The organism is Bifidobacterium callitrichos DSM 23973 (assembly GCF_000741175.1).
In the GTDB taxonomy this organism is placed as follows: Bacteria; Actinomycetota; Actinomycetes; order Actinomycetales; family Bifidobacteriaceae; genus Bifidobacterium; species Bifidobacterium callitrichos.
Genome location: NZ_JGYS01000009.1, coordinates 1 through 57,671, shown reverse-complemented (window position 1 = coordinate 57,671; position 57,671 = coordinate 1). Strand labels below are relative to the sequence as shown.

At 62.1% G+C, this 57,671-nt stretch carries 40 protein-coding genes and 3 pseudogenes (1 of these 43 running past the window's edge); 30 read left to right on the top strand and 13 right to left on the bottom strand.

The genetic code is table 11. The features are described from left to right. Together BCAL_RS06745 and BCAL_RS06740 are read left to right on the top strand one after the other, a co-directional pair. Positions 1 to 699: the final stretch of an alpha-L-arabinofuranosidase C-terminal domain-containing protein gene (locus BCAL_RS06745; protein WP_043167303.1), read on the top strand. Its footprint begins 1,776 nt before the window's first position; 699 of the gene's 2,475 nt are visible here — the last part of the coding sequence; its start codon lies off the left edge, out of view; the stop codon is at positions 697 to 699. Between the two features lie 92 nt (positions 700 to 791). Beyond that, positions 792 to 2,357, top strand: a complete 1,566-nt coding sequence (locus tag BCAL_RS06740; RefSeq protein ID WP_052401198.1) for an MFS transporter — start codon at positions 792 to 794, stop codon at positions 2,355 to 2,357. 12 nt (positions 2,358 to 2,369) lie between these two features. Here the strand turns inward: BCAL_RS06740 and BCAL_RS06735 are convergent, their stop codons facing one another. The 5 genes from BCAL_RS06735 to BCAL_RS06720 form a co-directional block, all read right to left on the bottom strand. Then, positions 2,370 to 3,818: an ATP-binding protein gene (locus BCAL_RS06735; protein WP_238549647.1), complete on the bottom strand. Its 1,449-nt coding sequence runs from the start codon at positions 3,816 to 3,818 to the stop codon at positions 2,370 to 2,372. Between the two features lie 445 nt (positions 3,819 to 4,263). Then, positions 4,264 to 6,630, bottom strand: a complete 2,367-nt coding sequence (locus tag BCAL_RS06730; protein ID WP_043166726.1) for an alpha-galactosidase — start codon at positions 6,628 to 6,630, stop codon at positions 4,264 to 4,266. 183 nt (positions 6,631 to 6,813) lie between these two features. Next, positions 6,814 to 7,563: a hypothetical protein gene (locus BCAL_RS06725; RefSeq protein ID WP_238549646.1), complete on the bottom strand. Its 750-nt coding sequence runs from the start codon at positions 7,561 to 7,563 to the stop codon at positions 6,814 to 6,816. 41 nt (positions 7,564 to 7,604) lie between these two features. Beyond that, positions 7,605 to 7,943 carry a P-loop NTPase family protein gene (locus BCAL_RS13735; RefSeq protein WP_238549645.1) on the bottom strand — a complete coding sequence of 113 codons (339 nt, stop codon included), beginning with the start codon at positions 7,941 to 7,943 and terminating at the stop codon, positions 7,605 to 7,607. A gap of 568 nt (positions 7,944 to 8,511) precedes the next feature. After that, positions 8,512 to 9,987, bottom strand: a complete 1,476-nt coding sequence (locus BCAL_RS06720) for a C1 family peptidase (protein WP_043166728.1) — start codon at positions 9,985 to 9,987, stop codon at positions 8,512 to 8,514. 355 nt (positions 9,988 to 10,342) lie between these two features. Between BCAL_RS06720 and BCAL_RS13950 the strand changes: the two genes are divergently transcribed. Continuing rightward, positions 10,343 to 10,474, top strand: a complete 132-nt coding sequence (locus BCAL_RS13950; RefSeq protein WP_274518251.1) for a hypothetical protein — start codon at positions 10,343 to 10,345, stop codon at positions 10,472 to 10,474. 182 nt (positions 10,475 to 10,656) lie between these two features. Here the strand turns inward: BCAL_RS13950 and budC are convergent, their stop codons facing one another. Then, on the bottom strand, positions 10,657 to 11,454 hold the full coding sequence (gene budC / locus BCAL_RS06715) for a meso-2,3-butanediol dehydrogenase (RefSeq protein ID WP_043166731.1): 798 nt from the start codon (positions 11,452 to 11,454) through the stop codon (positions 10,657 to 10,659). Positions 11,455 to 11,929: 475 nt separating this feature from the next. Between budC and BCAL_RS06710 the strand changes: the two genes are divergently transcribed. The 4 genes from BCAL_RS06710 to BCAL_RS06695 all read left to right on the top strand — a co-directional run bounded on the left by BCAL_RS06710 (position 11,930) and on the right by BCAL_RS06695 (position 17,353). Then, positions 11,930 to 12,889 (top strand): TatD family hydrolase, encoded by a 960-nt coding sequence (locus BCAL_RS06710; protein ID WP_043166733.1) that lies wholly within the window; start codon positions 11,930 to 11,932, stop codon positions 12,887 to 12,889. Positions 12,890 to 13,086: 197 nt separating this feature from the next. Further along, positions 13,087 to 15,561 carry a KUP/HAK/KT family potassium transporter gene (locus BCAL_RS06705; RefSeq protein ID WP_223847683.1) on the top strand — a complete coding sequence of 825 codons (2,475 nt, stop codon included), beginning with the start codon at positions 13,087 to 13,089 and terminating at the stop codon, positions 15,559 to 15,561. A gap of 86 nt (positions 15,562 to 15,647) precedes the next feature. Beyond that, positions 15,648 to 16,517 carry a class II glutamine amidotransferase gene (locus BCAL_RS06700; RefSeq protein ID WP_043166736.1) on the top strand — a complete coding sequence of 290 codons (870 nt, stop codon included), beginning with the start codon at positions 15,648 to 15,650 and terminating at the stop codon, positions 16,515 to 16,517. A gap of 23 nt (positions 16,518 to 16,540) precedes the next feature. Continuing rightward, complete coding sequence (locus tag BCAL_RS06695) at positions 16,541 to 17,353, top strand: HD domain-containing protein (RefSeq protein WP_420796820.1); 813 nt, start codon at positions 16,541 to 16,543, stop codon at positions 17,351 to 17,353. Positions 17,354 to 17,380: 27 nt separating this feature from the next. Here the strand turns inward: BCAL_RS06695 and BCAL_RS06690 are convergent, their stop codons facing one another. Then, on the bottom strand, positions 17,381 to 18,697 hold the full coding sequence (locus BCAL_RS06690; RefSeq protein WP_052119243.1) for an ATP-binding cassette domain-containing protein: 1,317 nt from the start codon (positions 18,695 to 18,697) through the stop codon (positions 17,381 to 17,383). After that, positions 18,694 to 20,067, bottom strand: coding sequence for an ABC transporter permease (locus tag BCAL_RS06685; protein ID WP_081887322.1), 1,374 nt, complete (start codon positions 20,065 to 20,067; stop codon positions 18,694 to 18,696). Before BCAL_RS06685 ends, BCAL_RS06690 begins: the two co-directional genes overlap by 4 nt. 355 nt (positions 20,068 to 20,422) lie before the next feature. On the opposite strand from BCAL_RS06685, the gene BCAL_RS06680 reads away from it, so the two are divergent. The 4 genes from BCAL_RS06680 (at position 20,423) to BCAL_RS12735 (ending at position 26,270) form a co-directional block, all read left to right on the top strand. Continuing rightward, complete coding sequence (locus BCAL_RS06680; protein WP_043166738.1) at positions 20,423 to 22,048, top strand: MFS transporter; 1,626 nt, start codon at positions 20,423 to 20,425, stop codon at positions 22,046 to 22,048. Between the two features lie 11 nt (positions 22,049 to 22,059). After that, positions 22,060 to 23,169, top strand: a complete 1,110-nt coding sequence (locus BCAL_RS06675; protein WP_043166739.1) for a LacI family DNA-binding transcriptional regulator — start codon at positions 22,060 to 22,062, stop codon at positions 23,167 to 23,169. Between the two features lie 153 nt (positions 23,170 to 23,322). Beyond that, positions 23,323 to 24,843 carry a sucrose phosphorylase gene (gtfA, locus tag BCAL_RS06670; RefSeq protein ID WP_043166740.1) on the top strand — a complete coding sequence of 507 codons (1,521 nt, stop codon included), beginning with the start codon at positions 23,323 to 23,325 and terminating at the stop codon, positions 24,841 to 24,843. 59 nt (positions 24,844 to 24,902) lie between these two features. Further along, positions 24,903 to 26,270, top strand: coding sequence for an MFS transporter (locus tag BCAL_RS12735; RefSeq protein WP_152600394.1), 1,368 nt, complete (start codon positions 24,903 to 24,905; stop codon positions 26,268 to 26,270). 152 nt (positions 26,271 to 26,422) lie between these two features. Here BCAL_RS12735 and BCAL_RS13210 read toward each other — a convergent pair whose 3' ends face one another. Continuing rightward, positions 26,423 to 27,160, bottom strand: coding sequence for a hypothetical protein (locus BCAL_RS13210; protein WP_152600395.1), 738 nt, complete (start codon positions 27,158 to 27,160; stop codon positions 26,423 to 26,425). A gap of 343 nt (positions 27,161 to 27,503) precedes the next feature. Between BCAL_RS13210 and BCAL_RS06655 the strand changes: the two genes are divergently transcribed. From BCAL_RS06655 to ilvC (BCAL_RS06620), 11 genes and pseudogenes are all read left to right on the top strand, one after another. Continuing rightward, complete coding sequence (locus BCAL_RS06655) at positions 27,504 to 27,731, top strand: hypothetical protein (RefSeq protein ID WP_043166744.1); 228 nt, start codon at positions 27,504 to 27,506, stop codon at positions 27,729 to 27,731. Positions 27,732 to 27,995: 264 nt separating this feature from the next. Further along, positions 27,996 to 28,319, top strand: a complete 324-nt coding sequence (locus BCAL_RS13205) for a hypothetical protein (RefSeq protein ID WP_156101966.1) — start codon at positions 27,996 to 27,998, stop codon at positions 28,317 to 28,319. 5 nt (positions 28,320 to 28,324) lie between these two features. Further along, the gene (locus BCAL_RS06650) at positions 28,325 to 29,065 is read left to right on the top strand and encodes a hypothetical protein (RefSeq protein WP_152600397.1); all 741 of its coding nucleotides are present in this window, start codon (positions 28,325 to 28,327) and stop codon (positions 29,063 to 29,065) included. Between the two features lie 126 nt (positions 29,066 to 29,191). Then, positions 29,192 to 29,833 (top strand): response regulator, encoded by a 642-nt coding sequence (locus BCAL_RS12730; protein WP_081887320.1) that lies wholly within the window; start codon positions 29,192 to 29,194, stop codon positions 29,831 to 29,833. A 111-nt stretch (positions 29,834 to 29,944) separates the two neighbouring features. Then, the gene (locus BCAL_RS13200) at positions 29,945 to 31,006 is read left to right on the top strand and encodes a sensor histidine kinase (protein ID WP_152600398.1); all 1,062 of its coding nucleotides are present in this window, start codon (positions 29,945 to 29,947) and stop codon (positions 31,004 to 31,006) included. A gap of 318 nt (positions 31,007 to 31,324) precedes the next feature. Then, complete coding sequence (locus BCAL_RS06645) at positions 31,325 to 32,083, top strand: hypothetical protein (RefSeq protein WP_043166748.1); 759 nt, start codon at positions 31,325 to 31,327, stop codon at positions 32,081 to 32,083. 78 nt (positions 32,084 to 32,161) lie between these two features. Next, the gene (locus tag BCAL_RS06640) at positions 32,162 to 33,295 is read left to right on the top strand and encodes a peptidoglycan-binding domain-containing protein (protein ID WP_043166750.1); all 1,134 of its coding nucleotides are present in this window, start codon (positions 32,162 to 32,164) and stop codon (positions 33,293 to 33,295) included. Between the two features lie 35 nt (positions 33,296 to 33,330). Beyond that, on the top strand, positions 33,331 to 34,071 hold the full coding sequence (locus tag BCAL_RS06635) for an ABC transporter ATP-binding protein (RefSeq protein WP_152600401.1): 741 nt from the start codon (positions 33,331 to 33,333) through the stop codon (positions 34,069 to 34,071). Further along, a complete protein-coding gene (locus tag BCAL_RS06630) occupies positions 34,068 to 35,180 on the top strand; it encodes a hypothetical protein (protein ID WP_043166752.1) in 1,113 nt (370 codons plus the stop codon). The genes BCAL_RS06635 and BCAL_RS06630 overlap by 4 nt, the downstream gene beginning before the upstream one ends. A 516-nt stretch (positions 35,181 to 35,696) precedes the next feature. Then, positions 35,697 to 37,048: pseudogene (locus BCAL_RS06625) on the top strand (MFS transporter). A 367-nt stretch (positions 37,049 to 37,415) separates the two neighbouring features. Further along, positions 37,416 to 38,467: pseudogene (ilvC, locus tag BCAL_RS06620) on the top strand (ketol-acid reductoisomerase). Between the two features lie 182 nt (positions 38,468 to 38,649). Here ilvC (BCAL_RS06620) and BCAL_RS06615 read toward each other — a convergent pair. Together BCAL_RS06615 and BCAL_RS12725 are read right to left on the bottom strand one after the other, a co-directional pair. Beyond that, positions 38,650 to 39,015: a HigA family addiction module antitoxin gene (locus tag BCAL_RS06615; RefSeq protein WP_081887318.1), complete on the bottom strand. Its 366-nt coding sequence runs from the start codon at positions 39,013 to 39,015 to the stop codon at positions 38,650 to 38,652. Continuing rightward, positions 38,990 to 39,268 carry a type II toxin-antitoxin system RelE/ParE family toxin gene (locus BCAL_RS12725; protein ID WP_081887317.1) on the bottom strand — a complete coding sequence of 93 codons (279 nt, stop codon included), beginning with the start codon at positions 39,266 to 39,268 and terminating at the stop codon, positions 38,990 to 38,992. The genes BCAL_RS06615 and BCAL_RS12725 overlap by 26 nt, the downstream gene beginning before the upstream one ends. A 451-nt stretch (positions 39,269 to 39,719) precedes the next feature. Between BCAL_RS12725 and ilvC (BCAL_RS06610) the strand changes: the two genes are divergently transcribed. Together ilvC (BCAL_RS06610) and BCAL_RS06605 are read left to right on the top strand one after the other, a co-directional pair. Beyond that, complete coding sequence (gene ilvC / locus BCAL_RS06610; RefSeq protein ID WP_043166757.1) at positions 39,720 to 40,772, top strand: ketol-acid reductoisomerase; 1,053 nt, start codon at positions 39,720 to 39,722, stop codon at positions 40,770 to 40,772. 305 nt (positions 40,773 to 41,077) lie between these two features. After that, the gene (locus tag BCAL_RS06605; RefSeq protein ID WP_043166758.1) at positions 41,078 to 42,487 is read left to right on the top strand and encodes an ATP-binding protein; all 1,410 of its coding nucleotides are present in this window, start codon (positions 41,078 to 41,080) and stop codon (positions 42,485 to 42,487) included. Between the two features lie 14 nt (positions 42,488 to 42,501). Here the strand turns inward: BCAL_RS06605 and BCAL_RS06600 are convergent, their stop codons facing one another. Both BCAL_RS06600 and BCAL_RS06595 read right to left on the bottom strand, forming a co-directional pair. After that, positions 42,502 to 43,980 carry an amino acid permease gene (locus BCAL_RS06600; RefSeq protein ID WP_043166759.1) on the bottom strand — a complete coding sequence of 493 codons (1,479 nt, stop codon included), beginning with the start codon at positions 43,978 to 43,980 and terminating at the stop codon, positions 42,502 to 42,504. 294 nt (positions 43,981 to 44,274) lie between these two features. After that, positions 44,275 to 44,853, bottom strand: a pseudogene (locus tag BCAL_RS06595) (TetR/AcrR family transcriptional regulator); the annotation flags it as partial. 536 nt (positions 44,854 to 45,389) lie between these two features. Here BCAL_RS06595 and BCAL_RS06590 point away from each other — a divergent pair. From BCAL_RS06590 to BCAL_RS13945, 6 genes are all read left to right on the top strand, one after another. After that, entirely contained in the window at positions 45,390 to 46,094 is a 705-nt protein-coding gene (locus tag BCAL_RS06590; protein ID WP_043166760.1) for an ABC transporter ATP-binding protein, read from the top strand. A gap of 13 nt (positions 46,095 to 46,107) precedes the next feature. Further along, positions 46,108 to 48,831 carry an FtsX-like permease family protein gene (locus tag BCAL_RS06585; RefSeq protein ID WP_043166762.1) on the top strand — a complete coding sequence of 908 codons (2,724 nt, stop codon included), beginning with the start codon at positions 46,108 to 46,110 and terminating at the stop codon, positions 48,829 to 48,831. A gap of 545 nt (positions 48,832 to 49,376) precedes the next feature. Further along, on the top strand, positions 49,377 to 50,921 hold the full coding sequence (locus BCAL_RS06580) for an amino acid permease (protein WP_043166764.1): 1,545 nt from the start codon (positions 49,377 to 49,379) through the stop codon (positions 50,919 to 50,921). A gap of 677 nt (positions 50,922 to 51,598) precedes the next feature. Continuing rightward, positions 51,599 to 54,301 carry a SpaA isopeptide-forming pilin-related protein gene (locus tag BCAL_RS06575; RefSeq protein ID WP_043166766.1) on the top strand — a complete coding sequence of 901 codons (2,703 nt, stop codon included), beginning with the start codon at positions 51,599 to 51,601 and terminating at the stop codon, positions 54,299 to 54,301. A 69-nt stretch (positions 54,302 to 54,370) separates the two neighbouring features. After that, a complete protein-coding gene (locus BCAL_RS06570) occupies positions 54,371 to 56,311 on the top strand; it encodes an isopeptide-forming domain-containing fimbrial protein (RefSeq protein ID WP_043166768.1) in 1,941 nt (646 codons plus the stop codon). A gap of 22 nt (positions 56,312 to 56,333) precedes the next feature. Continuing rightward, positions 56,334 to 57,473: a class C sortase gene (locus BCAL_RS13945; protein WP_043166771.1), complete on the top strand. Its 1,140-nt coding sequence runs from the start codon at positions 56,334 to 56,336 to the stop codon at positions 57,471 to 57,473. Positions 57,474 to 57,671: the final 198 nt, after the last annotated feature.

The following is a 57,671-nucleotide window of genomic DNA, read 5'->3' as shown; positions in this document are numbered from 1 at the left end:
GACGGCCGTCGCGTCGACCTGCCGGACGTCGAGTATCGGGGGAGTGGAGTCACACTGCCCACGCCGGACGATCTCGCAGCCGACGCGTACACGATCCACGCCACCGTCACCTACTACGAGGGCATGTGGGGTGTTGGATTCGATTTTGGTGACATCGACGGCAAGAACCATAGCGGCGCGTCGTTCGGACGCGGTTTCGCGCTGCGTCTGGTGCGCGACGGCTCCGGATACAACCTCGCCAACACCGAGTCGTCGATGGACGCGGTGCAGCCCGGCACCGTGTGGCACGCGCGCATCGAGGTCGCGGACCGCGGCGAGTCGCTGGCGTTGTACATCGACGACCAGCTCGTGATCGAAGGCCGTGAGATCCCCGAGGAGCCGCGTCGCACGGTGTCCGTGTCGCGCGATTCCGCGGCGGGCGTCGACTACATCCGCGTGGTCAACGCGTTGCCCGATGCGGTCGACGTCGACCTGACGCAGGTGCTCGAATCGCTGGGACTTGGTGCGACGAGCGATGGTGCGGCCGTCACCGCTACCGCCACCGTCCTGACCGGCGACGACCCGTACGCCGGGAACAAGGGCGCCGAATCGCCCACCGCGCCGGTCGTGACGAACGACGTCGTGTTGGCCGGTAGCGCTGGCAAGGCTGCATACACGGCCCCCGCCTGGTCGTTCACCGTCCTCGCCATTCGCCACTGACAGTTTCATTGATCGATCTCGGCCCCCTCTGACGAGGGGGCCACGCCGCGCCAGTCACCACCAATTCCGAACAGAAAGGTCTCAACCCTCTCATGACCGACAGCGAAAGCGACGCGCTGAAAAGCGCGATCGATTCGTCTAAGGGCCGTCACATCACCTTCCCGCAGGCGCTCGGCTACGGCATCGGTGATGTGTTCGGCGGCGGCCAGCTGACGTTGATCACGACGTACCTGTCGTTGTTCTGGACGCGATTCTGCGGGATGGACATCGCCACCTCGCAGTCGGTGATCGGCATGAGCGCGCTGGTGAGCGCGGTGGCGGCCCTGTTGTTTGGCGTGCTGGACGACAACCTGTACCGCTATGACGTGGGCCGGCGGTTCGGACGCCGCCGTCTGTTGCTGATGCTCATCTCGCCGCTGCTGCTCACCGGCGTGTTCCTGTGGATTCCGGGACTGCCGATCGCGGCCTACGCCGGCATGTACGTGATCTGGGTGGTGCTGGCGCAGGTGTTCGCCACCGCATACAATCCGCTGCCGGGGGAGATGACGACTGATTTCACCGGTCGTACGAAGCTGTCGACGGTGCGCCTGTTCGTGTCGACCGGCGCGGCGACGCTGATCCCGTTGGCGGGTAGTGCGGTCCTGTCCGTGACGGGCGAGGACCGGCCGATCGGGTATATGATCTTCACGATCGCGACGACCGTATTGTTTGCGTTGGCGGTGTTCGCCGCATGGCGGTTCACCTGGGAGCTGACGCCGGAGCAGGCCGGTTTCGGCGCCTATGCGCGTGGCGAGGTTCGTGACGGGCATATTGGTCTGGCGCGGTGGATGCGGCGTGCGGTCAAGGTGTTGCGCGAGTACGCGACGACGCTCGACGTGAAGGAGTTTCGCAAGCATCTGGCGATCTATCTGATGGTGCAGGTGTCGATGGACGTGTTCGGGCAGACGTTCGTGTTCTTCGTCGTCTTCGACTGGGGCAGCACCGCCGCGTTCGCCTCGCTGCTGCTCGGCTGCGCGGCGGTGTCCCTGCCGTTGATGCCGCTGTTCGGCATCGGCATGACGAAGCTGGGGCCTCGTCGCATGTACGCGATCAATTTCGCCGGATGCCTGTCGGGTGTGGCGGGTCTGCTGCTGGTGTGGGTGCTGGCGGGGCGTGTGCCGGGGCCGGTGTGGACGGTGGTGGCGGTGGCGGCTTCGTTGTGGTTCTTCGCGTTCAAGTCCCTGTGCGGTTATCTGCCGTGGGCGGTGTTCCCGTACATGGCCGACGTGGATCAGGTGGTGACGCGTCGCTACCGGTCGGCGACGTTCTCGGCGATTCAGGCGTCGTTCCGTCAGCTGTTCTCGGGGTTGGCGACGATTCTGGTGGGTGTGGTGCTGGGTGCGGTCGGGTTCGATGCGACCCGGTCGGTGCAGTCGCCGACGGCGCGGATCGGCGTGGGCGCGGTGCTGTTGGGCTGGTTCGGGGTCTCGATGATCCTGTGCTGGCTGATCTCGGCGCATTTGAGGATCGACAAGCGGACCGATGGCATGGTGCTCTCGGAGATCAACCGGTTGCAGTCCGGCGGCCGCAAGTCGGCGGTCGACAAGGAGACCCGTCGCACGATCGAGAAGCTCACCGGCATGCCCTACGACCAGGTCTGGCTCAACGGCGGACGGTGACCTCCGTTCCTTTCAGACCTTCCTTTTCAAGACCTCCTCGAACATGTCCTTTACCGGAACGAATAGCATATCCGGGTCGTTCCGGTATTTCGCCAAGGTGGCTTCGTGCATTGGATTCTTGGTGAAAAATGCTAGGGTTGTTTTCCGATATCCGCCAATGAGACCGATTCGTTCCCGCAATGCCTCGATCATCTCGGTTTCATCGACTCTGTTGCGCCATTTGCATTCACCGAGCAGTATGTGCTTTTCGGCTGGATCGGCCGCTACGAGATCGATATCCGTTTCCTCTCGTTTCATCGGATTGTTGCCCCACCATTTACCTATCTGTGTAGGCATCAGCGGTAGTGTTCCGGCACCGAAGGAACGCAGTACCCATTGCTGACACATGCTTTCGAATTGTTGTCCCACATATGTGGCGAATGGTCCACTTTGCGCGATTCGTTGGGCAAGCCTCTCTCCGTTTCCCGTTTCGATGAGGGTGACGTTGGGAGCCACGAAGCGATACCAGTATGCGAAAAATGGATCTACGATGTGGACATGGGATTTCCGTGAGGTGGGTTTCTCCCCGAAGGGCACGGCCTTTTCGATAAGCCGTAGACCTTCAAGCGTTTTCATATAGAAGGGTAGGGATGTCTGTTCGATGCCTATGCGCTCCGCAATGACCTTCGATGTGTTGCATCCGTTGCTGATGGCCTGAAGTATGGAATCATAGATGGCGGGGCTTTTGAGCTCCTCTCGTAGCAGCATCATCGGCTCTTCATACAGCAGTCCTGTCTTGTTGAAGCAGAGGGACGCTACGTTTTCCTCGTAGGTCAGATCCGGCCTGAGCTGTGCGAGATAGTATGGGGTTCCGCCGAATGTTGCGTAATACAGCACCTTATCCTGCGGTGAGCAGCTGGCGATGAATTCGGAGGCATCCAGATAATCAAACGGCTGCATACGTAGTTGTCCGGTTCGTCTGCCGTATAGAGGGCTTTTGTATCCGAGCACACGGTTTTCCATGAATCCCTGATTGCTGCCGGAAAGAATGAGCATGGTGTTGGTGTCTTTGAATCCGTGATCGATGGCGATCTGCAGGGTTGATGGCAGACTCGGTTCGGCCTCAGCGGCGTAGGGGAATTCGTCAAAGACGATGACGAGCTTCTCTCCGGTATTCTGTTGGGCCTGTTTGACGAGGTAGTCGATGGCATTGCTCCATGTCCCGAAGTTCAATACATCCGGGTATCCGAAGTATTCGGACATAGCTGCGGAGAAGGAACGAAGAACCAGTTGGGAATTCTGCTGTCGTGCAGTGAAGTACAGGGCCTTGCGTCTTGCGAGGAAGCGGTCGATCAATGCGGTCTTCCCTACGCGTCGACGCCCGTAAATCACCATCATCTCGAATCTGTCGCTGTCGTACATGCGATTCAGCGCGGTGAGCTCTTGCTGCCGTCCTACAAACATGGTTGTTTCTTTCGTCACTGGCGTACCGTCTGTGCCTGAAGATAATGATAACACTATTATAGAAAACCCTATAATAGAACATTCTATTATAGGGTTTTCTATAATAGATTCGTTGGTTCGGGGTGCCGTACGTTCTCTGTGGCTTGGGACGGGGATGCCCCGATGGGCGTACGGTGAGTCGGGCTGAGCGTACGCCCATCGGGGTGATGCCGGTTCTGTCACCCGTATTCGTATGCTGACTCCGGCCTGGCGTACGAATACGGGTGACAGGGCGAGGAAAGCCCCCGGGGACGTACGCTGAGCCGGGCTCGGCGTACGCGGAATGGGGGTCGGTCGACAATAGCCCCCTGGAACGTACGCCGTATGTGAAACGGCATACGCAAAACGGGGGTGGACGGTGGGCAACCACCGGGAACGTACACCGGCCCCATGTCCGGCGTGGTGGCTAAGGAATCCCTGTCGGTCAGAGTCGGTCGATGAGATAGAGGCGGGAGGCGAAGTCCGGGCCGATGTTGGTGTCGTTGATGCCGATATGCATGAGTTCGGCGCCGGAACGGACCACGCCGGGGGTGATGGGGGCGGTCTTGGTCTCGGTCCCGGATTCGGCATCGGCACTGGTCGCGGTCTCGGTCTTGGTGGTCCCGGCGCCGGTTCCGATGTCCTCAGCCGAGTATCCGAGTCGCCCTCGCAATGCGTCGTCGGGGCCAAGGCCCGGCCCCGGGACCGTCGTCACGCGGTACATCGCATCCGGATCGAGGCCGCGCAGATGGAGGCGCGACTTGTGCCGGTTCGGCACGCCGAGGATCACGTAGTCGCCGACGATCGCGTGCGCGCGGTCGGCCGAGACGACCATCCACGCGGCCTGCCGGTGATCGTACGGCGCACGCAGACGGTACAGATCGCCGTTGTGCAGCAGCGGCGCGTGCTCCTTGAAGAACGCGACCTGCCGTGCGATCTCGTCGAGCTCGTCATCGCCCACCCGTGTCAGATCCATCTCGTAGCCGAACGTGCCGAACATCGCGACCGACCCGCGCATCGCGAGCGACTCGGATCGCCCGGTCTGATGATTCGGTGTGATCGACACGTGCGCGCCCATCGACGAGACGGGGAAGAAGTAGCTGGTGCCGTACTGGATCGACAGGCGTTCGACCGCATCGGTGTCGTCGCTGGTCCAGATCTGCGGCGAGTAGGCGAGGATGCCCATATCGAAGCGCGATCCGCCGGACGCGCAGCCTTCGATGATGAGGTCGGGGAACGCGGCGAGCAGTCGCCGGTAGAGTGCGTACACGCCGAGGATGTAGCGGTGGAACACCTCGCCCTGATGCTCGGCGCCGCGCGTGGCGTCGTACGCCTCGGTGATGAATCGGTTCATATCCCACTTGATGTACGCCACGTTCGCGCCGTCGAGGATCGCGTGCATGCGCTCGTAGATGTGGTCGACGACCGCGGGATTCGCGAAGTTGAGCACGTACTGCTGGCGGTATACGGCGCTTGCGCGGCCTGGGGTCGCGATCACCCAGTCGGGGTGCGTCTCGTACAGGTCGGTGGCGCGGTTGACCATCTCCGGTTCGAACCACAGGCCGAACCGCATGCCGATCTCGTTGATTTTGCGCGCGATTCCGGCGACGCCTTCGGGCAGTCGCTCCGGGTTGGCGATCCAGTCGCCGAGTCCCGCGCGATCGTTGACTCGCGCGTGATTCCCGCGTCCGAACCAGCCGTCGTCGAGCACGAACAGTTCGATGCCGGCCCTGTGCGCGAGCCGCGCGAGTTCGAGCAGCTTCTCCTCGGTGAAGTCGAAGTACGTGGCCTCCCAGTTGTTGATGAGGATCGGCCGTTCGCGTCTCGTCCAGCGCGGGCGCTCCAGATGATCGAGGACGATGCGGTGGAGGGTCTGGCTCAGGGCGTTCAATCCGTGATCGGTGTAGCCGAGCAGCGCCTCGGGGCTCTGGAACGATTCGCCGGGCGCGAGCCGCCACGCGAATCCGGCCGGGTTGATGCCGAGCTGGAGTCGCGTGGCGCCGTACGCGTCGACCTCGGCGTGCAGGTCGAAGTTGCCCGAGTAGACGAACGACAGGGAGAACGCCTCGCCCCGGTCCTCGTTGGTGTCGGGGCGGGCGAAGAGAGCGTTGGGGCTGAAGTAGGGGCTGCTCGCGCCCCACATCGAGGCGACGCTTTGCACGCCCGGGTGCAATGGCTGGCGATGCGGCTCGCGTTCGCGCGCCCATGCGCCGGTGAACTCGATCATCTCGTAGTCGCTGTCCGGCAGGTCGAGGTTCAGGCTTGCGAGGCGTTCGATCGTGACCGGCTTGCCGCCGTGGTTCGCGATCCTCACACTGCGGGCGATGACCGGCTCGTTGCGGAAGATCGTGTAGTTCAGGGTTGCGGTCAGGCCGGTCAAGTCGTCGACGAGGTTGATGCTCAGGGTTTCGGCACCGGTATCATCCGGAGTCGAAGCCGCGTATGTGGCGGGCAGCCCCTCGAGCTCCGGCTTTCCGGGCGCGACCCGGTACCCCGCGTACCGGAAGTCGGTGATGCGCGAGCCGTTGCCTTGCAGCACGGTGATCGCGGGACCACGGAAATCGCCGCGCCCGTATTCAGGGAACTCCTGGCGCGACTGCTCGATATGCAGCTCGCCGTGCTCGTCGGCGGTGGTCGCCTGCACGCGGAATCCGTCGTCGACGAGGTAGCCGAAGTCGGCGCGATCGGGCACCGCCGCACCGGTGTACAGGTTGATGAGTTTGCCCTCGACGACTTTGAGGATCATGCTCACCCGCCCATTGGTCAGGTGGAACTGGTTCAGGTCCTCATTGACTGTGATCAGGGACGTCATAGGGTCTTCCCTTCGTTGCGAACACGGCATGGTTATCGTTAACCATAGCGTATCACCCCGCAGCCGGTTTTGCATCACGCCTCCGCATTGAGCAGGCGCTCGAGATGATCATCGGCTACATTCAGGCTGGTTTCCCCGATGCCACACTCAAGCAGGTGGAGCATCAGGCGCCGAAGATCGCGATCAGGAACGACTGACCGTTGGTTCCGTGGCCCGCAGGTACTCCCGCAGGAACGGGATGGCGAAGTCGACGCGGCCCCGTGCCGGCGCGGTGATGACGTGATCATCGAGTAGCCGTTGCCGGTAGATGTTGGCGTAGTCCATGCTCTCTCCCATGCGCGATGCCACCACTGATGTCGATGACGGCCCATCATCCTGGGCCATCGCGCGCAGGTAGTCGACCGCGCGTTCGGAGAGCTGGTTGACGACCGGGGCGCATACGCCCTCGCCCAGCTTCGCACGCGCCTGCTCGACACCCGAACGTACGTCGTCGAAGAGTATGGCGTTGCCGCTCACGGACGGGGTGGTGTTTTCGCGTCGTCTGGCCTGTCGCCAGATGTGGTAGCCGACCAGCTGGATCATGTACGGATATCCGCCGGTCGATTCCGTCGCCAGAGTCAGGGCGTCGTCGCTGATCGCAACGTCCGCACCGCGGATCGAAGTGGACAGTGCGTGACGAACGTCATCGAGCGGGACGTCGCCGAGCTGCTTGATCGATGAGCGACGCAGGAACGTGAGCACTTTGGCGTTCAGCAGGTCGGGAACCAGTGAGGGCAGTCCTGCGAACACGAACGCCACTTCGGCGTTGTCGCGCAACATGTGCTGGGCGGCGGTGGCGATGGCGGTCATGTCCTCCATCGAGGCGTCCTGCGTCTCGTCGATGGTGATGAGCAGGCCCTTGCCTTTGCCAAGGGTTTTCAGTCTGGCAGTCATCGCGTCACGGAGCGTCGACGGCCGCAGGGCTGGAGCAATGCTCAGTTCGCCGAGCTGGCGCCCATCGCGGACGGTTTGATGGTTAATCCCGCGATCCGTCCCGATTCAGGGGCGATGCGGGAGATGAGTCGATCGCACAGGCCGTTCGAAGCGGTTTCGTCGATGACTTCCCAATGATGGGTTTTCGCGATCAGTCCGAGTTCGGTGAGCATTACCGTTTTGCCGCTGCCCCGCGGTCCGGTGATGAGCATGAGCCGGTCGGGCGCTCCGGGGCCGTCCTCCAGTCCTTCACGGAAATCCATGCTCACGGATTCGCGCCCGATGAGCACGGGAGGCATGACGCCTGCGGTCGGTTTGAACGGATTGGGAGGGAACGGCATGTTGAGCTCCTTCGACCTCACGACAATGTACCGTACTCAGTATAACAAATAGAAAATCTATAGAACAAAGTCTTTTCGTGTGCTGGAGTGTCTGCTATGGCAGCGTTTGCAGGTGATTTTGGCATATCAAGTGTGCGGCAAATAGAACAAATAGAACAAATAGAACAGGTGGATAAGCGCTGCATGGGTGCGGCTGGCGTTCCCTGCTCGGCATCGGTCTGCGTGGTTCTGTGCGGTGTTCCGATTCCGGTAACGGCGTACGGATACCGTGGCTTGAAGGAGGGTAACCTCGCGGAGCGTACGCTGAGGATTCGTCAGCGTACGCTCCGCGAGGCTTGATCCTGCTTGTCACCCGTATTCGTACGCTGCCACGCTCGCAACGTACGAATACGGGTGATTGGATGCCGATGACCCCGGAGAGCGTACGCTGACGAAGTCTCAGCGTACGGGGAATGGGGTTCTGGGTTTGGGCTGAGCCCGGGTGTTTCGCCGTGAGCCGTCAGCGTACGGGGAATGGGGTTCTGGGGTCCCGGAGACATGGGGGCCCGTACCCGGAGCCCCGGGAGACTCAGCGGCAGGGGCGGGTGAGGGGCTGCCAGGGGTCGAGTTCGACCGGTTCGGCGGTGAGCAGAGCCCGGGTGGCGTCATCAAGGTATTCCTTGCGGATGATGAGCTCGGTGACGAAGCGGTCGAACCACTTGTCGGACATCACGTAGTAGCCGTCGACGCCGGCGTCCTTGCCCCAGCTGTTCTCCACCTTCCAGCGATCCGGCCTGCCGTCGGAGTCGAGGTTCACGCCGGTGAAGGTCATCGCGTGGTTGCTCGGGCTGTCGGCGTACTCGAGGGCGTCGGCCTTGTCGAGCGTGAACTCGGTGCCGAACAGCTGGTCGACGCGCACGACCGACTGGTCGAAGAAGCCCTCCTTGCGCAGCGAGAACTGCGTGCAGTCGCAGGCGAACCAGATCGGGTGTCCGGCCGAAAGCTGGTCGATCGCGGCCTTCTTGAACACGTCGAGCGGCACGTTGACGAACTCCATGTCGCCGGCCTCGGCCACGTTCGCCGTGTAGCGGATGCGGTATCGCGTGTTGAACGGCGTGCGCGCCATCGGCGCGTTGGCGAGGGTCGCGAAATCATTGACGTCGACCGGCACGTACTTCCGGTAGAACTCCAGCGGGGTGATGCCGGTCTCTCGGATCTGCGGGCGATCGTCCTTGCCGGACTTGTCCTTGTCCTTCTTCTCCGACTTCTTCTCCGACTTCTTCTCCGACTTCTCAGCCGAATCGCCCTTCTTGCCGTCCTTATCCCCGTCCTCGTCGTCGTCCTTCACGCGCGCGAGGAAATCGAACCGTTCCGGCGGCTCACCGAGCGCGATCGAGCAGATGCGGTAGACGACTGACATGTACTCGTCCTTGATCGCCCGCAGTTCCTCCGCGCCCGTGCCATCGGCCGCATGGCGACGACGCAGCTCGATCGCGAACTCGCGCAGCTTCGAGTTGAGGTACTGCTTGAAGTCGTCGGAATTGCGCGAATTCGCCGACTCCGGGTACGCGCTCTTCGGCACCAGACCGTACTTGTTCACCAGCGCCGCGAACATCTGCCACCATCCGCCGTCATCGGACGGACCGTCGTTGATGATCTCGAACAGACGGTCGTCGCTCGGACGATCAAGCGTCGACAGCACGTTCTCGAGGTACGTGTTCGACTTCTCCATCGTGTCCCAGAAGAACAGGTAGGACTCGGAGAACTCGAAATCCTCGAGATTCCAACGGTGCATGAGCTCATAGCGCAGCGTGTTGAGCGAGGCGAACATCCAGCATCGGCCCGAACGCTCCTGATCGGTGATCGACCCCTGCTTGAGCTCGATCGAGAAGTCGCGCGGCAGCTCGCGCACGCCGCGGTAGTCGGTCGCCGCCTTGAGCACGCCGGCCGACACGGCCGCGTTCGCCGCGACGAGGTTCGCGCGCTCGCCGTTGAAGTCCCTGGAATAGTCGCGCAGCAGCTGAGGCTTGATCGCCTTGCCCTCGTTGAGATCCGTGTTCGTCATTGATGCTCCCGCCTGATGAATGGCCTGATATATGGCCCGATGAATGATGTCGGCTGACCGTTCGGTCGTGTCCGCGATCGAGCGCAAAGTCCAGCGGCAGTATACGACCATCGTCTGCTAAGGCAAAATTCTCCGCACGCGATCCGTGATGGTTGTGTCCTCCCGTCTTAAGGGCCGGGTTCTCTCCACGAGGTGAGATCCCGGCCCCGGGCGGGAGGTTTTTCATATGCGCCCGAACCGCCTGAGATTTCCGGTCGGTTCCAGATATCGGTCTCCGGTTGTATCCAGTCGATCCTCGGTCTCGGTCTCCGGGTCCCCCGCGTGCCCCGGCCATTCCCCCGGTCGTCGGTCTCCAGTGCCACTCAACGTGTTTTTGGGTGATTATCGCGTCGAGTGGCAGCATCGCGTGCCATTCAATGAAGAAACGGGCGATTTTTGCGTTGAGCGGCAGTTTCTTCTGCTGCTCGGCGGTTATTCCGTGGCGTGAGGGTATCAAGAATGGCCATTTTCCAATGATTCGCACAGTGCGGCTCAGGGTCGCTCGTGTGGCCGACTGCCGCTCAACGCGATATTGGTCGATAATCGCGTTGAGCGGCACGGAATCTTGCCACTCAACGCGATTTTTCGCTAAATCAGGCTTGAGTGGCAGGGAATCCGCCTCGAGGTGCCTCACAGCACGGAGCGGGTGTCGTTTTCGTAGGAATTGCGGCCCTGACCGGTGGCCGCGGTGGTGCCGCCGTCGACCGGCACGACCAGTCCGGTCAGGTATGCGGCGTCGTCGGAGGCGAGGAACAGGGCGATGCCGGCGCAGTCCTCGGCCCGGCCTGTACGGCCCAGAGCCACGCGGTCGAGGTACGGCTTGACACGTTCGGGATCGGTCCACACCTCCTTGTTGATGTCGGTTTCGATGAAGCCGGGCGCGAACGCGTTGACGCGCACGCCCTTGGCGCCGTAGTCGAGGGCGACGCAGCGCACGAATCCGTTCATCGCGTGCTTGGTGGAGTTGTACGCGGTCTGCCCCCAGTCGCCGCGCAATCCGGAGACCGACGTGTCGACGACGATGTTGCCGTACGACTTGATCAGGTGCGGCAACGCCTCCTTGGTCAGGTAGAACAGGCCATCGAGGTTGACGGAGAACAGTTTGTGCCACACCTCGTCGGACACGTGTTCGACCTCGCCGCCCTCGAAGACGCCCGCGTTGGAGACGACGACGTCGAGGTGTCCGAACTCCTCGACGACGGAGTTCACGAGTTCCGCCACCTGCTCGTGGCTGGAGACGTCGGTGATGTGCGTGTGGCCGCGTTCGTAGCCGGCGACCGTCTCGTCGAGCGGCGCCTGCCGACGTCCGACCGCGACGACCGTGGCGCCGTTGTCGAGGAAGGCGCGGGTGACGGCCCGCCCGATGCCGGTGCCGCCGCCCGTGACGATGACGACTTTGCCCTCGAAATGATATGTATTGCTGGTCATGAAGATCCCCTTCGATTAGGTTGTGCGATGGTCGGTTGACGGCCGCCCATTCTTTACTGTAGTGATCGCAGTCGCATGGCATGCGGATGGCTGATGTGATCTGCATGTAATTGACTGGGAATGAGTGAACAGGATGGAATATGATGAAAAGCGACCTATGCTTGATCCGGCCTGACCACGCGGGCCGTACGCTGAGGGTTTGCCAGCGTACGTCGGACGTGGGTTGATGCCGGTCGTCACCCGTATTCGTATGCTTGCGGCGCGGCACCGTACGAATACGGGTGATAGGGCGCTGATGACCACGGGGAACGTACGCTGCCTGCGTGGTAGCGTACGGAGATAGGGGGTCGGATGCCGATGGCCACGAGGAACGTACGCCGTATGTCCGGCGGAGTGCGGAAACGGGGATAGGATGCCCGGATGCCACAGGGAACGTACGCCGGGCCCAGCCTGGCCTCGCCTACACTGGATACCTATGAGCAAGCATCATCATCGCGATCGCAGCTGGGCGCCCGCGCCCGAATCACTGCCGACGGACGCGCAGGTCATCGACAATCACACGCACGTTGCCTCGGTCGTGCCGTTCGCGCGGGCGATGAGTCACGAGGCCGTCGCCAAGGGCCAGCCGGAGGTGCCGGTCTACGGCGTCGACGAGCTGCTCGCGCAGGCGGCGGCGGTCGGCGTGACCGGGATCATCGACTGCGGCTGCGAATACCCGAACATGCAGAAGGCGATCGACATGGCCGTCGACCACCCCGGGCAGGTGCACGCGGCGATCGCCATCCACCCCAACGAGGCCGTGCGCCACGGACATCGCGCCGAACCCGGCCCCGACGGACTGCCCGTCACTTACAAGCCGTACCACGACGTCAGCTTCGACGACGCGATGGCCGAAGTCGCCCGACTCGCCCGCGCCTACCCGGATCAGGTCGTCGCGATCGGCGAGACCGGCATGGACCTGTTCCGCACCGGCGGCAACGCGATCGCCCTGCAACGGGAGGCGTTCCGCGCGCACATCGCGCTCGCCAAGGAGCTCGGCCTGCCGATGCAGATCCACGACCGCGATTCGCACAAGGAGGTCATCGAAACGCTGCTGGCCGACGGTGCGCCGGAACGCACGGTGTTCCACTCCTATTCCGGTGACGCCGAGATGGCCGAGATCGCGCGTGAGCACGGCTGGTACCTGAGTTTCTCCGGCACGGTGAGCTACAAGGGCAACGACGGGATCCGCGAATCGCTGCGCATCGTCGGCCTCGATCACGCGATGGTCGAAACCGATGCGCCGTATCTGACGCCGATGCCGTACCGCGGCCGCACGAATGCGCCGTACATGATCCCCTACACGCTGCGTGCGATGGCCGACACCCTCGATCTTCCCCTCGCCGAGGTCGCCCGCGGCACCCGCAACACCACCCGCACCGTCTACGGAGTGTGAGCGGCGTCCGGTTCCCTGAATCATGGTCATACGTTGGGATAAGGTAAGCGTTAAGAATTTGTGAGGTTTTCGTTAGGGCGCTACCATGTCCTTTCGAAATAGACGTCGAACAGTCCAAATAATCGTCCGACGGGAAGTTTAGGGAAGATCGCGGGTTGCAGTTGGTCCCGCGCGAAGACCGGTGGAGGACCGAACGTATGGCTGAGTCGAATCAGAGGCCCGAACGCGCCCGAAAAGGCAGCGGCGACGCTCAGGGCATCGATCAGAGCGTCAGCAACGCTACCAATTCCAGCAGTGTCAGCAGCAACGTCAATAGCACCAATAGCGCCAACAGCAGCGCCAAGTCTAGAGGCGAATCCGGCGGCAGGCCGCGGGTCGGCGGCAGGCCGGCAAGCGTCCCGCCGACGGCGACCCCGGCGGTGAAGACCGCCGAGAAGGCCGCCGTGGCCAAGGCCCGTCAGGAGAAGGAGGCCCTGCTGCGTGCCGACACCTTCACCAACGCGCCGAAGGTCTCCCGACGCACCCTCACCAAGGAGGAGCGTCAGGAGCTCGTCAAGCAGGCCGAGGCCAAGAACAAGGAGGCCGAGAAGCTCGCCAACACCGCGGCTCGCGGTCGATTCGGCCGCTGGTGGGCGCGCCTGCAGTCCGGTCCGGACAAGGTCACGTGGGGCATGGCGATCGTCGCGCTCGGCGTCGTCTACGGCGACATCGGCACCTCGCCCCTCTACACCGCGCAGACGTTCCTGTCCGGCCAGGGCGGCATCGGCAACGCCGACCGCGAGGCCGTTCTCGGCATGCTTTCGCTGGTGTTCTGGTCGATCACGCTGATCACCACCGTCAAGTACGTGCTCATCGCGATGCGCATCGACAACAACGGCGAGGGCGGCATCTTCGCCCTCTACTCGCTGATCCGCCGCTACGGCGCATGGCTGGCGATTCCCGCGATGATCGGCGGCGCCGCGTTCCTCGCCGATTCGGTGCTGACGCCGGCCGTGTCGATCAGCTCCGCGGTCGAGGGTCTGCAGACCCTGCCGCCACTCGAGGGGCTCTTCAATGAGAATCCGAGTCTGACATTGATGATCACCGTTGTGATCATCGTCGTGCTGTTCATGGTGCAGTCACGCGGCACCGAGTCGATCGGCAAGGTGTTCGGCTCGATGGTGCTCATCTGGTTCAGCTTCCTCGCCGTCGTCGGCATCGTGAACCTATCCAACGACTGGACCGTGTTCGCAGCTCTCAACCCGGTCTACGGCATCGAGTTCCTGTTCAGCCCGCACAACGCCGCCGGCATCGCCCTGATGGGCACGGTGTTCCTGTCGACCACCGGCGCCGAGGCGCTCTACTCCGACATGGGCCATGTGGGACGCGGCAACATCTACTTCACGTGGCCGTTCATCAAGATCGCCCTCGTCTTCAACTACTTCGGTCAGGGCGCGTGGATCCTCGCGAACAATCGCAATCCCGAATACACCACGATGAAGACGCTCAACCCGTTCTTCCAGATGATGACCCCGAACGTGCGCTACATCGCCGTGATCCTGTCGGTCACGGCCGGCGTGATCGCCTCGCAGGCCCTCATCACCGGCGCGTTCACGATGGTCTCCGAGGCCACGCGACTCAACTGGATGCCGCATCTGCAGGTGCGCTACCCGGCCCGTACGCGCGGTCAGCTGTACATTCCGGTCGTCAACGGCGTGCTGTGCGTCGCGACCCTGCTCGTGCTCGCCCTGTTCAAGGACTCCGAGCACATCTCCGCCGCGTACGGTCTTGCGCTGACGATCACGATGATCACGACGACCGTGCTGCTCGCCGTATACATCTGGCACGACCGCCATCGCGTCGGTGCGATCGTGTTCCTGCTGGTGTTCCTCGCGATCCAGTTCATGTTCTTCATCGCCTCGATGGCCAAGTTCCTGCACGGCGGCTGGTTCACGATGCTGCTGACCATCGCGATCCTGTTCGTCATGTACACGTGGAACGAGGGCACGAAGCTGGAGCGCGCGCAGCGCCGCCACATGCAGCGTCAGGACTTCCTGCCCACGCTGGAGAAGCTGCACGGCGACTTCCGCATTCCGTACTTCGCGGACAACATCGTCTACCTGACCTCCGATAACATCATGAAGAGGCTCGACACGGACATCTTCTTCTCGATCTTCGCCGATCACCCCAAGCGCGCCCGCGCATGGTGGGCGGTGAGCGTCGAGACCACCGACGAGCCGTTCACCCGCGAGTACGAGGTCGAGAACTTCGGCACGAACTTCCTGTTCCGCGTGCGCATCCGTCTGGGATTCAAGGTCTCGCAGTCGATTCCGGCGTACCTGCACCAGATCATGCACGACCTGTCGAAGACGGGGGAGCTGCCGCAGCAGAAGTCGATCTACCCGAAGGTGGATGCCGATCCGAACATCGGCACGATCCGCTACGTGCTGATCCACAAGGCGCTGATGCCGGAGTCGAAGGTCTCCGCGCGCGGCGCGCTGTCGCTGTCGGTCAAGTACGCGATCCGCCATGTGGCGGGATCGCCGGTCAAGTGGTTCGGTCTGGCGCCGTACAACCCGCTGGTCGAGGTGCAGCCGCTGTTCGTCTCGACCCGCCGCCCGCCGCGCCTGAAGCGCACCGAGCGCATCGACCGCGACGAGCCCATCACCGCCAACATCCCCCCGGTCAAGTAACCGGTCAAGTAACCCACCCAACCCTATAAGCAACGCTTATACCCGCTGCCGCGCGTCGCAACATATCCGCATTAAGGTAACCAACCATGTGCAGATTATTGGGATACGCGACAGCCGGGTTCAACCTCAGCCTCAACGCTATCCTTGGCACAGAAGACGTCGTGGAATACCGCGAGATGAGCGAGATCCACAACGATGGCTGGGGATGCTCGATGCTGTACGAGCCGGTGGAGACCCCCGGCACCCAGGACGGCGGCGCACCGGCCCCCGAGACCGGCACCAAGCTCTACAAGACCACCGTCGCCGCCCGACTCGATCCGGTGTTCCCCGAACTCGCCTCCGAGCCGGCGCGCGGCGCCCTGTGGCATCTGCGTCTCGCCTCCTCCAACCTGCCGCTGATCCTCGAGAACCAGCAGCCGTTCTTCACCAACGGCCTGAGCTTCATCCACAACGGCGACATCTCCGACTCCCACGGCCGCAACATCGTCACCAACGACCAGTACCCGGTGAGCAACAGCGTGTTCCTGTCCACCGGCGGCCGCTCCGATTCGGCGATCTTCTTCGCCGTGATCCTCGAGTACCTCGGTTTCGGATACGAGCTCGACGAGGCCCTCGCGCAGGCCGTGCGCGAGCTGCGTCAGGCGTACCCGCGCTCCAGCTACAACTGCATGATCCAGTCGCAGGACCAGTTCATCGCCCTGAACGCGGCCGGCCGCGAGCGCACGTCGTCGCGTATCGTCGAGATCTACGACGAGTACGGTCAGGGCGAGAAGGCGCTCGACTACCGTGTGATGCGCTATCGTGCGCTGACCGATGAGGATGGCGCCCCGGCGGGCATCGTCGTCGCTTCCTCCGGCTTCGAGCAGACCGAGGCCGACGGCTGGGCCGAGCTTGGCAACGACCAGATGATCGTCGCCTCCAACCGCACCGGCGAGTGGTCCATCCGCTCGATCTAGCGGTTCGCTCTACAATGGGGCTCATGATCCCCACACTTGAGCAGATCGACGAGCTGCACCATAAGATCGCCCCTTCCGAGGCCGCCTACGACCTCGTTCACACGCATTGCGTGATCGTTTCGCGCATCGCCCGCGCTCTGGCGCATCGGCAGAACGCGCTGTTCATGCGTCGCTGCACGCTGCCGGCCGGTTCCCCCGAACTCGATCGCGATCCCGATTCGGCGGGCGCGTCCCTGCTGACACTCGGCACGCCGGCCGACGCCTCCGGTGATGCCTCCGGTACCCGGACCGACGTCCCGCAGCTCGACTTCGCCGTCGCCCCGTCCGACGACATCACCGGTGGCCGCGTGCCCCCGCGTCTGATCGACGAGCGACTCGTCACGATCGGCGGTCTGCTGCACGATATCGGCACCTATCAGGTGTTCAAGCACGACGGCAACGACGGCGAGCCGCTCAAGTTCAGCGGCAAGCAGTACATCAAGCACGGTCTGCTCGGCTACGAGTACCTGCTGGAGAACGGCGTCGACGAGTCGATCGCCCAGTTCGCGCGCAATCACACCGGCGTCGGCCTGACGCGCGAGGATGTCGAGCGTCAGGGACTGCCGTTGCCGCCGGCCGATTACGTGCCGGTCAACCTGGAGCAGGAGACCGTGATGGTGGCCGACAAGTACAACAGCAAGTCCCTGCCGCCGAAGTTCGTCACGGCCGAGGCGTACACGCGCCGCGCCGCGAAGTTCGGCGAGGAGAACCGCCGCCGCTGGCTGGAGCTCCTCGATCAGTACGGCGTGTTCGACGTGCGCCCGATGGCCGCCGAATACCACATGATCGTCATCTGACGGGTCGTCCATCGGCCACGGGCCGGCTCAGTCGGCGAGCCTGTAGACCTTGTCGGCTCGATCGGCGACCTCGTCCGAGGAGGTCACGATGATGGCGGCGCGCTTCGGATCGCGGGCGTGGGCGATCGAGACGATGAGGTCGAGGATCGCCCTGGCGTCGTTCGCGCTCAGGCCCTTGGTCGGCTCGTCGAGGATCAGCGTGTCCGACTCGCAGCTGATCGCACGGGCGATCGCCACGCGACGCTGTTCGACCAGCGCCAGCTCGCGCACCTTCCTGCCGCTCGTCGCCTCGCCGAATCCGACCTTCGCGAGGAACTCGCGCGCCGCGATCGGCTTGGGCTTCAGATACGTGCGGCCGGACGCGTTCATCGCGTACAGGACGTTCGACTCCGCGTCGAGATCGCCGCGCACCGCGAACCGCTGCGGCACGATGCCCAGACGGTGGCCGCGCAGCTCGCCGACCTCGAGTTCGAGCAGGTTCGCGCTCTTCGCCATCGCGGAGCCGGCGGTCGGCGCCTGGAATCCGCCGAGCACCTCCATCATCGTGACGCGCTGCTCGGCGTCATCCGCGTCGGGCAGCACGCGCACCGCGTACAGTTCGCCCGCGTAGAACGCCATCGACGTGTCATCGAGCACATGACGGCCGGACTTGCGATTCGTGGTCGTCGCGTGGTTGAGCGAGAAGTTCGGATACGACTTCAGCAGCACGCGATCCGCGACCTGCTTGTCCACCTCGGATTCGGCCTTCGACTCGGAATGACGCAGCTCGTTCGGGTCTCCGTGCCCGCCGTTCGCCATCGCGTCGCCCGCCAGCGCCATCGTCTCGTTGACGCGACGCGCGTTCGCTTCGGTTGCGGCGGCGCTGGTCTCGCCCGGCACCGTGCCGGCGTCGGCGTCCGCATTGCCGTTCGATCCCGTAGGATCGGACGTTTCCGGGCCCGCTGCGGCCCGGTTTTCGTCCGATCCCGTAGTATCGGACGTTTCCGAGCCCGCAGAGGCACGGTTTTCGTCCGATCCCGCAGTATCGGACGTTTCCACGGCCTCCGAGGCCTCGTTTTCGTTCGATCCTGCAGTATCGGCCAGTGCGGCGAGGTCCGCCGACTCGTCATCGTCGTCGAATGTGAAGCTGAAGGACACCTCGGGGGCGGCGGACTCGTCCGCATCCGGTCCGTCGGCCTTGATGGGGGAGTCCGGCGTCGGCTTGTCGTCCGGCTGCTCGTCGATCTGATCCGTCTGATCGGTCTGATCGGTGTTCTCGGTCATCTCATCCTCCACGTTGGTGTCTTCGGCCTTCATCTCGGTGTCCTCGGTGTCCTCGATGTCCTTGCCATCCTTGCTGCTCATGCCTTCACCTCCGTACCGAGCTGCGCGTCATCGTAGGCGACCGGCGCGAACAGCTTCGCGTAGTTGAACGTCGCCACGCGCAGCATCGCGATGATCGCCAGCACGATCGTCACGCCCAGCGAATCCCACACGAGCGTCCACACGATCGTGGAGGTGACGGGCGTCGCGTGACCGCCGGCCAGTGCGGCGCCGATCGACTTGACGCCGAAACCGCCGGCGAGCAGTCCGATCGCGATCGGAACCACGGTGATCATGAACGTCTCGACCATGAACTGCCAGCCGAGGCGACCCTTGGACACGCCGGAGACGAACGCCATGCCGATCTCGTCGGTGCGGCCGAACCACGTGCGGGCGGCGGTCAGCACCAGCAGCAGCACGATGCCGCCGATCGCCAGCGCCCATGTGGCCGGGCGGACCTTGGCGGCCAGCGCGTCGAGCGGCTCGATCGACTTCTCATACGCGGCCAGCGACGGCGACGTGATCTCGTATCCGTTGGGCAGCTTCGCCTTCGTGGCGAGCTTGACGAACTGGTTGTACGTGTCGACGTCGGTGAAGTCGAAGATCACGTTGAGATCCGGCACGGACCAGGAGTCCGCCTTGGGGGAGTCGGGGTCGAGGCCGAACGTGTAGGCGGTGGCGTAGGCCGTGTAGATCACGTTCTCGCGATTCTCCTTGGCGAGCTTCGCGGCGGAGGCATCGGAGGTGGTGCCATTCGTGGCGGTGACGTCGCCCGTGTACTCGTAGATGCCGCGCACCTTGAACTCGTACGTCTTCTTCGTATCGGTCGGATCGCCCACCTTGAACGTGTCGCCAACCTTGAGGCCGTTCTTCTCTGCCACGGACTTCGAGATCAGCGCGCCGGTGGCCTTGGTGTCGGTGAAGACGAGCCCCTTGCCGTCGACGATCCTGTACGTGCCGTAGTCGTTGGCCTTCGCGGCCTTCGCATCATAGAAGCTGCGCAGCTGGAACTCGCCGCCCGTCTTGTCGGCGGATTCGTCGGCCGAGCCGGGAATCGCCTTGAACGTGTCGCCCTGACGCACCGGGAGCGTCTCCGTGAAGGTGTACGTGAACGACACGCTCTTCTCCTGCGCGGCGATCGCGTACGGGTTGTAGTCGGTGAACTTCAGATACTTCGATGCGGTCGACTTGGCGTCGTCGGCCTTCATCGCGGCCGCGGTCTTCGCGGTGGGGCGGAGCACGGCGTTCGGGGTCTGCGCGTTGTAGTCGGTGCCGTGCGCGTCGGACTGCTCCTGCAGGATCGCGAGCGAGGCGATGGTGCCGAACGAGACGAGGAGCGCGACCACCACGGTCAGCGCTGAGATCGCCCAGCTGCGCGTTACCGCGCGCCAGGCGTTAGTGAGAACGAACATGCGCTACTTCTCCAGTTCTCTAAGTTCCCTAGACGATTCTGTTCACAGCCAATCCCAGAGCCAACATATCGGCGTGTGGTCGACGACATGGTCGACGATCCGTCGGTAGGTCACCGGTGGGCTCGGCAATGCAACAGTTCAACAGTAAGACAGTACGTCGGCAATAGTGGGCGTTGTCTTGCCCGTTCCTGAAAGCTTCCTTAAAAGCGGATGGCTGTGGAGACCTGCGGAGGGCTGTGGAGGACTACGGCGGTCCTGCGGCGTTGCCGGCGATGCCACGGCACTCTCTACAATGGACGCAGGAAGAGAAGAGCTTTCCCATGGAAAGATGGAAAGAAAGGAACGGTGAATCGTCATGATGAACCCCTATGTGCGTCCGGGCATCGATGACAGGCCGGATTACGACAAGGCCCTGAGCCCCGAGGACAAGGCGTCGGTCCAGCGACTTGCGGCCGATCCGAAGCAGCAGGCTCCGGAGGCGTCGGCCGATCAGCCGGGTGCGCAGGCCGCACGTCTGGCCGCCGACGGCACCACGACCGTCGCCGCCGCGTCCACGGTCGACGCGGCCGTGCCCGACTATGCGTCGTCGTTCCTCGACATGCGCGATCCGATGGTCTCCGCCGACGGCCACCGCCCCTCCGCGATCGAGGTGAGTCGCCTCAAGTGGGGATTCGCGGTCGGATCCTTCCTCATCACCGCGCCGTGGGCCGCGCTGAACCTCGTCGCGATCCCGGATCACATCGCCCGCATCGCCGGGTTCGACACCGATGCCGATTGGCTCGCCATCCCGGGCATGGGGCCGGGGCAGTCCATGTTTACCCTTGTACGCGACCTCCCCCTTCTCGTCGTGATCGGCGCGCTGTTCTCGATCTTCCTGGGGCCGCTCGTTTCGGCGCTCTCCGACCGCACCCGCGTGCCGCTGGGCCGCCGTACGCCATGGCTGATCGGCGGCGGAATCCTGTCCGCCCTGATCGCGCTGATCGTGGGCGCCATCGGCAACCTCGCCGGCGTCATCTTCTTCTGGATCCTGCTGCAGTTCACGTACGCGGCGCTGATCGTGCCGCTCGCCGCGGCCCTCTCCGAGCGCGTGCCGGACAAGTTCCGCGACGTGATCGAACGTTGGAACGCGATCGGCGTGATCGCCGGTCAGGCGGCCGGCGGCGTGATCGGCGGTCTGTCGATCGCCTTCGGTGCCCGCGAGCCGTTCACATGCGCCGCCGTGCTGTTCGCGATCTCGGGTATCGCGACCGTCCTCGTCTGGCCGAAGGAGCCGTCCAGCGTGTCCCAGCCGCGCGTGCCCCTCGACGGCGCGGCGTTCGCCTCGCTCAAGCCCCTGCCGCGCGAGGATCGGTACCGTCCGTTCCGCAGGCTCTTCTGGTCGCGCACGTTCATGACTTCGGCCGTCTCGATGACCGCCGTCTTCCTGTGGTATGTCGTGCGATTCTCGGTCTACGGCAGCGAGCCGATGTTCACCTCCGCGCCCCTGACCCTGCCCTCCGGACTGCTCATCGCGATGCTCGCGCTCGCCTCGCTCGCCGGCACCCTGCTCGCCTCCTACTCCGCCGGCGCGATCACCGACAAGTTCGCCGAGGGATTCGGCCCGTGGTGGCGCGACTCGCGCGCGGCCGTGGTCTGCGCGTGCGCCCTGTACGCAGTCGGCCTCGCCGTGGGCCTTGCGATCGTCGCGATCGGCGGCGAGAAGAGCCTCATGATCTTCTCGTTCATCACCGGACTCGCCTCCGGCCTCTACGACGTGTTCATTCAGCCGCTGGTCGTAGACGCGCTGCCCGACCCGCATGACAGCGGCCGTGACCTGGGCTCCTACGCGCTCGCAAGGCCCCTGGGACTGATCATCGGTGCGCTCGGTGGCGCGCTCGCCATCGCGGTCGGATCGCAGATCACGGGGTCGCTCGGTTTCACCGCCGTGTTCCCCGGAGCGATCGTATGCGTTGCGATCGCCGCCCTGTTCCTTAGGAAGTGAGGTAAAGATCGATGGTCGGAATGCGTGACGTGGCGAAGAAGGCCGGCGTATCCCTCAGCACTGTGTCATTGGTCGTCAACGGCACCGGATACGTGTCGGATGACATGCGTGCCAAGGTTCAGGCCGCGATGAAGGCGCTCGACTACATCCCCAACGAGCTTGCGCGCAACCTCGCCCACAATCGCACCAACATCATCGGCGTGATCGTCCCGACGATTCGCCACCCGTTCTTCGCGACCCTGACCTCCGCCCTGCAGCGCGAGTTCTCCGAACGCGGCCTGCGCACGATGCTGTGCTCCACGGCCGATTCGGACAAGGGCGAGGCCGACTACGTCGACATGCTCCAGCGGCACATGATGGATGGACTCGTCATGGCCGCGCACACCGCGCATCCGGTCGGCTACTGGGCCTCGATCGGACGGCCGGTCGTCGCGTTCGACCGCTATCTCGGCCCGGACATCCCCTCGATCGGCTCCGACCACGAGCAGGGCGGGCGGCTCGTCGCCCGGGAGCTGATCGCCACCGGAGCGCATCACGTGGTGATGGTCGGCGGACCGCGCTCGCAGTTCCACGACCTGGAGAATCTCAGCGAGGGCGATGCGGACACCACGTTCCCGACGGTCCGCTACTACCTGACCCTCGAGCACGAGCTGAAGGCGGCCGGCGTGCGCTACGAGTACGTCGAGGCCGGCGAGGTCTACGATCTGGAGGAGTACGCCCACGCGGTGCATGATCTCTTCGACCGGTTCGTGGACGTCGATGCGGTCGTCAGCTCCGATTTCGGCGCGTCCCTGTGCGTGCAGGAGATGCTGCGCCGTGGCATCCGCCCGGGCGTCGACATGCAGGTGGTCGCCTACGACGGCACCTATCTGGCCGACGCCGCCGGCGTGCGTCTGACCGCCGTATGTCAGGACTTCGATGCGATCGCCTCCGCCCTTGCCGCGCGCATGACCGCGCTCATCGAGGGGGAGGAAAGCTCCGCCGCGCCGAGCGATCTGGATCCCGCGGCGGCGGGTGCGTCATCGGCCGACGTGCCGGTGCCGCCTACGGACGGCCGCCTGCCCGGCTCCGCCGTCGAGCTCATCCCCGTGACCCTGCGCAAGGGCTATTCCACCCGCTGAAAGGTGCATTGACCGTCTGCGGATCAGTGCATCGGCGTGTCGAACCGGTTCGAGTTTGACTGTCTCGAACCGGTTCGATATACTGTTCGTCAACAGGGCGGCGAGCGGTTGGCCGTCCGGTGTCAATGAAGGCTTCCCCAACAAGGAGTTTCAATGAAGAACAAAGTCCAACTCATCACATATGCGGATCGTCTGGGTGACGGCGATCTGAAGTCCCTCACCGAGATCCTGCGCACCCGCTTCGACGGCGTCTACGAGGGCGTGCACATCCTGCCGTTCTTCACGCCGTTCGACGGCGCCGACGCCGGCTTCGACCCGGTCGACCACACCAAGGTCGATCCGCGCCTCGGCAGCTGGGACGACGTCACCGAGCTCTCCAAGACCCACGACATCATGGTCGACACCATCGTCAACCACATGAGCTGGGAGTCCGAGCAGTTCCAGGACGTCATGAAGCGCGGCGAGGAGAGCCCGTACTACAGGATGTTCCTCACGATGAGCACCATCTTCCCGGAAGGCGCCACCGAGGAGGACCTCGTCGGCATCTACCGCCCGCGCCCGGGCCTGCCGTTCACCCACTACAACTGGGCCGGCAAGACGCGCCTCGTGTGGACCACGTTCACCCCGCAGCAGGTCGACATCGACACCGACTCCGCCGAGGGCTGGGCGTACCTGACCTCCATCCTCGACCGCCTCGCCGCCTCGAACGTCAAGTTCATCCGCCTCGACGCGGTCGGCTACGGCGCCAAGGAGGCCAACTCCAGCTGCTTCATGACGCCGAAGACCTTCAAGCTCATCGAACGTATCAAGGAGGAGGGCGAGCGCCGCGGCCTCGAGACCCTCATCGAGGTGCACTCCTACTACAGGAAGCAGGTCGAGATCGCGCACAAGGTGGATCGCGTGTACGACTTCGCCCTGCCTCCGCTGCTGCTGCACTCGATCTTCACCGGCCGCACCGACGCTCTCGCCCACTGGGTCGAGGTGCGTCCGAACAACGCCTGCACCGTGCTTGACACGCACGACGGCATCGGCGTGATCGACATCGGCTCCGATCAGCTCGACCGCAGCCTCAAGGGCCTCGTGCCCGATGAGGACGTCGACAACCTCGTCAACACGATCCACGCCAACACGCACGGCGAGTCGCAGGCCGCTACCGGTGCCGCCGCGAGCAACCTCGACCTCTACCAGGTCAACTCCACGTACTACTCGGCGCTCGGCTGCAACGACCAGCACTACATCGCCGCCCGCGCGGTGCAGTTCTTCGTGCCCGGCGTGCCGCAGGTGTACTACGTGGGCGCCCTGGCCGGCGCGAACGACATGGACCTGCTGCGCCGTACCAACGTGGGCCGTGACATCAACCGCCACTACTACTCCACCGCCGAGGTCGACGAGCAGCTGGAGCGTCCGGTCGTCAAGGCCTTGAACGCCCTCGCCCGATTCCGCAACGAGCTCACCGCCTTCGACGGCGACTTCTCCTACGAGGTCGATGCCGACCGTTCGATCCGCTTCGCGTGGACCGCCGCCGACGGCTCCACCTCCGCGGCGCTCACGTTCGAGCCCGGCAAGGGCCTCGGCGTCGGCAACGCCGCGTCCGTCGTGACCCTCGCATGGACCGACTCCGCCGGCCTGCACGAGACCGACGACCTCATCGCCAATCCGCCGGTCGTTGCCTGACCGGATCTGACCATCTGAATCAAGCCAAATCAAGCCATTTATCAAAAGGGGATTACAACATGGCTGATGCAACCACCACCGCGCCCGACGCCTCCGCTCTGGCCTCGAACGCGCCGATCCACGATCCGTCCGTCTCCGCCGACGGCCACCGCCCGACCAAGGCCGAGGTGATCCGCCTCGGCATCGGCTTCACCGTCTCCGCCGTCGCCTGCGCCATCCCGTGGGTGGCGCTGAGCTCGCTCATCCTGCCGTACGTGTTCGAAAGCATCGATCCGTCCACCAAGGAGGCGATGCTCGGCACCGTCAACGCCGCCGGCTCTATCGTCGCCCTGCTCGCCAACGTCATCTTCGGCACGTTCTCCGACCTGACCCGCTCCCGCTTCGGCAAGCGCAGCCCGTGGATCATCGTCGGCGGACTCATCACCGGCCTGTCCATCGGCGCGATCGCGTTCACCCACTCGCAGATCCTCATCATCGTGCTGTGGTGCTGCGCCCAGCTCGGCTACAACGCGATGCTCGCCCCGTACGTCGCCACCATGTCCGATCGCGTGCCCGACAAGTTCCGCGGCACCGTCTCCGGCTTCTACGGTGCCGGCATCGCCGCCGGCCAGACCATCGGTTCGTTCGTCGGCGCCCAGCTGCTCAAGAGCGGCGAGGCCGGTGTGTTCGGCGGCTGGATGATGGGTATGGTCATCTTCGGCCTGTGCGGCATCTTCGTGGTCGTCGTCTGGCCGCGTGAGAAGTCCAACGTCGACGAGCCGCGCGAGGAGATCACCGTGAAGTCCGTCCTGCTGCGCTTCCGCCCGCCGAAGAACGCCCCCGACTTCTACTACGCCCTCGCCGGCCGCACGATGATGATGGGCGGCTACTGGATGATCAACACCTACCAGCTGTTCATCGCCCAGGACTACGTCTTCGCCGGCGACCCGGACGCCAAGCTCAAGGCCGCATCCGTCATCGCCAACATGGCCGTCATCACGCTGGTCGTCTCCCTGATCGCCGCCGTCACCGCCGGACCGCTCACCGACAGGATCGGCATGAGGAAGGTCCCGGTTGCGCTCGCCAGCTGTCTGTTCGCCGTCGGCGCGCTGATGCCGCTGCTGTTCCGCTCCGAGATGGGCATGTACCTGTTCGCCGGTATCGCCGGCCTCGGCTACGGCACCTACAACGCGATCGACCAGGCTCTGAACGTCTCCGTCCTGCCGAACCCGGACGAGGCGGGCAAGGACCTCGGCATCCTCAACCTCGCGAACACGCTGTCCACCGTCATCGGCTCGGTGATGACCTCGGTGATCGTGGTGATCGTCAAGTCCGTGATGGGCGTCACCAAGACCCCGCCTGAGGCATACTCGGTGGTGTTCATCGTCGCGATCGTCATCGTGCTTGTCGCCTCCTGGCTCATCATGCGCATCAAGCACGTGAAGTAGGTCTTGGTAGGCCGTCGCCGCACATCCTTTCTTTGAACGGGTTCCTTTGGTTTATGTCTGTTCGTGCATGAACCGAAGGAACCCGTTTTTGTTGTCGAATCCGCGTGTGCGTCCTGTATGGTCCGTATTCGTGTCGACGCCTATTCGGGTGACTACCACAGTTGTTCGGTGGGATCGTCTTCCGTGGAGCGGAAGATGTAATTGGCGACTTCACATGATCTCGCCTCGGCGTTGGTGGTGTCGTATGAGTAGCCTTTTCCAGCTTGGGCTTCCTGTCTGTATTGCTCTGCTGTGTATTTCTGGTTCACAAGATTATTGCGTTTAAGGCAGTCGACAAATCCTTCGGCAGTGCTGGAGTAATAATTCGGATTTCCTTTTTGCGTGCCGAATACGTCTTGAATGTACATGACGTATGTGTTGAAGCACGAGTTCCGATCTCTGCCATATTTCTCCTCCTGCTTCGCGGTGCCTCCGATGTGGCGGGCTTCCACGAGCATGCCGTTTGAATATCTGTTGAGGAGAATTTCCTTATATCCTTTATCGAGCATGCATGACTTGTATTGTGACCATGATTGTTCGTACGCGGAGATCGATAGCTCGCCGGATTGCTTTGCCGTTTCCAAAACAGTTCTCTGCTGCTGTGAGAGTGGTGGATCAAGATTGGGGTTCTTTAGCCAGTAATCGATGTAATCGGCGAATGACGAAGCGATTCTCGCTCCTTGCTGTGGCGTGCCGTCACTGGATTTGGAATCGTCGTTCGTGAAATCGCTGGTTGTACTGCCGTCAGAATCCGCGGAAACGGTCTGCGACGCCGAGCATCCAGTCAATCCCATAATCAACAGAGTAAATAGTAATACTCCGTTGAGTGTTTCAAGAAATATTTTCTTCATAAAACCTTATTTCAAGATATAATGATGGCGAGGCCTTTTGTTGTTAAAAGCCTCGCCTGTCAAATTAGCGTTTTAACACCTTGTACTTCGTTGTATTGATTGCACTTTTATTATAGCTCAGCGAAAGCACTGTTGGTTGCTCGGCCTACTTACTATGTGTAGACAGATCTTCTGTGTGCGCACTTGTGGCTTTGTGTTCGTTCTGCAGAAGATCCGTTCGATTTCCTCGCGTCTGTCGTTTGAGATGAAGCCTGGATTGCCGTAGGTCCTGTCTCGCTCGTGCGACCATGAGATCAGGTCCCGGTTGACGGACTTGCTGCCGTTGTCTGAGTCGTAGGAGCGGGTGCAGAACGGCAGACGGGACTCGACCGGTGCCTGCGCCCTTGAGCAGTTCGCGAATGCGTTGTTCCTGCAAGACGCGTTCTCGGCTCATCCGGTGGCGATGTCATCCACGGTCTTGGTGCGGCAGAAATCGCCTTTCAGGCTTGGTCCGCTGTGGGGCGACGGTGTCGGCTTCGACGTTGCCGGTCAGCACGTCGAGCTCGTCTCTGGCCTTCCTGATCGTGATTGAGTCGCGCAAGCTCGCCTGCGGGCATCATGCCTGCCTTGAGATGCTTGACTTACCAGCGCCGTTGAGTCGTGTCATGCAAACAGATGAAGGGCGGACTTTCGCGCATTTAAAGAGTTCTGCACAAAGTGAGTAGATGAGGGATTGCGGTCGTTGGAGGAACGGCTATCATAGAAATTGATCGGAAGCGGTGGATGTCAATGGTGATTCGCCGATCAGAATCACGGGAATCATATAGTTTCTGATAATTGAGTATTTAAGGAGTGAATGGATGGTATCTTTAAAAGGATCATAGCTGGAGGAGTCTCTTCTGTGGTATGCTTGGGGGTTATGGGTGTTGGTGCCATGACTGCTAACGCAAAAGAACTCCCTTGTGATTTCAGATGCTACACAGAAATTAATGCTAGCGATAGCCAGGATTATTCCTTGGCGATTTCCGCTAGTCGGCATACTGTGCGTGTGTATGCGCGTGCAATTCAGGATGGGCTTGCTAGCTATAACGAAGCCGGCCCTGGTGGGAGGGCAATTGCCGAGAAATGGGGCTCTCTTTACAACTATAATGATGATGCTAAGGCTGGTCGCCTAGGCTGATGCAGATGGAGGCAATGATGCATACTGCGTTTTATGTCAGGCCGATAATGAAGGTGGTTGGGATCATTGCCTGCATCTGTTTGTCATCTGCTTGCGGCGCTCCTTCAAGTAATACCAGCAAGAGTGAGCCGCAAGCGGATGGCGCATCGTCCAGCAGGTCAACCGGTGGGAATGGCGGCGGGACGTCTGCCGCCCCAGGTCAGAAGCTTGCAGGCAATATGAACGATTACATCGATCAGTTGCTGACGTGGGCCAGCAAGGACGAGAAGCCCGTATTGGAGCGGGCGAAAAAGAACGGTGGACTATCGGCATCCGACTACGAGAAGGCGTGGTCGGATTACAAGTCCTGCATGGTATCTCGTGGCTACAAGCCGTTTGAGCTGATCAAATGGCCCAACGGGGTGTATGAAATGCCGTCGCATATGGTAGGTACTCAGAAGCAGGAGGAAAAATATGCCGAGGATTATCATGAATGCTATGGCAAGAAGATAATGGCCATCGATACTTTGTATACCGCTCAGGTAGGTAATCCATCACTATATGCCGATCAGACAGAAGGTGTTGCGGATTGCCTCAAGCGAAGCGGTGCGGTGTCGATGGATTTCAGCATCAGTACTTTCAAGAGTGAGATTGGGGCAGGAAAGTATTCGCAGTTCGACATTCAGGATCCGAAGGTCAGAGCCTGTTTTGCCGCTAATGATTGGCATATGGGTCTCCAGAGTGATCCATATGCTCAATTGTGGTGATGTTAACTCTGCTTTAGTTTGTTTCATATAAGTCTGTCGAAATGAGGAGGTACTAATTTTAAGAGTCATTTAGTGAGTTATAATAGTTTACTGTCATATTATATTCTAAGCGATGGTTTATTGAAGATGGCAAAATCATTTAGCGTAGGGATTGTTGATAATGATGAGCGTTCGTTGCATTCGTTACGAGAAATATTAACAGATCTGATCGATGAACTGGGTGTTAAGTGGATGGTGACTTCTGGTGAAGATGCTGAGCCTCTATGCCTTGAGTCCAAGAGTCGCCCAGATATGTTACTTGTTGATATGTCGCTGAATGGAATGCAGGGTCCAGTGCTTTGTCGTCGAATTCGAGAGAAGATTGATGTGATGCCGATCCTTGCTATGACTGCTTTTCCTGTGGAGCGATATGCTATTAAGGCCGCTAACAGTGGGGCTCAAGGCATTTGCAGCAAGAATAGTGAAGCTGACTTGGTTAATAGTATTAATATAATAAAACGCGAAGGTGTTCGCGGCGCAGGTTTTGATACGGTTTGTCATGCTCATGAACGTCTTGTGGAGGAGCGACAGAGAAATGCAAATAGTTTGACGTTTAAGGAAATGGAAGTGATGGATTATGCTTCCGAAGGAATGTTGGATGAAGAAGTTGCTCATAAGATGAATATAGCGGTGTCAACGGTACGCAAGCATATGCAGAATGCCAAAAATAAGTTAGGTGCAAAGAACCGTTTTCAAGCGCTTTGGATGTGGATTAACGGTGAGGATTAGAAATTGCGACAGTGCTTATTTAGATTCCTCAATTTTATATATAATATTCTAACTCGTAGGTCAAAATTTATAGTATATTTTGTTTTGGTTGGTTTGGCAGAATCTTGGTCTGTGGCTGAATGGTATTATAATCCACCTAGAAACATTAGTTCTCTCGTATTTGCTGTTGTTCATCTTGTTGCTATTTTTTGTGTATTATTGAATGCTAAGTTTGGCTGTTTTATAGTAATTGTCGCATCTATTTTCTTTTCTATAAGTCAAAGTTCGGATAGCGGCCCTTCACAGATTTGGGGAATCTTAATTTCGTTAGGTATTGCTGCGTATGAATTTAAGGCTGTTATTTCTTTCTTTCTTTTATTGTCGCTTATTGTTTGTCAAATTTTTGTTACACTTAATTTTAATATTGGTCAGTATAGTTACATGACTTTGGCGAGCTTATCTTCCTTTTTTGTTGTCTCCTATTTATTGGGCAAGTCAATAAGTTGGAAAAATATTGCTAATAAAAGACAAGAGGAAGAAAAAATGCTGAATTTAAAGAAAGCCGAGGATGTTAGAAGGCGACGAATTGCCGTCACTATACATGATGGTATGAGTGGATCCTTGTCGCTTGCTACGCGTGAGCTGCAACGTTTGATAAGGAAAACTCCGAGCGAAGTTGAGCGTATTGAACTAGTAAAGGTTAACGGTTATGTGGGTGAAGCATTGATGGGAATGAAATATGCTCTTGATTGTCTTGATGGAGATGTTGATTTTCCTGATATAAAGAATATGAATGATTTGAAATTGCTTATTGCAGATGAGGACGCGAGGCTTAAACGACTTGGATATAAAGGCTCGTGGGATTGTGAGGGGACTTGCTTCTTTAATTCATATATTGGATATGTTGTTGTTTCATTTGTTCGTGAATGTTATGCAAATATTCTAAAACATTCTTTGCCGGGTTGTGTTTATCATATCAGAGTTTCTGTTCTTAGCGGTAATATGAATATTGAATGTTCAAACAAAATTGACAAGGGTCATGATGCTATAAAACACTCCCAGGATGGCTTTTTTTCTTCGGGCTATGGCTTATCGCTTCAAAAGGCTAATATATCAAGTATTGGTGGAAGCTGTGTATATGGCATATATAATGACGAATGGAAGGCAATTGCTTCGATCCCGTTAAGAATATAGTATGCTTTCTTGTTGGATTTTTTTAATAGGGTTGCATAGCCACTGAAGCCAAGAATGAGGTCTGGGCTAGACTGAAGCGTCTGCTAATGTTCGTCAAGGCACAGTCTACACAAAATGAGTAGTTACATTTGCCTCTTTCAATTTGCTGTGCTACTATAAACATAGCTGATAAGCTAAGGCGACGTAGCCTTAGCTATATGATTCAGTTGAGGATAGTCAGCTTATTCCTTGCAGAGAGTGGTGATTTTCATGAAAGCTCATAAAAGGATAATTGCATCTGCTTTTACTAATTGTTTCGTTATCTAATAAGGATTAATCATGTCTTCGTTTAAGATATGCGCCGGATGGCCGCGGTTTTTCGCGGCCGTTTGTGCGTTTGTGATGTTGGTTGCCGTTGGGGGTTGTTCTAATGAAAAGTCCGACGGATCGACCTCCACAGGTACTGATTCCTCTGCCGTGGATAATGAAGGCCAGTCAGGGGATCAACAGGATGGAGATTACGAGTTGGTCGGATCGGGGCAGAAGAAGGCTGATTCTCTCAATGCCTATATCGACCAGATTCTCTCGTATCCGGAGACCACTGACTCGGCCCGTGAGATTCTCACGCGTGCAAAGGCCAACGGCGGTGTTTCGGTTTCCGACTATGAGAGAACTTGGACGAACTACAGGCAATGCCTGTTGGATAAGGGGTACAAGGAAATCATCCTCAACAAATACCCCAACGGCATATATGAAGAGGCGACGTACTATGCCGACGGAACCCCATCGCAGATACAGAAATTCGATCAGGACAGGCAGCTATGCTTCAAGGATGTCGGTCCGGTCAATGAAGTGTTCAGCATGCAACAGGGGAATCCTAACCTTGCGGCCAACGTCAACGAAGCGATCGTGGACTGTCTTCACCGCAACAATCTTGCTCCGAAGGAATACACCGCCAAGCAGTATGCCGCCGAACGGGCGGAGGGCGATCTCAAGGCCTTCAGCATCAATATCAAGGACCCGGGTGTTCGGGGATGCGAGGTGGCCAACAGCGTGTTCGTCGCATACCCCGAAGACAAGCTGGAACATCCATTTTAGGCATGTACGACATGAATTGCGCATATAAGATGGAGCTGGCTTAGGCTCGGATATCCGGCATATGAGTTGGGGGAAGTCATGAGGGGAAAGCAGGGATTGCGGTCCAAGCGGGAACGGACGAAGGGGTCACGTGCCCGTACGGTTCCGGTGGTCTGGCTGTTGCTGGCCGTGATCACGGTGGCGGCGCTCACGGTGTGGGCGTGCGCGTTGTGGCTGCCTGATCGCGCGCCGGCGTTACTGGGAGCCGGCGGCGAGGCGACAAGCGCGCCGGCGGGCGTGCAGGAGTATTCGGGTGGCCAGCAGGTCACGGTCGTGCCGACGATGTCCGCCGATCGGGAGCTGATCGGCAACGCGACCGGCACGGTGACGACCGACTGGTCGGGCGAAGGACTGACGTCGGGGCGCCGCGCATACCGGGTCAACGATCGCATGGTCGTGGCTCTGGCGACCGCATCCCCCCTGTACCGCGATCTCAAGGCGAACGATACGGGCGACGACGTGCGTGCGCTGAACGACGAGCTCAACCGTCTGGGCTACCGGTCCTCGCCCGGCTCGAACAGGTACACGTGGCGCACCGTGCAGGGCGTGAGCCAGCTGATGAAGGACAACGGCAACACGTCCGACGGTTCGCTCGCCCTCGCCGACACCCTGTGGATCCCGTCACCGCAGGTTGCGGTCGGCTCGTGGACCGCGTCTCAGGGGCTCTCGGTCACGGCCGGCAGCTCGGTCGGTTCGATCGGCGGCACCATCGTCAAACTCGCCATCAAGAACGGCCAGCCCTCCGATCGGGACCGTACGATCACGGTCCTGGGCCAGAGCGGCACCCTGCCGGCCGGCGCCACCGAAGTGACCGATGCCGGGTTCTGTGCGAAGGTCGCCGCGACTCCGGAATTCACCGGCATGCCGAAGGATGCGCGGTCGACGGGATTCGACGCGACCGTGACCTTGCCCGAGCCGATCCGCGTGCTGCGCGTGCCCTCTGGAGCCGTGTTCGGCATCGACGGACAGTCCGGATGCATCGTGCCCGCCTCATCCAAGGGGACGAGCGGCGGTCGCGGATCGGATGATCCGGTCAGGGTGACGATCATCGGCGGTGAACTGGGCGCGAGTCTCGTAAGCCCCACGGACGCATCGGGTGCCTCGATCGACCCCTCCTCGATCACGCGCGTGACCATCGGACGCGCGCTTGACGGCCTGTCATGCGGGCGGTAGAGGCGGCAGGGATGGTGGCGACAACGGGCGAATCCATGGACGCGGCGGTGCGGTCGCACGGCATCGACGATGCCGGCGGCGACCGCTACGTGTCGGTGCACGGACTGGCGCACCGGTTCGCGGGCACCGACCTGCTGTTCGAAGGGCTTGACTTCACGGTGCGGCCCGGCCAGACGGTCGCGGTATGCGGACCGAGCGGATGCGGCAAATCGACGCTGCTGTCGATCCTCGCAGGCTGGCAGAAGCCGTACGCCGGAAGCGTGGAACGCCATGGGATCGACCGTATCGGCTGGGTGTTCCAGAACCCGTACGGAGTGGCCGGACGAACGGCTCTGGACCATGTGGTCTTCCCGCTGCTGTGCAAGGGCATGCGTCGGCGCGACGCCGAACCGCTCGCCATGGAGGCGATGGGCCTGTTCGATCTGGGGTACGCGGCCGACCGTCGATTCAGCGACCTGTCGGGCGGTGAGGCGCAGCGGCTGATGCTGGCCCGGGCGGTGTGCTCGCGTCCGGACATGCTGCTGGTCGACGAGCCGACCGCCCAGCTCGACACGCGCACGGCCCGCTCGGTCAGCCACGTGCTGGGCAATCTCGCGGGCCGGGGCATGATCGTGCTGGTCGCCACCCATGATCCGGACACGCGCGACGCATGCGGACGGATCATCGATCTGGCCGACTATGCGCCCGGCATCCGCGCCGACGACGATGCGGCCGATGTGGACATGGCCGATATGGACGCCGTAGGGACCGGCGCACAGGGGGAGGAGTCGCGATGAGACTATGGGCGGTGCTTTCCGAGGCATGGCGCAACGTGGGTGCGGGTACGACGCACGCGCTCGTGATGGCGATCGCGGTGCTTCTGGCCGGCGGACTGCTGGGCGGCTATGAGGCCGTATCGGTCGAGACGCTCGAATCGCAGGCGGTCACGCGCATCCGCGCATACGCGGACGTCAAGACCGTGGTTGGCGCGCCTGTCGACGGAGCCGCATGCGACGCCCTCGCCGCGCCCGCATCCTCATCCGCGTCCTCGTCGGGACTGCCGTCCGTGTCCGGCGCGATGCGTCAGGGGCCGCAGGTCACCCCGCTGGCCACCCCGGGCCGTGACGTGTCCTCCTACGAGGCGACCCCCGGCATGATCCGCCTGATCACGGCCACGGATCACACGCGCCGAGCGGACGCATCCGGCGTATGGGTGTCCACCGCCATGGCCCGCGACTTCGGACTGACCACCGGCTCCCCGCTGCCCACCGACAAAGGCGCGACCCATGTCGCGGGCGTGTTCGACTGGCCCAACGACGGACGCGACACCCGCTTCGCGTACGCGATCGTCACACCCGTATCGCCGTCGGACGGCACGTTCGAGGAATGCTGGGCCAAGCAATGGCCCGCCGACAGTGTGCTCGACACGCTGCTGCTGTCCGTGGCGCGCGTACCCGACGTCGCCGGCGCGTCCCCGGGCTCGGCCGGCGTGACAGCGCTCAACAAGGGCTTCGACTCCCACTACGACGCGCAGGCCTCCCATGCGAACCGCCCCACGCGCAGCATGCCCTACGCCGGTCTCGCGATCGGCCTGCTCATGGGCGTGATCGCGGTGCGTCGACGCCGGCTCGAATACGCCGGGGCCCTGCATTCGGGACAGTCCAAGGGCGCGCAGCTGTTCGGCGTCGGCGTCGAGACCCTCGTCTGGTCCGGGGCCGGCACCATCGTCTCCATTAGCCTGATCGGCGCATACTGCGCGCGCATGGTCACCTCCGATCCGCTGGCCGTGTTCCAGACCGCCATCCGCACGCCGATCGCCCTGCTCGCCGGCGCGCTCGTCGCCGCCCTGCTCACGGCACTCACCATCCGCGAATCCCAGCTCTTCCACTACTTCAAGACCCGATAGACGCCCGACGCCCGAACACCTGTTTCCCGTGTCCGCCGTATTACGAACAGTGACGCTGTTCACATAGTGAACCCCCGCTGGTTTGTCACATTACGCGCGCCTATGTTCTGTGTCCAGATCGAGCGGAAAGCCAAGACAAGCCGCTTGATGACATACTTCGAGACCGAAAGGAGGCCGCCGCGATGACTGGATACACTGCCCTCAACACCGTTAGCGAACTGGTTCTGACCGTCGTTAACGTCGCTCTGCTGTCCGCACGAATTATTATCCCGTCTTCGCTGGCGGACTGATTTCGGCTTGATGAGCTTGAGCCCCGCTGGCGAAGGCAGGGCGGCAAGCATCGATCACGTTTGAAGCCCTGCGCAAGATAGCGGGGCTTTTTCATTGTGCGTCCTTTCAAGGTCCGCGGCCCACAGCCCACAAGGCGCCGGGTCTACGGTATCGGGGCGATCCAATGGCAAGCATTCCCGGAAGAGAACAGACAAGAACCAAACGAGATTGGAAGGGATTCCTCTCATGACTTCAGTCGACACGACCGCAGCAGGCAAGGCGAAGAGCCTGGCCCGCGATTCGGTCAAGACCGTGATCGCAGCATCCATGGTCGGCACGGCCATCGAATTCTACGACTTCTACGCTTACGGCACCGCAGCGGCCAATTACTTCCCGCACATCTTCTTCTCGGCGAAGGACAACCCGACCGTCGCCCTGCTGATGAGCCTGCTGACCTTCGCCATCGCGTTCATCGCCCGCCCGCTCGGCTCGCTGGTGTTCGGCCACTTCGGCGACCGCATGGGCCGCAAGACGACGCTGGTCGTCTCCCTGATAACGATGGGTATCGGCACCTTCCTCATCGGCTGCCTGCCGACCTACGACCAGTGGGGCGTCGCGGCGGTCGCCGTGCTGTGCCTGCTGCGCTTCATCCAGGGCATCGGCCTCGGCGGCGAATGGTCCGGCGCCGCGCTGGTCGCCACCGAGAACGCGCCTGAGGACAAGCGCGCCCTGTACGGCTCCTTCCCGGAGCTCGGCGCTCCGATCGGATTCTTCCTGTCCAACGGCACCTACTTCATCCTCGAATCCTTCAACGACTCCGACGCGATGCTCGCCTGGGGCTGGCGCGTGCCGTTCCTGCTGTCCGCGATCCTCGTGATCGTCGGCCTCGTCGTCCGAGTCCACATGGAGGAGACCCCGATCTTCCGCATGGCCCAGGAACAGAAGAAGGTCGTCAAGTCCCCGCTCACCGAGGTCTTCAGGAAGTCCTGGAAGCAGGTCCTTCAGGCCACCTTCCTTGTGGCCGTTACCTACACGCTGTTCTACACGCTCGCCACTTGGTCCCTTGCATGGGGCACCAAGGAGCAGGGCGAGGGCGGCGGTGGCCTCGGCTTCACCAACCAGGAGTACCTGCTCATGCTGATGATCGCCATCTGCGTGTTCGCCCTGTTCATCGTGATCTCCTGCGTCAACGCCGATAAGCTCGGCCGCAAGCGCGTGATCACCTTCTCCTCCTGCGCCCTCGTCGTGTTCGCCGCCCTGTTCCCGTTCCTGCTCAACGGCCAGATCGTCGGCCAGCGCAACTTCTTCGCGAACATGGTGTTCCTGTGCGTCGGCTTCGCCTGATGGGCACCGCCTTCGGCCCGATCGGCGCGTTCCTGCCCGAGCTGTTCGACGCCAACGTGCGTTACTCCGGCTCCGGCATCGGCTACAACCTCGCCGCCATCGTCGGCGCGGCCTTCGTGCCGACCATCGCCACCTGGCTGTCCTCCCACTGGGGCGTGCACTCCGTGGGCATCTACCTCGGCGTGATGGCCGTGTGCTGCCTCGTCGCGGTGCTGACCTGCAGGGAAACCAAGGACGTCGATTTCACCAAGTGACTTCCTTGCTCGGCCCCCTCTGATGAGGGGGCTGTCAGCGAAGCTGACTGGGGGAGAGACTACCCCTCAGTCCCGTTTCGCGGGCCAGCTCCCCTGACAAGGGGATCCACGGGGACTATCGACTACGGCTGAAGCCCAACATTCCAGCTGTAGTCCGGCAAGATTTCATAACTGAAAATCACAACTCAATATTTGGACGCGAGGGACCGCGTCAGTCACCGGGCGACTAGAAATAAGACCCAGTGATCGATGACTTTCAACGTCAAGGGACACAATCCTTTCTCGCCGAAGGCCGTCAGCAATCTCACCGATTGCCGGGCGTGCAGTTTTCGTTCGGCATACCGAACAACATAAAGGAGTGCCAATCATGGCAGCAACTATCTGGTACGAGAAGGACGCCGATCTGTCCGTGTTCGATGGCAAGAAGGTCGCCATCCTGGGCTACGGCTCCCAGGGCCACGCCCACGCGCTGAACCTGCGCGATTCCGGTGTCGACGTGGTCGTCGGCCTGCGTCCGACCTCCAAGTCCGTCGAGTTCGCCAAGGAGCAGGGCCTCGAGGTCAAGTCCGTCCCGGAAGCCGTCGCCGAGGCTGACGTCGTCATGATCCTTCTGCCGGATCAGTACCAGGCCGCCGTCTACAAGAAGGACGTTGAGCCGAACCTGAAGCCGGGCGCCGCTCTGGCCTTCGCCCACGGCTTCAACATCCACTACGGCTACATCAAGCCGAGCGAGGATCACCCGGTCTTCATGGTTGCCCCGAAGGCCCGGGCCACATCGTGCGTCGTGAGTACGCCGCCGGCCGTGGCGTCCCGGTCGTCGTGGCCGTCGAGCAGGACCCGGATGGCAAGACCTGGCCGCTGTGCCTCGCCTACGCCAAGGCCCTCGGCGCTCTGCGCGCCGGCGCCATCAAGACGACGTTCAAGGAGGAGACCGAGACCGATCTCTTCGGCGAGCAGGACGTCCTCATGGGCGGCATCAACCACCTGTGCGACATGGGCTTCGATGTGCTGACCGAGGCTGGCTACCAGCCGGAGATCGCCTACTTCGAGGTCTTCCACGAGCTCAAGATGCTCGTCGACCTCGCCAACGAGGGTGGTCTGAACAAGGCCCGTTGGTCCTGCTCCGACACCGCCCAGTACGGCGACTACACCTCCACGGTCATCACCGAGGAGACCAAGAAGCGCATGCAGTACCAGCTCAAGCGCATTCAGGACGGCTCCTTCGCCAAGGAGTTCATGGATGATCAGGCCGCTGGCGCTCCGAAGTTCAAGAAGCTGCAGGAGGAGTTCTCCCACCCGCACCTCGAGACCGTCGGCCCGAAGCTGCGCGCCATGTTCTCTTGGAACAACGGCCCGGCCAAGGATCAGGACGAGGCCGAGTCCTTCAACGGCAAGATCGCTCGTACCCAGGTTCAGTGAGCCCGGCGCGGCCCTCAGCTTGGCCGCATGAGCGTCGCCTAAACGCGACTGAAGTCGTATGACCAAAGGCCGCCATTCCGATCTTCATCGGTTTGGCGGCCTTATCGTATATTGGCGTCCATATGTAATGCGGAAGCGTGGGCGTATGGATGTGCGGGCGCGCGTTGGGTCGTGTTTTCGAATCACGCCTCCCGCGCCACGAGTGGCGTAATGTCGGGCAGTCCGTTCGCCTCGGCGATCTTAAGATCATAGGTGTTCTGCAGATTGAGCCAGAAATGCGGTCCCGTTCCTAGCGCCATGCCGAGCAGCAGTGACATACGCGCGGTGATCGCCCTACGACCGTGCACGATGTCGCTGATCGCCGACTGAGATACTCCTATGGTTTTCGCCAGTCGATAATGAGATATGCCCAACGGCTCCAGAAACTCTTCTTCGAGAATCTCGCCAGGAGTCGATAGCACTTCGGCGTCCTCGAACTTCCTTCCGTAGGATCCGGTGCTAGCCGGATTGCAGGTGATGTGCTCAGTGATAGTCTTCGAATCGCACATCGCAGGCCTCCTTGTCGTCCCAGCCAAATACCAATCGCCACTGTTTGTTGACTCGAATGCTGTACCGGCCACTCAAATTCCCCCTCAGCTCCTCGAGCCGATTGCTGGGCGGTATTCGCAATGCCTGCGGATAGTCGGCGGCGTCCAGCATCTGCAGTTTTCTCATCAACACACGTTGCAGTCCCTGCGGAAACTGTGGTGGGTATCGTCCGGTTGCCCAGTAGCGTTCCAGCAGTCTGTCATTGAATCGCATAACAATACTACCGCCTTACAGAAGTATTGGCAACGCCGTCGCTGTTGCCGTCCGTTGTTCCGTCGATAGCCACGGTATGCGCCGATACGGTGATCTCATAATTGAACTCCGATGTTTGTGGATATGTGGATAACCGGGCGAGTTGCAGATGCATCGTGGTCGCAGTATGGCTACGTCCACGATATGGTTCACAAAGTCGTGATTTGGCCCACCTTGTGGACGCAAACGTGCCGGCGGGGCGCGTGTCGGTAGGATGGAGCCCAGTTTCGAGGACACAATCCTCAACGCCTGGCATCGCCCCGACCCCGCGGCCGGAACACCGGAACATCGACCGGCAATCCGGCGGACACGGACGAACGCCACATGCGCTACATGCGCAACCACAACAACACCGTGTGCCGACCGCGCGAACCGTACGTCGCGGAAGGTACGCAAGTTAAAGGAGTGCTACATGGCTGCACAGATCTGGTATGAAAACGACGGTGATCTTTCCGTGCTCGAAGGCAAGAAGGTCGCGATCATCGGCTACGGCTCTCAGGGCCACGCCCACGCGCTGAACCTGCGCGATTCCGGTGTCGACGTGGTCGTCGGCCTGCGTCCGACCTCCAAGTCCGTCGACTTCGCGAAGGAGCAGGGGCTCGAGGTCAAGTCCGTCCCGGAGGCCGCCGCCGAGGCCGACGTGATCATGATCCTCGCCCCCGACCAGTACCAGCGTACGATCTGGGCCAACGACATCGAGCCCAACATCAAGCCGGGCGCGGCCGTCGCGTTCGCCCACGGCTTCAACATCCACTACGGCTACATCAAGCCGAGCGAGGATCACCCGGTCTTCATGGTCGCCCCGAAGGGCCCGGGCCACATCGTGCGTCGTGAGTACGCCGCCGGCCGTGGTGTCCCGGTCGTCGTGGCCGTTGAGCAGGATCCGCGCGGCGACGGCTGGGCGCTGACCCTGGCCTACGCCAAGGCCCTCGGCGCTCTGCGCGCCGGCGCCATCAAGACCACGTTCAAGGAGGAGACCGAGACCGATCTCTTCGGCGAGCAGAACGTGCTCATGGGCGGCGTCAACAAGCTCGTCGAGATGGGCTTCGAGGTCCTGACCGACGCCGGCTACCAGCCGGAGATCGCCTACTTCGAGGTGTGCCACGAGCTCAAGATGCTCGTCGACCTGATGAACGAGGGTGGCCTCAACAAGGCCCGTTGGTCCTGCTCCGACACCGCCCAGTACGGCGACTACACCAACACCGTCATCAACGAGGACTGCCGCAAGCGCATGGAGTACCACCTTGGCCGCATCCAGGACGGCTCCTTCGCCAAGGAGTTCATCGACGATCAGGATGCCGGTGCCCCGCACTTCAAGGAGCTGCAGGAGAAGTACTCCAACGAGCGCATCGAGACCGTCGGCCCGAAGCTGCGCGCCATGTTCTCCTGGAACAAGGACGGCGTCAAGGATGCCGACGAGGCCAACTCCTTCACCGGCAAGATCGCCCGCGCTCAGGTGCAGTGAGCGATCTAAGGCGTACAGCGAATCGTTCTCACTAACAAACGTGTGAGGGTTGACGCTGCGTCAATCGAACATGAATAATCCCCGAAATCAGCTTCCTTCCGCTGGTTTCGGGGATTTTCGTCTATGGGCGATCGTGGGCGATCCCGTGCGATCGGCTCACACTTTTCTTAATGAGAACGATTCGCTGCAGCGTAGACATTATCTTATCTTAATTATTATAATCGTGATACAATAAATCGTGATGCAATAAGCTATCCGACGACGCAGTGACGGAGGCAAGGGCCGCGAACAGCAAGGGAGGCGTCATGGCATTCATCGGGCGTGAAGACGATCTGAATCAACTTGAGGAATGTTTCGCCGCGCGCAAGGCGCAGCTGGTGTTCGTATACGGTCGGAGGCGCGTGGGAAAAACCGAGACCCTCAGTCATTTCTCGCACGGCAAGGAAACGCTGTTTTTCGCGGCCCAGAACGCCACCAAGGAGGAGCAGCTGGAATCGTTCTCCCGCCTGATGTTCGAGGCCGGCGCCCCCGGTCGGGACTACCTCAGCCGTTACCCCTCCTGGGAGAGCGCGTTGAACGAGTTGGCACGATTGCCCGAGCCGAGGGGCGGCGCGCGAAGACTGGTCGTGTTCGATGAATTCCCGTACTTGGTCAAGTCTGATCCGTCACTGCCGTCGGTACTGCAGAATCTCTGGGATCACACGTTGCACAATGCGAATCTGATGATCGTCATCTGCGGCAGCGCTATGAGCTTCATCGAGAAGGAGCTGTTGGGAGAGAAGTCGCCGTTGTATGGTCGGGCGACCGGCATTCTGAAGATGCTGCCTCTGCCATATTGGGATGCAGTGCGGTTCTTCCCCGACTACGGCGGTGAGGACAAGGTGCTCGCATACGCGATGTTGGGCGGCATCCCCCGGTACCTTGAGGAGTTCGACCCGGACGAGTCCATAGAGGCGAACATCAAGCGCCACATCCTGCGGCGCATCTCCCCGCTGTACAGCGAAGTCGAGTTCTTGCTGCATGAGGAGCTGCGGGAGACGGCGAAATACAACAGTGTGATACGGGCCATCGCGCTTGGCGCCACCTCGCTGAACGAAATCGCCACACACGCGATGATGACAAATGCTACGGTCTCGTCCTATCTCGCCAATCTCATGGAACTCGGCATCGTGGAGCGCGAGTTCCCGGTCACCGCGAAACTCAAGGAGCGGGCGAAGGGTGCTCGGGGCCTATACCAGTTGAGCGACAACTTCTTCCGATTCTGGTATTCGTTCGTGTTTCCCTACCGCTCGGAACTGGAGCGGGGCGATGTGGACGGCGTGTACGAACGGCATGTCGGGCCGGTGCTGCATGATTTCGCGGGCAAGCCGTTCGAAGCGCTATGTCGTGAGTGGGTGTGGCGCGAGAGCATAGCCGGGCGTCTGCCGTTCCACGCGCGCGAGGTCGGGCGTTGGTGGGACCGGCGTGATGAGATAGACGTGATGGCAGTCGATGGATCGGGGGCGGCGGCGATCATGGGTGAGTGCAAGTTCCGTAATACTCCGGTGGATCGCTCGGTGCTGAACCTGTTGCGCGACCGCGCCTCGCGCACGGGGATTGACCGTCGCACGTATGTGCTGTTCTCGCTTGGCGGTTTCACGCAACCGTTGCTCGACGACGCCGCGTCATCCGAATCCGATGTTCGGCTGGTCGGTGTCGACGAGCTGTTCGACTGATTCGCTGTTACGCGTTATTTCCTATTGCTCACCTGATAGGCGACGAACAGGATCGCCAGCCAGATCACGCCGGCGATCACGGCCACGCGATAGCTGGCGGAGAAGCACATGAGCACCACGACGAGCGCGAGGAACGCAAGCACAACCCACGGGGTGACGCGCGCGAACGGCAGCTTGAAGTGGATCGCGTCGAGCGCCTCCTGACCCGAGAGCCCGGCCAGATCGGTGTCCTCGGGTGCGCCGCCGGCCGCCACCACGCGACGGAACTTCATCTCGGTGATCATGATCATCGTCCAGTTGATGATGCCCGCGATCGTGGCGATCGACATCAGATAGTTGAACGCGAAATCGGGCCATACGAACACGACCACCACGGCGAACGCGGTGATCACGGCCGACGTGAGCACGCCCGCCACCGGCACGCCATGCGCGTTCAAGCGGCCGAGGAACGCGGGGGCGTTGCCCTGCTTGGCCAGCGAGTACAGCATGCGCGAGTTGGCGTACAGGCCGGAGTTGTACACGCTTATCACGGCGGTGAGGCACACGAAGTTCAAGATACCGGCGGCCGCGTGCACGCCCACCGAGTCGAAGATCTGCACGAACGGGCTCGACTTGCCGTCGATCGTGTTCCACGGCACGACCGCCATGATCACGCCCAGCGCGCCGATGTAGAACACGAGGATACGCCAGATGATGTCATTGGTGGCGCGCGGGATCGTGGTCTTCGGATCCTCGGTCTCGCCGGCGGTGATGCCGATGAGTTCGGTGCCGCCGAAGCTGAACATCACGACGACGAGCGCCATCAGCAGGCCCGTCCACGAGCCGTCGGACGCGCGTCCCATCAGGCCGTTCGGCAGGAATCCATCGCCCACGGTGAACCAGTTCGCGAAGCTCGCCTTGACGCCCGAATCGGTCGGCAAGGCGAAGACGATCACGGCGAGGCCGCCGATGATCATCGCGATCACGGCGACGATCTTGATGATGGCGAACCAGAACTCGAACTCGCCGAACTTGGAGACGCCCAGCAGGTTCGCCGCGCAGATCACGACGAGGAACACGGCCGCCGACACCCACGTCGGAATCGCCGGGAACCAGTAGTTGACGAACGAGCCCACCACCGCGAGCTCCACCATGGAGACGAGGATGTAGTTGAACCAGTAGTTCCAGCCGGAGATGAATCCGGCGCGCTTGGACCAGTATCGCGTCGCGTAGTAGCTGAACGCGCCCGCCTTCGGGTCCTCGACGCTCATTTCGGACAGCGCGCGCACGATCATGAAGATCGCGAGGCCGCCGATCAGGTAGGCGAGCAGGATCGCAGGGCCGGCCAGCGCGATCGACTCGCTCGAGCCGTAGAACAGGCCCGTGCCGATCGCGCCGCCCAGCGCGATCAGCTGGATATGGCGGTTCTTCAGCGACTTGCGCAGCGTCGCCGGCACCGGCACGTCGTCGGTCTCGCGCGGCTTGTTGGGCTGTGGCGCGTTTGCAGCGCTCATGGATATTCTCTTTTCTCTCGTGTTATTGTGCGATACCGTCTGGGATTGGGCGGGTGCTGGTGCATCCGTGCGATGCGGCATCATGGACAGCAGTATTGTACGGCTGTCATACTGTGTGACGCGTTTCACAGCCAGAGTCGTAGTCGTTTGCGGAAGTGTTTGTGTATGAGGCATCTGCGATGACGGATAAGTTGTGTGACAGTCCGTTTCGCCCCGTCACGCGCTTGTCCGGCGTTCGCAGGCAGTGTCGGAGCCAGGCTGTTCCGGTTCACCTGTCCGTTGCCCGGCCATATTGGCGGGAATGGACATCGTGAAAATGATGTGCGCCACGGATTCCGGGGTGGCGGCGAGATCGGTTGCGAGCCAGTGTTGGATGAGACCGATACTGCCGGAGACGGCGAACCGCATGCGCATCTGCGCCTCCTGCGGTGTGGCGGCGCCGGTCTGCATCCGCTCGACCATTGATTGTCTGCCGTAAATCAGTTCGAGCAGTTGCTGTTGGAATCCGACGTCCGCCTTCGGACTCATCAGCACTTGCAGATGATTGCGATTGTCGGCGATGTATCGGCACACGCGTTCGATGATGTGTTCGATGCCTGCCGGGTCCGGTTGCTTCATGAGCTGGTCGAGCGCGGCCGTGACCCATGCCATGGTGTCGTCCTCGATATCGTGCAGCAGCTCTTCGATGCTGGAGTAGTGGGCGTAGAACGTGGATCGGTTCACGTCCGCCCGTTCGCACAAGGCTTTGACGGTGATGTCACCGAGCGCCTGATCGCGGAGCAGCTCGATGAGTGCGTCCTGCATCGCGGCTCGGGTATAGCGCGTCCGTCGGCTTTCCGTCAGACCTTTGGCCTCTTTGGCTTCTTTGCCCATGATGTTGCCTTTCTGCTCGATAGTTCAATTCCGGAAAGTTGAGGAAAGTTGATTTCCATGGAATGGCGAGTGCGACTGACGTTGCCGTTCCTGCGTTTCCCGGCTCGTTGTCACGCGAGCGTCGGCTCATTTGGTTGTGCTTGAACTCCAGCCATTCGGTTTCGGCTGGTTGCTTGGCAAGTTCATTCACCAATAGCGTCAGATTCTCCATACATGCATTATCCTCCATCGGGAAAGTTAGGGAAAGTTACTGATATTGCTGCGGCCGATGGTGAAGACGTTGAAAATCCAATGTTTTATGGTCATTCGCTGAATGGAATCGGGATGGTATCGGGTGTGTGGGCCTGAATGTGATGGCTGAGGAAAGTTAGACGGGCATGGATCGAATGGTTATGACCGGCGTCCGACATTTATCGACTCGACTGTTGGTTGTGGAACCGACACAGTGTTGTTTTACTTGATGATAGCATTCATCAACTCGAAGTCCGGGCCGTGCGTGTATGAGCGGACGGGTGTTTGCGGCGGAGGTGAGCGACATGGCGTACATCGAATTCGACAACGTGGTCAAGGAGTATCCGACGGGCGGCGGGCGGCCGATCCGGGCGCTCGACGGCGCAAGCTTCACCGCCGATCCGGGCGAGCTGACCGTGATCCTCGGCCAGTCGGGCGCTGGCAAGACCACGGCCCTGAACATTCTGGGCGGCATGGACACCGCCACCTCCGGTCGCGTGGTCGTCGGCGGCCGCGACATCACGGACCTCAGGAAACGCGACCTCATCACCTACCGTCGCAACGACATCGGATTCGTGTTCCAGTTCTACAATCTCGTGCCCAATCTGACCGCTCTGGAGAACGTCGAACTGGCGTCGCAGATCTGCCCGGACCATTTCGACCCGGCCGACACGCTGCGCAAGGTCGGGCTGGGGGAGCGGCTTGACAACTTCCCCGCGCAGCTGTCCGGCGGCGAGCAGCAGCGCGTGTCGATCGCCCGCGCGATCGCGAAGAAGCCGAAGCTGCTGCTGTGCGACGAGCCGACCGGCGCGCTCGACTACGAGACCGGCAAGGAGGTGCTCACCCTGCTGCAGGACATCTGCCGCGAGCAGGGGATGACCGTGATGATCATCACCCACAACTCGGCGCTCGCCCCGATGGCGCACAAGGTGATCCACTTCCGTTCGGGCCGCGTGACCGCCGCCGAGGTCAACGAGCATCCGACGCCCATCGCCGACATCGAATGGTGAGAGGAGGCGTGTGATGACCGGACGCGCGTTCGTCAAGGACATGCTGCGCTGCTGGCTGCGCTCGTGGAAGCGATTCGTGTCGATCGCGGTGATCTCGCTGCTCGGCGTGGCCGTGCTCACCGGCATCTACGCGGGATGCCGCGACATGTTCCGCGGCGCCGACCGGTTCTACGATGCGCAGGGTCTGCGTGACATCCAGGTGGTCTCCACGCTCGGGCTGACGTCCGACGACGTCGACGCCCTGCGCGCGGTCGACGGCGTCGAAACCGTGCAGGGCATGCGCAGCCAGGCCGTCAAGGTGCCGATCGACGGCGCCGAGAAGACCGTGACGATCAACGAGATCGCGGGCGGCGGCGCCGGCGGCGGCTCGGGCGATGCCGCGGCTCTCGACCGACCATATCTTGAATCCGGCCGCATGCCCACAAGGGCCGGCGAGGTGGCCGTCACCCGCAAGTTCCTCAAGGACAGCGGCTACAGGATCGGCGACAAACTCACCGTCACCCCGGTCGCCACGGATGATGCCAACACGGATTCCGCTGACGATTCGCCCTCATTCCCCACGCAGCTCACCATCACCGGGCAGGTGCTCGACCTCGCGGACCTGAGCAACCCGGACGGCATCAGCAGCGAGGCGTTCCGCAACAACGCCGCCTCCGACTACGCGTTCTTCGCGCCCTCCGACGGCGTGACCGGCGACGTCTACACCTCGATCAGCCTCACCGTGAGCGGCGCCAAGACCGAGGACACGTTCTCCGACCGCTACGATCGGACCGTCAGAGCCGTCGTCGACCGCATCACCGAGCAGATCCAGTCGCAACGCCAGAAGGCGCGCCGTCAGCAGCTCATCGACGAGGCCCAGCGGAAGATCGACGACGCCCGAGCCAAGGCGAGTCTGCAGCCTGCCGAAGTGCAGGCGCAAATGCAAGCGCAACTGGACCAGCAGCGTGCGCAGGTGCCCGACAAGATCGCGCAGGCACGCTGGTATGTGAGCACACGTTCCGCGATCGGCGGGTTCAGCCAGCTCAAATCCGACGTGAGCTCGATCGAATCGATCGGCCGCGCGTTCCCGGTCGTGTTCCTGACCGTCGCCGTGCTGATGAGCCTGACCGCGATGACCCGCATGGTCGAGGAGGAGCGCGGCCTGATCGGCACCTACGTCGGCCTCGGTTACGGGCCGGCCGCGATCGCCGCCCGCTACGTGCTGTTCGCCGCGCTCGCCTGCCTGATCGGCGGCGGACTGGGACTCGTCGCCGGTTTCATCGGGATTCCCGCGTTCCTGCTTGTCGTGTTGCAGGGCCTGTACACGGTGCCCGGCGTGCGTCTCGAATACGACTGGGTGTACGGATCGGCCGGCATCGCCCTGTTCGTCGTCGGCATCGTCGTCGCGACCATCGTCGCGTGCGCGGGCGAACTGCGCCAGACGCCGGCCGCGCTGATGCGTCCGAAGGCACCGAAGGCCGGCACGCGCGTCCTGCTCGAACGCGTGCGCCCGGTGTGGCGTCGCATGGGATTCCTCAACAAGGTGACCGTGCGCAACATCATGCGATTCAAATCGCGCTTGATCATGACGGTCGGCGGCGTGGCCGGCTGCACCGCGCTGATCGTGTGCGGCCTCGCGATCAACGACAGCGTCGACGCGATCCCGGCGCGCCAGTATCAGGACATCTACCGCTACGACCTGATGGTCGTCACCGATCACGACGATCTCGCCGCCGTCGAGCAGCGACTGCGCGGCGACGGCAAACTCGACGGCGCGATGACGCCCGCACGCATCGACAACGGCGAGATGACCAACGCCGCCGACGAGTCGACCACCGTCCAGCTCGTCGCCGTGCCGGCCGCCGGCGACTTGGGACGGATCGCCGATCTGCGTGTCGTCGCCGACGGCACGATGGGGGACTACCACACTGGTGATGAGATCAAGCTGGGCGATACCGCCGGTACCGGGGCCGCCGCTTCGCCGACCTTCACCGGCTCCGGCGTGATCGTTTCGCGATCCGCCGCGGCCTCGCTCGGCGTCAAGGCCGGTGACGAAATCACCCTGCGCAACGGCGATTCCGAACGCGCCAAGGCGCGCGTCTACGCCGTCAGCGAGTCCGTGATCGGTTCCGACCTGTACATGACCACCGCCTATTACAAGCAGCTGTTCGGCGCGGACGCCGGGGACGACGCGTCCGACACGGTCTCCGACGGCGTCGAACTGAATGCGATCTACGCGAACCTGAAGGATTCGGACGACGACCAGATCGACTATGCCGCCAAGCTCGGCCGCGACGCGAAGGTGCTGAGCGCCGTCAGCAACGCCAAGCTCGAGCGGAGCTTCGAGTTCAAGCTCATGGCCGCGGTCGTCGCCCTGATCGTCGGGCTCGCAGGCGGACTCGCGCTGGTCGTGCTGTTCACGCTCGCCAACACCAACGTGTCCGAACGCGTGCGCGAGATGGCCACGCTCAAGGTGCTCGGCTTCTACGATCGCGAAGTGCACACGTACGTGAACAAGGAGATGATGATCCTGACCCTCGTTGGCATCGTGGTCGGACTGCCTCTGGGGCGCTGGGTCGGAGGTCTGCTGACCGCAGCCCTCAACATGCCCGGCATGTACTTCGAGGTCCACGTGCATCCCGCGAGCTATCTGATCGCCGCCGCAGTGACCCTCGCCTTCGCACTACTGGTCCAGCTCCTCACCAACCCAGTCCTAGACCGCATCGACCCCGCCGTCTCGCTGAAAAGCATCGAATAGCGTAGTAGTAAGTAATGCTGGGTCCGGAGGGCAGGGCGGTTTGCCATGCCGGACACGCTCAAGGCCGCTCGGCCAAGCCTACGGTCCGGCACGGCAAACCGCCCTGCCCTCCTCGTTCATGCAAACGTTACGAAAGAAGCGGAAGAATCGGAATCGCGAAATATACGCTGAAACGTAACGGAATGCCGAAACGGAGCGTGAGGGCGGCGGTCCGCTGTTGCGGACCGTAAAGACTTGGCCCATTGCGCTGCGCGCAATCGTCGCAGCATAGCTGCTCCCCTCGCCTATGGACAGTCCACTGGACTGTCCATTGACGGCTCGGCCCGGAGCGTGTCCACAATAGCGGACCGCCGCCCCCACGCGGCCCCGCTGGAACAACAAAGTTCAATTTTGAGTCGCAAAGCGCAAGAGAAAAATTGAACTCGGATGTGCAAAGTTCACAGAGGCGTTACATGATAATTGAACTGAATGAACTTCTTCGTCCGGTCCGGTGCTACAGTTTGAACCTGCATTGAACACGCGAATCGAGAAGTGAGGTCGGCTGTATGAGCGATGCGAACACGCGTTCGGGCGGCATGAACGGCGTAGGTGGCACGAGCGCAGGCGCGGACGGTGCGACCCTGAAATCCGTCGAGAGCCTCGATGCGAACAATGAGATGGATCGCGGCCTCAACAATCGCCACGTCCAGTTCATCGCCATTGGCGGCACGATCGGCACCGGCCTGTTCCTCGGCTCCGGCAAGTCGATCGCCCTGACCGGACCGAGCATCGTGTTCGTGTACATCGGCGTCGGACTGGTGATGTTCATGCTGATGCGCGCGATCGGCGAGATGATGTACCGCGATCCGAGCCAGCACACGTTCATCAACTTCATCACCCGCTACCTCGGCAACGGCTGGGGCAAGTTCGCCGGATGGTCGTACTGGATCGTGCTCGTGCTCATCGGCATGACCGAGATCACGGCCGTCTCGACGTATTTCATCACGTTCTTCAACACGTTCGGCATCGACCTGAGCGCGTGGAAATGGCTGATCGAGCTGGCGTTCCTCGTCGTGCTCGCCACCATCAACCTGATCGCCGTCAAGGCGTTCGGCGAGGCCGAGTTCTGGTTCTCAATGATCAAGATCACACTGATCTGCGCGATGATCGTCACCGCCGTGGTCATGGTCGTGATCGGCTACCATTACGACTCCGTGCAGATCGTCGGCCAGAGCGCGCCGTCGCCCGCCGGTCATGCGGGTCTCGACAACCTGTTCACGAACTTCTCGATCGCGCCGAACGGCTGGCTGGCGTTCCTGATGAGCTTCCAGATGGTGTTCTTCGCGTATGAGGCGATCGAATTCGTCGGCGTGACGGTGTCGGAGACGCAGAATCCGCGCAAGGTGCTGCCGAAGGCGATCAACGAGATCATCATGCGCATCCTGATCTTCTACGTGGGCGCGCTGGTGGCGATCATGTGCATCGTGCCGTGGACCACGTTCAAACCGAACAAGGACGGCTCGTTCGCCTCCCCGTTCATCATGGTGTTCCAGTACGCGGGATTGAACTGGGCGTCCGCGCTGGTGTTCTTCGTGGTGATCACGGCCGCGTCGTCGTCGTTGAACTCGCTGCTGTACTCGGCCGGCCGTCACCTCTACCAGCTGGCGATCGAGTCGGAGTCGCCGGCGTTCCAGAAGGTAGGCGTCGTCTCGAAGCGTCGCGTGCCGGCGCGTGCGATCCTCGTGTCGGCCGCGCTGGTGCTGCTGTCGCCGGTGATCAACGCGTTCCCGCAGGTGTCGAGCGCGTTCGTGCTGTTCTCGTCCGCCTCGTCCGCGGTGATCATCTTCATCTACATTCTGACGATGGTCGCGCATCGGCGCTACCGCCGTTCGGCCGATTTCATCCCCGACGGCTTCGTGATGCCGGCCTACAAGGTGACGAACACCATTGCGATCGTGTTCTTCGTGTTCATCTATGTGACGCTGTTCCTCGCCTCGGACACGATCGGCTCCGCGATCGCCGGTCTGGTGTGGCTCGCCGTGTTCGGCGGCTACTGCCTGCTGCACGATCATTTCCAGAACCGCGATCTCAAGGCCGCGTTGGGCCGCTGAGTTCGTGGCTCTGGCGGTCGGCCGGGTGCGACTCCGATCTCGTCCGTCAGTGGGTTCCGCTGGCGGGCGATCCGCAATTGTCGGCGTGCTGCGCGCGATATGCGTGAAAGAACTGTGAAGACGCATATGTGACGCAGGGGAGGCCGGGAGTGTTGTGGTCGCGATGCGCGTGTAAAGAGGCGCGCGCACGCGTTGGATCGCCCGCCTGTTCGTGGCATGTCCGCCCGAGATGGCGTTATCGGCGGCATTGCAGTCTTTTTCTGGCGGTGGATCGACGTGTAGCCGATATCTGTATGGCCTTGGGCGTGGTGCTCATCTGCTGGTGGAAGGTCATCGACCGGCTGAATCTGTTCTGATTGCGATGTGTCGGGCTGTCTTCTTCGCATGGGACCGTTCGAACAGCGGTTCCTCGGTGCGGGTCGATGACGACTCGTGTGCGGGATCGCTTCGTCTGAACGCCGGATCGGGGTTCGGGGGACGCATAACGACACATTTCTAGGGAAGGACGTGCGATGAGGCACGAATGGCATACCACTAGGCCGAATGGCCGCGGAATCTGCGGGCCGGGAGCCTCGCGGAGACGGAGAACTTCAGGAACACGGGACACGACAAGGCCGATCTGGCCGGCAAGATCGGCACGGCCGACGCCGACGAAACGCCGTGCACTGGAATCCCTGATGTGCAGGGCGGGGACGTGTCTGACCGTCGCGGTGATGCTGCTGACCGTATTGTCGCCGGCGTCCGTAGCGGCAGCGGCCCCGGTGGCCGTCACCGGGTTCGCCTCGGTCCGCGGCGGTTCCGTCGCCGTTGCCGCGGACAGGGATGCGGCCGACACGACGATCGTCGCCGAAGGCCCGTCGTCCACCACGCTGCCGGATGGCGTGACGTGGGCGGACGTACGCGGCTACATCGACGAGCAGTTCCCCGATTCGGCCGTGTTCGCCGACGCGGTGTACGACGCGATCCGCGACTCCGGTCAGGACTACACGGATGAGCAACTCGAGCACGCACCGCAGGGCGTGCCCGATTCCGCCGCGGACGTGATCTCCTATTTCGGCATCGATGACCCGGACCACACGACGATCACCGTGTCGCGCCCGTTGGAGGACGGTGCGGTGCTGACCGGCGTCACGCTGCTCACGAACGTGGGCGTACTGAAGATCGCCGACACCGGTTCGCACAAGAGCCTGGCGTTCATCGAGGACGCATACGAGCCGGCCGGCGAAGGCGAACTGCCGTACAATACGCCGGAAGGTCCGGCGATCGAGCTGTCTCCGATCAACCTGACCGTGCTGCCGAAACGGCCGTACGAGTACAACCTGACTAGGTCGCGTAGCGGTCAGCATTTCTTTGAAACGACCGCACTCAACAACCTCTCCGTTTCGATGCTGCGCAATCCGAAAGGCAAGGACGCGTCGGTCGTCATCGACACGACGCTTACCGGGCGCGGGGCACCGGTCGACCTGACTCCCATCAGCGCGGCCGGCTCGACGGAATCGACCGAATCACCCGGCAAAACCGTGCATCCGACCGACATCACTCCGACGTTCAAGTATCGAACGGACCCTGAGACCACGCAGCATCCGACCGACCGGGTCTCCACCAAAGACAATACCGTCACGATGTCGATCCCGGCCTGCGGTGATGACGGCGAGTACACCGAGCGACTGGCGTTCAACCGGCTCTACCGCCATTTCGGCGGTACCGTTGAACAAATACAATCCCTCGACTATCACTACCGCACCAGCGTCACCTATTTGAGCGCCGTGCACATCTCCGGAGAGGCGGTGATTCTGGGCGACGTCACGGCGCGCAAGATCGACGCCACCAACCAGCAGCCGCTGCGATACGCGCGATTCCGCCTCTACGAGGACAAGGCCGCCACCAAGCCAGCGCGTCAGGCGGACCTCACCGTGGCCGGCCAGATCCAACGTGACGAGAACGGCGGCATCAGGATGAAGGAGACCGACGTCGCGGACAGTGGCGAGGACGGCGTCGTGCGGTTCGAATACCTTCAGCCGGGCGACTACTACCTCAAGGAGATCGCCCCGCCGGCCGGCTACGACCTGCCCGATCCGAATCCGGTCAAGGTCACGGTCGTCGGCACGGACGGCGACAACGCGATCACCGGCCCGTCGATCACCGGCGGGCAGGGGAGCGAGGCCGAGGTGCTCGTCGACGGCGTCACCGGTCGCGCCGACAACTTCAGGAACGCGTCCAGCTGGTACACCGCCACGAACAACATCACCCGCACCTCCAAACTCGACACGATCCGCGTGGACGACGGCGTGTACGTCAGAAACGGCGGCAAGGCCATCGCGGTCAACGATTTCACGGCGAGCGGAGAGGGTCTCAAGCCGCTCGCCGAGGCTGCCCCGATCGGCGACGACGGCAAGCCGGATCTGTCCGGAGCGTCCGCGGAGGGAAGCGGGTACACGGTCACGTTCGGCGATAAGGGCGACGAATCCGCCACCACGCAACGGTTCGAGACCACCGCCGGAGCGCAGGATGCGATCAACGCGATGATCAAGGGCAGGCAGCTCGGCTGTTCGACCGCCACGATCAGCGTCGACGCGGGATCGCGCGTGTATCATCGTGCGGCCACGGACGCCGATATCGTGACGATCGGGGACCGGCCGCTGCCGGTGTACCTGCGCATCCCCGCCTCCAAAACGCTCGAGGGCGGCGACGAGGCGTTCGAGGACGATCGATTCCGCTTCACCATCGACGGCGCCGACAGTCGCGGCGAGATCCACGAGACGGTCGGGGTCAAGTCGACCGGCACGAAACTGGGCAAGCACTACGGCGTCGTCGACTTCAGCCCGCTGACCTTCGACAAGTCCGGATCATACGAGTTCACCATCACCGAGGAGGTCGACGAATTCGATCTCGGCGTCAGCTACAACCCCGAAGGCGTGTCCTACAAGGTGTACGTCGACGTCGGGCCGAACTGGCTCGGCAAGTTCAAGATAAACGGTGAACCGGCCGATGAATCGGACGGAGATGAGGACGAGGCTGAGACCTCCGACACGTTCAAGTGGTATCAGGGACTGGCCGCCACGGTGCACTACGCCAAGGTGACGTCCGGCGCGGACGGCAAGCCCGTCGTCGGCAAGAAGACCCTGCTCGGCACCTACGACTCCGAGCAGACGAACGTGGCCATCAAGGCGGAAGACGGTTCCATCACCGGATTCACGCCGAACCCGAAGCGACCGTTCACCGGCCCGCTGATCTTCGTCTTCACGAACGTCACCAAAACCACGACCTTGCCGAAAACCGGCGCCGGCGGCATCGTCGCCATCGCGGCGGCCGGAGTCACGCTGCTGCTCGTCGGCGCGCTGATCGTCACCCACGCGTCGCGTCGCCACGCCCGCCGATGACGCATGCATCGGCTCACCATCCGCCCATGGCATCGCACAACAATCACATAAATCACACAGAAAGGAACAATGATGTTCACCAATCACCAGTCCACACTTCGCACGCGTGACGTGCGGAATACGGTCGTTGCGGCGACGCCCGATCCGGGGCCGAACGGCGGCGAATCCGGCCGAACGCCACGGTTCTCCCGGTTCCGGGGAACCCGTGCAGTCGCGTCGCGTACGGTCGCGGCGGTGATCGGCGCAATCGCGCTGATCGCTGGCATATCGTTGGCGCCGTCGGCGGCGCTCGCCGCCAATCCCGGCACCCTGCCCGTCGCCTCGACCGGGACTCCGCTTTCCAAGGATTCGACCGCCGAACTCGTCGTACGCGGCGTCGAAACCGGGTCGACGAGCGTCGCGCATCGGGTCATCGAGCTGAAGCTCGACGAGAACGGCGCATCGCCCGCGGCACCGCCCTACGCGTGGGCCGAACCGCTGCGCGAGTTCGTGCGCGACTACGACGCGAAGCACGGCGTCGATTTCATCGCGGACGACGATTCGGTCGGCGACGCCTACGCCGGACTGCAGAACGATGAGACGGGCGATCCGACAACCGCGACGGCCGGGCAGATCGCCGATTTCGCCGATCGACTCGCCAGGTTCATCGCTGAGCGGTCGGCCGGATCCAAAGGAACCGAAGGATCCGAGGGGAACGGTCTCGCCGGTCTTGAATCGCACACCGGCGTGACAGGTGCGGTGAGCGGAGGAGACGCGTCCGACGCCGTCGCGACCTTCGCCGGACTGCCGCTCGGCGGTTACCTCGTGATCACGTCCGGCGGCCCGCGCGTCCATCGGCCGGTGATCGCGAACCTCACACCGCAGTACGACGCCGAAAGCAGGCAATGGCTCGTCGCCGAACGGTTCGAGGCGGTGGCCAAGCATTCGTCCCCGGGTGTCGACAAGTCGATCAACGAGCAGCGCGACGACGGACACGTGTCGGGCCGCGACGCGAAGGATTCCGGTTCGGACGTCATCGCGATCGGCGACGCCGTCACTTTCGACCTGCGCGCCGACGTGCCGGTCTTCCCGAACAATGCGATGCATCGCGATTTCACGATCGCCGACACGATGTCCGCCGGACTGACGCTCGTTGGGGAGTCGATCGAGGTGTACGGCGTCACGGCATCCGCCGAACCTGCCGGCGATGACGCGGAAACGCGTCTCACCGCCGAACAGTACGGGCTGAGCGTGGGAGCGGATGAGGGCTCCGGCGCCGACGAGCGGGCGTACACGTTCCGCATCGACCTGGGCGGCACATACTACGACGGCATCCGCGGCTACGACGCGATCCACGTGCGTTACCGGGCGATCGTCAACGATCGCGCCGTCGTCGGCCCGACCGGCAACCCGAACGAGGTGACGTTGGAGTATTCGAACGACCTGTATCACTCCCAGTCGCACGACACCGACAAGGACCGCGTGACCGCCTTCTCGTACGGTCTCGAGGTCGTCAAGACCAGTGGCGACGGCAAGCCGCTCTCCGGCGCGGTCTTCGCGTTGGGTGGCGATGTCGCCGACACGTATGAGGGCGTGGTTCCGCTCACCGAATCCGGACGCTATCGCCTGCCGAAGCGTGACGCCGACGGCGGGATCGTCGACGAGGATCGGGGTGCACTCACCCGCGATCTGACGGTGTCCGACTCCGGACAACTGTGGATCTCCGGTCTGCGACCGGGCTCCTACACGCTCACCGAAACGCAGGCGCCCGACGGATACATCATCATCACCCAGCCGATCCCGTTCAGCATCGTCGACACCGCGACCGAAGGCGGCCACACCGACGTCGAATTCACCGGCACGGTCGTCGGACAGAAGACCGCCGGCTACGCGTACAGGGAGGTGCGGAACTATCGCGGCGGACTCCCGATCACCGGTGCCGCCGGCGTGATCGCGTTCGGCGTCATCGGTGTCCTGCTCGCGGGCGGCGGCGTGACGCTGGCCGCGGTGATGCGCCGACGCCGCAGATGAGGCACCGCGCATGAGACACCGCATGAGCGTGCGATCGCGCGTGCGGCGAGCCCTGCCGTCCGCGATCGCCGCCATGCTGGTCCTCGCCGGGATCGCCCTGTGCGCGTACCCGGCGATCGCCGAATCCGCCGCCCGCCGCGATCAGGCACAGATCATCGCCGGCTACGATCGCGCGTCCCGTTCGGTCTCGGACGAGCGGCGCGAACGCCTGCTCGCCGAAGCCGAACGGTACAACGCCGCATTGGCGGGCGACGTGTCGGCGGACGCTACGGGCGGCGGCGTGTCCCGGTCGTTCGCCGCATCCCCGCGCTATGAGGATCTGCTCGATCCGAACGGCGACGGGGTGATGGGCGTACTCGCGATCCCGGTCATCGACCTGAAACTGCCGGTGTTCCACGGCGTCGGCGATCGCGCGCTCGCAGCCGGAGTCGGCCACGTACCCGGCAGCGCGCTGCCCATTGGCGGCATGGGCAATCACAGCGTGATCGCCGGGCATCGCGGGCTGCCGTCGGCCGAACTGTTCACGCGTCTCGACGAACTCGAGCGCGGCGACGCGTTCACCATCACCGTGCTCGGCGACACGCACGTCTACCGCGTCATCGGCATCCGCGTCGTGGACCCGGATGCCGTGGCGGTGGGCGGCGGCGGAACTGCGGGCGGTGGCGGAGTTGCGGGCGTCGGCGAGTCCGTTGGTGGTGGTGGAACTGCGGGCGGTGGCGAGTCCGTTGGTGGTGGTGAGTCCGCGCTGCGCACGTCGCAACCCGGACTGCTCGCGTCGCAATCCGGCCGCGATCTGGTCACGCTCCTCACCTGCACGCCGTATGGCGTCAACACGCATCGACTGCTGGTCACCGGCGAGCGCGTCCGCGATCTCGAACGCGCCGGCGTCGACCTGTCCGGTTCCGCGAGATCGCACACGATCCGCATCCCCGCTTCGCCCGATGCCTGGCTGCGCTCCGGCTGGGCGGTGGCGCTTGCCGTTGCGGTCGTGCTCGCCGCGCTCACCGGCACCGCAGTGTTCCGTGCTATTCGTGTGTTTCGCGTGTCAAGTACCGGGCGTCACCGTGCGGCTGATGCCGGTGCTGGTGCCGGTGCTGGTGCGGATGCGGATGCTGATGCTGATGCCGGTGCCGGTGCCGGTGCCGGTGCCGATGCTCCGTGATCGTGTCCATCGAGCGGTCGCACTGTCCATCGCGCGGTGATTGTCCCATGAAGCGGTGTATCTCCCATCGCGCGGTGACGGAAAATGGCGGAATTCCGCCAATGTGCCAAAACGGCTCACCGCTTCATGGGTAAAACACCGCGCGATGGGTGTTGGGAGTGCGTGATGGGTGTGCGGTGGGTGATGGGTGTTGGGTGA

Excerpts from the sequence above, each read along its gene's own strand:
- BCAL_RS06650 (WP_152600397.1), top strand. The coding sequence starts at position 28,325 with ATGGAGGCAATGATGCATACTGCGTTTTATGTCAGGCCGATAATGAAG.
- BCAL_RS06630 (WP_043166752.1), top strand. The coding sequence starts at position 34,068 with ATGAGACTATGGGCGGTGCTTTCCGAGGCATGGCGCAACGTGGGTGCG.
- BCAL_RS12730 (WP_081887320.1), top strand. The coding sequence starts at position 29,192 with ATGGCAAAATCATTTAGCGTAGGGATTGTTGATAATGATGAGCGTTCG.
- BCAL_RS06615 (WP_081887318.1), bottom strand. The coding sequence starts at position 39,015 with ATGTGCGATTCGAAGACTATCACTGAGCACATCACCTGCAATCCGGCT.
- BCAL_RS06740 (WP_052401198.1), top strand. The coding sequence starts at position 792 with ATGACCGACAGCGAAAGCGACGCGCTGAAAAGCGCGATCGATTCGTCT.
- BCAL_RS06635 (WP_152600401.1), top strand. The coding sequence starts at position 33,331 with ATGGACGCGGCGGTGCGGTCGCACGGCATCGACGATGCCGGCGGCGAC.
- BCAL_RS06600 (WP_043166759.1), bottom strand. The coding sequence starts at position 43,980 with ATGAGCGCTGCAAACGCGCCACAGCCCAACAAGCCGCGCGAGACCGAC.
- BCAL_RS06680 (WP_043166738.1), top strand. The coding sequence starts at position 20,423 with ATGATGAACCCCTATGTGCGTCCGGGCATCGATGACAGGCCGGATTAC.
- gtfA (WP_043166740.1), top strand. The coding sequence starts at position 23,323 with ATGAAGAACAAAGTCCAACTCATCACATATGCGGATCGTCTGGGTGAC.
- BCAL_RS06720 (WP_043166728.1), bottom strand. The coding sequence starts at position 9,987 with ATGACGAACACGGATCTCAACGAGGGCAAGGCGATCAAGCCTCAGCTG.
- budC (WP_043166731.1), bottom strand. The coding sequence starts at position 11,454 with ATGACCAGCAATACATATCATTTCGAGGGCAAAGTCGTCATCGTCACG.
- BCAL_RS06585 (WP_043166762.1), top strand. The coding sequence starts at position 46,108 with ATGACCGGACGCGCGTTCGTCAAGGACATGCTGCGCTGCTGGCTGCGC.
- BCAL_RS06570 (WP_043166768.1), top strand. The coding sequence starts at position 54,371 with ATGATGTTCACCAATCACCAGTCCACACTTCGCACGCGTGACGTGCGG.
- BCAL_RS06675 (WP_043166739.1), top strand. The coding sequence starts at position 22,060 with ATGGTCGGAATGCGTGACGTGGCGAAGAAGGCCGGCGTATCCCTCAGC.
- BCAL_RS06725 (WP_238549646.1), bottom strand. The coding sequence starts at position 7,563 with ATGACTGCCAGACTGAAAACCCTTGGCAAAGGCAAGGGCCTGCTCATC.
- BCAL_RS13210 (WP_152600395.1), bottom strand. The coding sequence starts at position 27,160 with ATGAAGAAAATATTTCTTGAAACACTCAACGGAGTATTACTATTTACT.
- BCAL_RS13205 (WP_156101966.1), top strand. The coding sequence starts at position 27,996 with ATGGATGGTATCTTTAAAAGGATCATAGCTGGAGGAGTCTCTTCTGTG.
- BCAL_RS13945 (WP_043166771.1), top strand. The coding sequence starts at position 56,334 with ATGAGCGTGCGATCGCGCGTGCGGCGAGCCCTGCCGTCCGCGATCGCC.
- BCAL_RS06700 (WP_043166736.1), top strand. The coding sequence starts at position 15,648 with ATGTGCAGATTATTGGGATACGCGACAGCCGGGTTCAACCTCAGCCTC.
- BCAL_RS06705 (WP_223847683.1), top strand. The coding sequence starts at position 13,087 with ATGGCTGAGTCGAATCAGAGGCCCGAACGCGCCCGAAAAGGCAGCGGC.
- BCAL_RS13735 (WP_238549645.1), bottom strand. The coding sequence starts at position 7,943 with ATGCCGTTCCCTCCCAATCCGTTCAAACCGACCGCAGGCGTCATGCCT.
- BCAL_RS06580 (WP_043166764.1), top strand. The coding sequence starts at position 49,377 with ATGAGCGATGCGAACACGCGTTCGGGCGGCATGAACGGCGTAGGTGGC.
- BCAL_RS06685 (WP_081887322.1), bottom strand. The coding sequence starts at position 20,067 with ATGTTCGTTCTCACTAACGCCTGGCGCGCGGTAACGCGCAGCTGGGCG.
- BCAL_RS12725 (WP_081887317.1), bottom strand. The coding sequence starts at position 39,268 with ATGCGATTCAATGACAGACTGCTGGAACGCTACTGGGCAACCGGACGA.
- BCAL_RS06590 (WP_043166760.1), top strand. The coding sequence starts at position 45,390 with ATGGCGTACATCGAATTCGACAACGTGGTCAAGGAGTATCCGACGGGC.
- BCAL_RS06605 (WP_043166758.1), top strand. The coding sequence starts at position 41,078 with ATGGCATTCATCGGGCGTGAAGACGATCTGAATCAACTTGAGGAATGT.
- BCAL_RS06695 (WP_420796820.1), top strand. The coding sequence starts at position 16,541 with ATGATCCCCACACTTGAGCAGATCGACGAGCTGCACCATAAGATCGCC.
- BCAL_RS12735 (WP_152600394.1), top strand. The coding sequence starts at position 24,903 with ATGGCTGATGCAACCACCACCGCGCCCGACGCCTCCGCTCTGGCCTCG.
- BCAL_RS06710 (WP_043166733.1), top strand. The coding sequence starts at position 11,930 with ATGAGCAAGCATCATCATCGCGATCGCAGCTGGGCGCCCGCGCCCGAA.
- BCAL_RS06690 (WP_052119243.1), bottom strand. The coding sequence starts at position 18,697 with ATGAGCAGCAAGGATGGCAAGGACATCGAGGACACCGAGGACACCGAG.
- ilvC (WP_043166757.1), top strand. The coding sequence starts at position 39,720 with ATGGCTGCACAGATCTGGTATGAAAACGACGGTGATCTTTCCGTGCTC.
- BCAL_RS06645 (WP_043166748.1), top strand. The coding sequence starts at position 31,325 with ATGTCTTCGTTTAAGATATGCGCCGGATGGCCGCGGTTTTTCGCGGCC.
- BCAL_RS06575 (WP_043166766.1), top strand. The coding sequence starts at position 51,599 with ATGTGCAGGGCGGGGACGTGTCTGACCGTCGCGGTGATGCTGCTGACC.
- BCAL_RS06730 (WP_043166726.1), bottom strand. The coding sequence starts at position 6,630 with ATGACGTCCCTGATCACAGTCAATGAGGACCTGAACCAGTTCCACCTG.
- BCAL_RS06640 (WP_043166750.1), top strand. The coding sequence starts at position 32,162 with ATGAGGGGAAAGCAGGGATTGCGGTCCAAGCGGGAACGGACGAAGGGG.